We start from the raw sequence: 52109 nt of genomic DNA, 5'->3' as shown, positions 1-52109 counted from the left end.
GAAAGGGGTGCAGGGGACGAAGTCCCCGCGCGGGGGTGCAGGGGGCGCAGCCCCCGCGCGGGGGTGCAGGGGGCACAGCCCCCGCCGGGGGTGCAGGGGGCGCAGCCCCCGCGCGGGGGTGCAGGGGGCACAGCCCCCGCCGGGGGTGCAGGGGGCACAGCCCCCGCCGGGGTTCGAGGGGCGGAGCCCCTCAGGGGGGTCTGGGGCGCAGCCCCAGGGCCCGGCACCCTCCAACCCCCCGCACGGGCGGGTGGGTGGGCAACCCCCCCGGGGTGGGGGGGGGGGGGGGGGGCGCCGGGGGGGGGGGGGGGGCCGCCGCGGCGGGGGGGGGGGGCCCCGGCCCCCCCCGCCCCCCCCCCCCCCCCCCCCCCCCCCCCCCCCCCCCCCCCCCCGCCGGGCCCCCCCCCCCCCCCCCCCCGGGCCGGGCCCATCCACCCCCCGCACGGGCGGGCGGGTGGGCGAACCCCCTGAAAAGCTCGCCCCCCCACCAACTCACCCCGCAGACTTCACGACCCCCGCAGGGGACACCAGGAGGACCGGGGTCTCCGGCCCCCCGAGATCCCGCACCGCAGCAACGTCCTCCGGCGCCAGAACGTCCGCCCCGGTCACCACCGCCGCCCCCTCCAACGACACCGCCCCACTGGCCACCGCCATCGCCACCGCCGTCCGCAGCGCGGAGAGCTTGAGGGTGGGGAGCTCGACCGTCGCCGCCACGTACGTGCGCCCGGTCTCGTCGCGTACCGCCGCACCCTCGGCCACGCCGTTGCGGGCCCGGGCGCTGCGCGCGAGCGTGATGATCTTGCGGTCCTCGGGGTCGAGTTCGGTGCTCTGTGTCATGCCCCGAGCATAAGGAACGCGGCGCCCGACCCCGCCCAGGGGCTCAGGCCCGCCAGAACGTCGCAGACGCGGGCTCAGCCGGGCCCAGCCGCCGGCCCCGGCCGGGGTCGGCCGGGGTCGGCCGGGGTCAGCCCTTGACCGCCTGGTCCAGCTTCTTCGCGACCGTCGCCGTGACCGCCTTGAACTCCGCCGACGGCTCCCCACCCGGCGCCTTGGCCTTCGCCGAGAACGTGCTCAGCGCCGCGCCCTTGCGCACCACGTAGTTGTCGAAGGCCATCTTGACCGGGCCCATGTCGAAGACCAGCTGGTAGCCGTGGGACTCGTTGCCCGCCTTGTCCACGGTGAGCGCCTTGACGGTGGCGGGGTACTTCTCGCCGTCCGTCTCCACGCCGAAGGAGGCGCACCCGGCGAGGTCCGCGTCGAGGTTCTTGAGGTAGCCGGCGGCCTTGTCGCCGTCGAAGCCGAACACCTGCTGGCCGCCGTCCTCGAAGTTGACGGTCTGGCGGGCCGCGGCGCCCAGCGGGGCGGGCTCGCTCTGGATCAGGTCGAGGAACTTCTGGCACGCGGCCTTCTCGGCCTTCCCCATGCTGGGGCCGCCCTCGGGGTCCACCTTCCAGCTCGCCGGGACGTCCTGGGCCGTCAGAAGGGCCGCCTTCAACTGGGCCTCGGTGACGGCGCCGCCCGCGGCGGCGGGGGACGAGGGCGCGGCAGCGCTCTTGTCGGCGCCGGAGGCCTTGTCGCTCTTGCCGTCCGAGCCTCCGCACGCGGCGGCGAACAGCAGGGACGAGGCGGCCAGGGCCACGGCGGTGGCGCGTCTGGCGGAGCGGGAAACGGACATGGACATGCGTGATCCCCCCGGGGATGTGGGCGTGGGTGTGCGGGGCGCCCGACGGCGCCCGCATGCGGACTTTATGTGAAGATCACCCCGCACCGCCTCCGGGTATTCGCCCACCGGCCGAAAACCCGCCAGTCCCCCGCGCCGACCGGCCCCTCGGACCCGCCAGTCCCCCGCGCCGAACCACCCCTTTGGCCCCACCAGTCCCCCAAGCCGACCCGCCTCGGCCCCAGCAGACCTGCCGCCTCGGAGCCGCCCGCCCCCTACCCCGCGATCGGGTACATCGACCCCCGGCGGCCCTCCGGCGAGGTCAGCCACTCCAGTTTCTCGGCGGTGCCGGTGTCCGGCAGCGGGGTGTGCAGCACGATCACCAGGTCGGGGCGGGCGGGCACCCGCAGCTGGGTCGACTCCACGTACAGGGCGCCGACGAGCGGGTGCTCCATCTCCTTGCGCAGCTGCCCGCCGGGCTGGACGTCCCGCCGCTCCCACAGCTCCACGAACTCCGGGCTCAACTCCCTGGCCTGCTCGACCACCGCCCGGAACCCTTCGTCGTCGGGGTGTTCGGAACAGGCCGCCCGGAACTGGGCGACCACATGCCCGGCGATCTCCTCCCAACGCCGGGCGCGCTCACGGTAGATGGGGTCAGTGAAGAAGGCGATGAGGCAGTTCTGCACGATCTCGGGACGCATCCCGAGGACCAGCGCCGCCGACTCGTTGTACATGACCGTGTTCCAGTACGCGTCCATGATGTGCGCGGGGAACGGCATCCAGGCGTCGATGAGGCGCTGCAGCCCATGGCACATGTCGGCGTTGGCCGGATCGACTTCCAGGGCCGGGGGGTTGAGCCCGGCGAGCACGTACAGGTGACGGCGCTCCGCGCTGGTCAGCCGCAGCACCCGGCCCACCGCGTCCAGAACCTGCGGGGAGACCGTGATGTCGCGGCCCTGCTCCAGCCACTGGTACCAGGAGACCCCGACCCCGGCGAGCACCGCGACCTCCTCGCGGCGCAGTCCCGGGGTGCGGCGGCGGGCCCCTCCGTCGGGCAGTCCGGCCTGGGTGGGGGTGATCCGCGCACGCCTGCTCATCAGGAACTCGCGCAGTTCACTGCGCCGTTGTCGGTCCGTCGGTGTAGCCACGCGTTCCCCCTGTCGGCTGCCTGGTGGTGCCACCAACAGGATAAGTTCCCACTCTCCACGGCCGTTCCCGGGCCGCGAGGGTGGGGTCATGGCGATCGACACACCGACCACAGACACCGGCCCCACGACGGCGGCCCCCAGCCCGGCCCAGGCCCCCACCGCACCGCAGTCCCCCGCCGGCGTCCGGCTCGGCGGCCGGGCCAAGCTGGTCCTCTTCGTGCTCTGCGCCGCCCAGTTCATGGTGGCGCTCGACTTCTCCGTACTGAACGTGGCGCTGCCGACGCTCGGCGAGGACCTGGGCCTGAGCCGGTCCGCGCTCCAGTGGGCGGTGACCGCGTTCGCCCTGCCCTCCGGCGGCTTCCTGCTCCTGTTCGGCCGCATCGCCGACCTGTTCGGCCGCAAGAAGCTGTTCCTGACCGGCCTCGCCCTGTTCGGCGCGGCCTCGCTGCTGGCCACCCTCGCCTGGGACCCGGCGTCCTTCCTGACCGGACGCGCCCTGCAGGGCCTCGGCGCGGCCGTCATCGTGCCGACCGGCATGTCCCTGCTGACCACGACGTTCCCCGAGGGCCCGCTGCGCGACAAGGCGCTCGGCATCTCCGGCACCCTGCTCTCGCTGGGCTTCACCATCGGCATGGTGCTCGGCGGCGTGATGACCGACACGCTCGGCTGGCGTTCCACGATGGGCCTGCTGGTCGCGTTCGCGGTGGTCGTCCTGGCGCTCGCTCCGGGCCTGCTGCCCGAGTCCCGCACCCCGCTGCGCCCGCGTCTCGACGTGCCGGGCGCGGTGACCGTCACCGGTGGTCTGCTCGCGGTGATCTACGCCCTGTCGACGGCGGCCCGGCGCGGCTTCGGCGGCGTGGACGTCTGGGGCACCCTGCTCGTGGGCATCGCCCTGCTCGCCGCGTTCGTGGTCGTGGAGTCCCGGTCGCGGGAGCCGCTGGTCTCGCTGCCGATGCTGAGGCGCCGCACGGTGGCCTGGGGCAACCTGGGCGGTCTGGTCACCTTCTCGATGATGTCGACGGTCATCTTCGTCCTGACCCTCTACCTCCAGGAGACCCTGGGCCTCTCGTCCTTCGAGACGGGCCTGATCTTCGGCGTCCAGGGCCTGGCCTCGGCCGTCGCGGGCACCTTCGCGGCCAGGCTGATCGGCCGCTTCGGAGCCCGGCGGACGCTCGCCGCCTCGCTGCTGGGCCAGGGCGTGTTCATCGCGGCGCTGCTCGGCCTGGGCACGCACTCGGGCGCCCTGCTCGCGACCGTCGCCGTCTCGCTGGCCAGCATGTGCCACCTCGGCGCGATCATCTCGTACGGCGTGACCGTGACCAGCGGGGTGCCCGACGCGGAGCAGGGACTGGCGACCGGGCTCGTCACCACCACCCAGCAGGTCGGCCTGACCGTCGGCATCCCGCTGCTCGGCGTCCTCGCCACCACGCAGGGCTCGCTGTTCGACGGGGTGCGCACGGTCCTGGCGATCGACGCGCTGATCGTGGTCGCGGCCGCCGTCCTGGTCGGCCTCGGGCTGCGCGGGCGGGCGCGGGCCTGAGCGGCTCAGGCCGCTGCGCGGGCGGGCGGGCGCGGGCCCGAGCGCTCAGGTCCGGTCGAGCCGGAGCCGCTCGGCCTTCGGCAGACCGGCGACCACCAGGTCGTACGAGTCCTCGATGAGCTCCCGGACCAGCCGGTCCGGGAGCCCGGCCACGTGCACGGTGTTCCAGTGGCGCTTGTTCATGTGCCAGCCGGGCACGATCGCGGGGTGCTCCTCGCGGAGCCTGACCGCGTCGTCCGGGTCGCACTTGAGGTTGACGGTGAGCGGTTCGCCGTCGAGGGCGGTGAGCGCGAAGACCTTGCCGAGCACCTTGAAGACGGAGGTCTCCGGGTTGAACGGGAACTCCTCCGTCGCGGCGTTGAACTCCAGGCAGAACGCGCGCAGTTGCTTCGGGTTCATGCCGGCCCCTCTCCGTTCTCGTCGTCCTGCTCGTCCTTGACGGGCTCCACGAGCACGGTGACGATCTTGTTGCGGCGGCCGGCCGGGGACTCGGCGGTGAGCCGCAGCCGCCGTCCGTCGGGCAGTTCCACCAGCGCCGTGGCTCCGGCGATCGGCACCCGGCCGAGGGATTTGGCCAGGAGTCCGCCGACGGTCTCCACGTCCTCGTCGTCGTACTCGTCGAAGCCGAACAGCTCGCCCAGGTCGCCGATGTCGAGCCGGGCGGTGACCCGGAAGCAGCCGTCGGCCAGCTCGGTGACCGGGGGCAGTTCGCGGTCGTACTCGTCGGTGATCTCGCCGACGATCTCCTCCAGGATGTCCTCGATGGTGACGATGCCGGCGGTGCCGCCGTACTCGTCGATGACGACCGCGACGTGGCTGCGCTGCTGCTGCATCTCGCGCAGCAGGTCACCGGCGTTCTTGGTGTCGGGCACGAAGGCGGCGGGCCGCATGGCGGTGGAGACGAGGTCGGCCTCGGAGTCCCGGTTGATGTGCGTCTTGCGGACCAGGTCCTTGAGATAGACGATGCCGACGATGTCGTCCTCGTTCTCGCCGGTGACCGGGATGCGCGAGAAGCCGGAGCGCAGCGCGAGGGTGAGCGCCTGACGGATCGTCTTGTAGCGCTCGATGCAGACGAGGTCGGTGCGCGGCACCATGACCTCGCGCACCAGGGTGTCGCCGAGCTCGAAGACGGAGTGCACCATACGGCGTTCGTCGTCCTCGATGAGGGACTCCGCCTCGGCGAGGTCGACCATGGCGCGCAGCTCGGCCTCGGAGGCGAACGGTCCCTTGCGGAAGCCCTTTCCGGGGGTGAGCGCGTTGCCGAGCAGGATCAGGAGCTGCGGGATCGGGCCCATGATCCTGGCCAGCGGCAGCAGGACGTACGCGGCGGCCGTCGCGGTGTTCAGGGGGTGCTGGCGGCCGATGGTGCGCGGCGAGACGCCGACGGCGACGTACGACACGAGGACCATCACGGCGATGGCGACGAGCAGTGCCGTCCACGTCTCGCCGAACTCCTCCAGGCACACGTAGGTGACGAGGACCCCGGCGGCCATTTCGCAGGCGACCCGCACGAGCAGGGCGACGTTGAGGTAGCGCGTCGGGTCGGAGGCGATCTGGGCGAGCCGGTCGCTGCCGCGCCGGCCGGTGCGGACGGCCTCGGCGGCGCGGAAGGAGGAGATGCGGGCGAGACCGGCCTCGGCGCAGGCCGCGAGCCAGGCCACGACGACCAGCGCGACGGCGCCGGCGATGAGCTGCCCGGTCATGAGACGGTCGGCGCCGGGGAGGGACCGGTCAGGCCCTTCTCCGCTCGCCAGCCGTCCACGATGGCCGCCTGGAGGCCGAACATCTCGGCCTTCTCGTCCGGCTCCTCGTGGTCGTAGCCGAGCAGGTGCAGCACGCCGTGGACGGTCAGGAGCTGGAGCTCCTCGTCCATGGAGTGCCCCGTCTCGGCGTCCTCGCCCTGCTTCTTGGCGACCTCGGGGCACAGCACGATGTCACCGAGGAGCCCCTGCGGGGGCTCCTCGTCGTCCTTCGACGGCGGGCGCAGCTCGTCCATCGGGAAGGACATGACATCGGTGGGGCCGGGCAGGTCCATCCACTGGATGTGCAGCTGCTCCATGGCCTCGGCGTCCACGACGATCACCGACAGTTCGGAGAGCGGGTGGATCCGCATCCGCGTGAGGGCGTAGCGGGCGATGTCGAGGATCGCCTGCTCGTCGACCTCGGTTCCGGACTCGTTGTTGACGTCGATCGACATGGTGCGCTCTGCTCTACTTCCCGTTCCGGCCGCGCCGACCGTCTTCCTGGTCCTGGCGGCTGTCGTACTGCTCGTACGCGTCGACGATACGGCCGACAAGCTTGTGCCGTACGACATCCTGCGAGGTGAGCCGGGAGAAGTGCACGTCGTCGACGCCGTCCAGGATGTCCTGGACCTGGCGCAGACCGCTCTTCGTGCCGCCCGGCAGGTCGACCTGGGTGATGTCGCCGGTGATGACGATCTTGGAGTCGAAGCCGAGGCGGGTGAGGAACATCTTCATCTGCTCGGCGCTGGTGTTCTGCGCCTCGTCGAGGATGATGAACGCGTCGTTGAGCGTGCGGCCGCGCATGTACGCCAGGGGGGCGACCTCGATCGTGCCGGCCGCCATCAGGCGCGGGATCGAGTCGGGGTCGAGCATGTCGTGCAGCGCGTCGTACAGCGGACGCAGATACGGGTCGATCTTCTCGTAGAGCGTGCCGGGCAGGAAGCCGAGGCGCTCGCCGGCCTCCACCGCGGGGCGGGTCAGGATGATCCGGGTGACCTGCTTGGACTGCAGGGCCTGGACGGCCTTGGCCATGGCGAGATAGGTCTTGCCGGTGCCGGCGGGGCCGATGCCGAAGACGATGGTGTGCTTGTCGATGGCGTCGACATAGCGCTTCTGGTTGAGCGTCTTGGGGCGGATGGTGCGGCCGCGGCTGGAGAGGATGTTCTGGGTGAGCACCTCGGCCGGGGTCTCGCCGTTGCCGTGGGCGCCCGCCCGGCCGCCGTTGCCGTTGCCGCTGCCATTCGCCCGGAGCATGGCGATCGAGCGTTCCACTGCGTCCTCCGTCATCGACTGCCCGGTGCGGAGCACCAGCATCATCTCGTCGAACAGCCGCTGGATGAGGGCGACTTCCGTCGCGTCCCCCACGGCGCTGATCACATTGCCCCGTACGTGGATGTCGGCCGACGGGAAGGCCTTCTCGATCACGCGCAGCAGGGAGTCGCTCGAACCCAGGACGGTCACCATCGGGTGCTTGGCCGGGATGGTGATCTGGGCGTGCGCCTGCGGGTGTGTGGGTGTCTGCGTCATGGGCCGGCTCTGGGGCCTGCACATACCTCCCGTTGCAGGGTTCTCGCTGCTCGAGAGCCTCTGGGTACCCAAGCGTACGACGTGCCGCCCCGGCGGGCCGAGGCCTTTTCCCCCTCGGTGTCTCCGCTCCCCTCCCGCGCGCCCGCCGCCGACCCCCGCGGCGGCGGCGCGGGGTGGTTACGCGGGGTGGCGGAAGCCCAGGGTGGGCAGGGCCCGGCGCAGGGGCCAGGTGCGGGCCGCGCCGGGCAGGAGGTCGGAGAGGAAGGCGTAGCGGCGCAGCGCGGCGGGATCCTGGTCGTCCAGGGTGCGCACCCGCTGCCACCAGCCGCCGATCTCCGCCCAGCCCGGCGCGGAGAGCGATCCGCCGAACTCCTGGACCGACAGCGCCGCCGTGAGCCCGGCGAAGGCGAGCCGGTCGGCCAGCGGCCATCCCGCGAGGGTGCCGGTGACGAAGCCCGCGACGAAGACGTCGCCCGCCCCGGTGGGGTCGAGGGCCTCGACCTCGATGGCCGGCACGTCCGCCGTCTCGCCCGTCGCGCCGTCCACGGCGTACGCGCCCTCGGGCCCCAGCGTGACCACCGCGAGCGGCACCTTCTCGGCGAGCGCCCGGGCCGCCGCCCGCGGGCAGTCGGTGCGGGTGTAGCGCATCGCCTCGGCCGCGTTGGGCAGGAACGCCTCGCAGTGTTCGAGCTCGGGCAGTCCGGCCAGGTCCCAGCGGCCGGTGTCGTCCCAGCCGACGTCCGCGAAGATCCGCGCCCCGGAGCGCGCCGCGTCCTCGATCCAGCCTTCGCTCCGGCCCGGGACCAGGGAGGCGACGGCGGCCCGCGCACGCGGCGGGTAGTTGGGCGCGGACAGTTCGTGCGGCGCCTCGTGGCCGTGCGTGACCATGGTGCGTTCGCCCTCGTACGCCATGGAGACGGTGACCGGGGAGTGCCAGCCGGCCACGGTGCGCGACAGGGAGAGGTCGATGCCCTCGCCCTGTTCGAGCGCGTCCCAGCAGTACTCGCCGTAGTGGTCGTCGCCGAACGCCGCGGCCAGGGAGGTGCGCAGACCGAGCCGGGCCAGCGCGGTGGCCATGTTGGCGACGCCGCCCGGGCTCGAACCCATGCCGCGCGCCCAGGACTCGGTGCCGCGCACCGGCGCCGAGTCGAGTCCGGTGAAGATGATGTCGAGGAAGACCGTGCCGGTGAGGAACACGTCGCAGGCCGGGTCGCGCGGGTCGCGCAGGCCGTCGAGCGGGTCGAGCCGGGAGGTCCGGCGCGGCTCGGTGCCGGGGGCCGGACGCCCGAAGGCGCGCCCGGCGGGGTCGTGCGGGCGGTCCTGGCGGGGCCGCTGTGCCTCGTGGCGCGGGTGGTGGGACGGCTGCTGGGGCGGCTGGTGGGGCGGCTGCTCTCTGCTGGGTGGTGTCGTCACGGCGGGCTCCCGGTCGCGTACAGATCTGGCCAGTCTGCCCGATGTACGCCGCTCGGTGCCCGCTACCAGCGCGGGAGCGCCGGAGTCGTCCAGCCGGCGTGTTCGGGAGCCCGGCGCATCGCGCGGGCGTCGTCGCGGTCGCGCAGGGTCCCGTCGTCCTCCAGCCAGCGCCGGTGGAGGCGGGCCAGTGCGCCGCGGTCGAGTTCGACGCCGAGCCCGGGGGCGTCGCAGACCGTCAGCTGCCCGTCGCGGAAGACGTGCCGGGCAGTGATCACGTCCTCGCTCTGCCAGGGGTAGTGGCTGTCGCAGGCGTGGTCGAGGTTGGGGACGGTCGCGGCGACGTGGTTCATCGCGGCGAGGCTGATGCCCAGGTGCGTATTGGAGTGCATGGACAGGCCCACCCCGAACACCCGGCAGATCGCGGCCAGTTCACGGGTGTTGCGCAGTCCGCCCCAGTAGTGGTGGTCGGACAGGACGACCTGGACGGCGTCGGTCAGGAACGCCTCGCGGATCTCGGGGAACGCCGTGACGCACATGTTGGTGGCCAGCGGCACATCGGTGCCCCGGGAGACCTCCGCCATCGCGGCGGTGCCCGGCGCCGGGTCCTCCAGGTACTCCAGTACGCCCCTGAGCTCGGCCGCCACCCGCAGCGAGGTCGCCGCGCTCCAGCCGCCGTTGGGGTCGAGCCGCAGGGGCCGGCCGGGGAAGGCGGCGGCCAGCGCGCGGATCGCGGCGATCTCCTGCTCGGGCGGGAAGACGCCGCCCTTGAGCTTGAAGGAGCCGAAGCCGTGCTCGCGCACCAGGCGGCGGGCCTGCGCGACGATCCCGGCGGGGTCGAGGGCCGCGCCCCAGGTGTCCTTCTCGCCCGCGCCGCCCGGGTGTTCGGCCCAGCGGTAGAAGAGGTAGGCGCTGTACGCGACGCTGTCGCGCACCTTGCCGCCGAGCAGGCTGTGGACGGGCTCGCCCCGCACCTTGCCGAGCGCGTCCAGGCACGCCACCTCGAAGGCCGAGACGACGGACAGGCGCAGCTTGTCAGCCGTCCGGGCGCCGCGCAGGCCGCCGACGTCGACCGCGTGGTCCACCTGTGAGGCGTCGACCCCGACCATGTTCATGAGCGTGAACAGCCCATTGAGGTCGGCGACGGCGTGGCCGACGAGGCCGGCGGCGTAGGGGCGGGCCAGTTCCAGGTATGCGGTGTCGCCGTACGTCTCGCCGACCCCGGTGATCCCGCCGTCCGTGACGATCTCGACGATCAGCCGTGGCGTGTACGGCTGGTGTACGCCATGGACGTTGAGGAGGGGCGGGTCGCCGACGAGGACGGGGGTGAGCCGCACCTCGGCGATCAACGGTCCGTGCGCGGTGGCAACTCGGTTCATGTGGTCCCGCCCGTCTCCCCGGCCGTCCGACTCGACGGTCATCCATCCATGAAAATGGAGACTAGATATGTGAACGACCGCCGTCAAGGACACCGCCCTTGGCCCGGCCGTCAACTCCCGCCGCGCATCGGCAAATTCGCCCGTCTACCCGACGAACTCCGAAGCAAACGAAACGTGACCCAGATCACACCGTCTCGACTTTTCGCGCGCTGGGCGCGCTTGATACAAATTGGGCCCGCGTTCCCGTACAACACCGGGCGCATCCCCCCTCTTTGACCTCCCTGCCCCACGGGCACTGTTCCTTGGAACGCCCATGTCCGCACGCCCTCGTGCCGCCTGGCCCCTGGTCGCCGTCTTCACCGCCGGTTACCTCGCCGCGTACCTCCTTCCCACCGTCGTCGGACGCCTGTCGGCCGGTCTCGGACTCTCCCCCGCACAGGCCGGACTGGTCGGCTCGACCCTGTTGTTGAGCTCCGCGACGGCCGGCTTCACCCTCGCCTCCCAGGCCGAGCGGCACGGCCCGCGCCGGCTCGCCCGGTGCGGACTGCTCCTCGCCATCACCGGGTACGGCGGCGCGGCGCTCACCGCGTTCGTGCCGCTCGTCGTGGCCGGCGCGGTGGTCGGCGGGCTCGGTTCGGGGACCGCCACCGCCGTCGCGGCGGCCGGCATCGCCGCCCAGCGCGACCCCCACCGCACCTCCACGCTCGGCCTGCTCTCGGTCTCCGCGACGGCGGGTGCGCTCTATCTGACGATCCCTCACCTGGGCGGCGGGCACGCGACGCCGCTCGCCTCGATCGCGCTCGTCGCGGCCCTGGTGTGGCCCACGACCAGGTGGCTGCCGGACGTCCCCGGGACGGGCCGGGCCCGCGGGGCGGCCCCGTCCGTCCCGGCCGCCACGGCCCACGGCGTACGACTGCCCCACCGCCGCTCGGGGACGGTGCTGGCCGCGACCATGCTCTGCTGGTCCCTGGCGCAGAACGCGCTGTGGGGTGTGAGCGGGCGCATCGGCATCACCCAGGCGGGGCTCAGCGAAGTCACCGTCGGCATGGTGTTCGCGGCCGGGCTCGGCGCGGGGCTGCTCGGCGTGCTCGGCGCGGGTGCGCTGGGCGCGCGGCTCGGGCGGGCGGTGCCGATCGGGGCGGGTACGGCGGTCATCGCGGCCTGCATCGTGGCGAGTTCGTCCGCGCGGGGGCTCGCGTCCTTCGCGGCCGGCGAGATCCTGTGGAACGTCTTCTACCCCGTGGTCCTGTCGTACCTGATCGGCCTGTCCGCCTCGCTCGACCCGCGCGGGCGGTGGGCCGTGCTGGCCGGCTCCGCGTCCTCGCTCGGGGTGGCCTGCGGGCCGCTCACGGGCAGCCTCCTGTCGCAGTACGCGGGGTACCGGGGCATGGGGCTCGTGCTGTGCGCGCTGCTGCTGCTCATCGCGGCGCCGATGAGCGCGGTGGCGCTCCACACGGGTGGGCGGCCGCTGGTGCCCGGGTCCATTCGGCGGCGCGGGGGGATGCCTGCGGCGGTGGTGGTGGGGCGGGGTGTTGGTTCAGGGGGGTTGCTTCCGCAGATCGGGGTGCCTGAGCAGGAGGTTGCCGAGGTCCCCCTGCACTCGCGTTCCGCCCACCCCCCCAAGGTCCTGGCCTCCTGACCCACCTCCCCCGAGGGGCTGCGCCCCTCCGACCCCGGCGGGCGCTCCGCCCCCTGCACCCCTGCTCAGGGGCTGCGCCCCCGAACCCCCCTTCGCGCCTGAACGGCGCTCGTCCTCAAACGCCGGACAGGCTGAGGATGCACATGCTGGCCAACACCGAGCAGTTCAGGGGCGCGGGGAACTGCGCAAGGCAGGCCGCACACGACATGCGGGCCAACACCAGTCCTGCCAAGGGGCGCGGGGAACTGCGCGACCAGCCACGCACGGTGCGAGCCCGACAGCTGGTTGAGGGGTGCGAAGAGCGGCCCCGGCCCGCGCAGGGCCGAGGGGTTGGGGGTGCGGGGAACTGTGCGGGTATCGGGGGCCGGGGCTACGCCTCGGGGAATTCGTAGGCGGCCACCTCGGCCAGGTACCCGGCCCGCACCCCCTCCGCATCCTCCAAGAACGCCGCCTCGAAGGAGTTCCGCGCCAACTCCCGCAACCCCTCCCGGTCCACCCCCAGCACCTCCCCCACCGCGGTGAACGTGTCCCCCACGTACCCCCCGAAGTACGCCGGGTCATCGGAGTTGACCGTGCACAGCAGGCCCGCCCGCATCATCGCCGGGAGCGGGTGCTCCTCCAGCGTGTCGACCGCCCTCAGGCGCACGTTCGACAGCGGGCACAGCGTGAGCGGGATGCGGTCGCGTACCAAGCGGGCCACCAGGGCCGGGTCCTCCAGGGCGCGCAGGCCGTGGTCGATCCGCTCCACGCCCAGCACGTCCAGCGCCTCGGTGATGTACGACGGCGGCCCCTCCTCGCCCGCGTGCGCCACCCGGCGCAGCCCCAGCCCGGCGGCCACCTCGTACACCTCGCGGAACTTCGCCGGCGGGTGCCCGACCTCGGCCGAGTCGAGGCCGACCCCGACGATCCGGTCCAGGTACGGCCGCGCCGCCTCCAGCGTGAGCAGCGCCGACTCGGCCGACTGGTCCCGCAGGAAGCACAGGATGAGCCGTGTCGAGATGCCGTGGCGCTCCTCGCTCCGCGACAGCGCGCGCCACAGTCCCTCCACCACCGTGCCGATGGACACGCCCCGAGCCGTGTGCGCCTGCGGGTCGAAGAAGATCTCCGCGTGCCGTACTCCCTGGGCCGCGGCCCGGGTCAGATAGGCCTCCGCGAGCGAGGCGAAGTCGTCCTCGGTCCGCAGCACCGTCATCAGCGAGTAGTACAGGTTCAGGAAGGACTGGAGGTCATCGAAGAGGTACGCCTTGCGCAGCTCCTCGGTGTCGGCGTACGGCAGCTCGATCCCGTTGCGGGCGGCGAGTTCGAAGGCCAGCTCGGGTTCCAGGGTGCCCTCGATGTGGAGGTGCAGTTCGGCCTTGGGCAGCGGCATGAGGGTTCCTCGGGTCGTGCAGGGGGGAGGTGGAGCAGGTGGGGGGGGTGGGCGGTGCGGGGTCAGGGGGCGCGTTTCGGGAGCGGGATCGTGGTCAGGTCCGCGGCCACCGTCAGCCCGCCCGTGAAGCCCGCCGCCCTCGCCTGGCGCCCGAACTCCTCCGGGTCGGAGTACCGCTGCGAGAAATGGGTCAGCACCAGATGGCGCACGCCCGCGTCACGGGCCACCTCGGCCGCCTGGCCGGCCGTCAAGTGGCCGTGATCGACGGCCAGTTGCTCGTCCTCGTCCAGGAACGTCGATTCGATGACCAGCATGTCGCAGCCGTCCGCGAGCGCCGGTACGCCCTCGCACAGGCGGGTGTCCATGATGAACGCGAACCGCTGCCCGCGCCGGACCTCGCTGACGTCGTCCAGGGTGACGCCGTTCAACTCGCCCTCCCGCTGCAGGCGCCCCACGTCGGGGCCCTTGATGCCGCGTTCGGCCAGCAGGCCGGGCAGCATCCGGCGCCCGTCGGGCTCGACCAGCCGGTAGCCGTACGACTCGACGGGGTGCGACAGCCTGCGGGCCTCCAGGGTGTACGCGGGTGTGGTGGCCAGCACCGCGCCCTCCCCCGAGACCGGCGCCTGGCCGAGCTCGACGGTTTCCCGGTAGGCCGTGGCGTACCGCAGACGGTCGAAGAAGCGCTCGCCGCTCAGCGGGTAGTGCGCCGTGACCGGGTGCGGCACGCGGTCGAGGTTGATCCGCTGGATCACCCCGGCCAGGCCCAGCGAGTGGTCGCCGTGGAAGTGCGTGACGCAGATGCGGTTGAGGTCGTGCGCGGCGACCCCGGCCCGCAGCATCTGGCGCTGGGTGCCCTCGCCGGGGTCGAACAGGATGCCCTCGCCGTCCCAGCGCAGCAGGTAGCCGTTGTGGTTGCGGTGCCGGGTGGGCACCTGGCTCGCGGTGCCGAGCACCACCAATTCACGTACGGACACGGGGAGTTGCCTTGCTGTGCGGGGCGGTCGGGCGGTTCGGGTCGGCTAGCCGGGCGGCCACTGGAGGCCACGGCCGCCCAGGACGTGCGCGTGCGCGTGGAAGACGGTCTGGCCCGCGCCGCTGCCCGTGTTGAACACGATCCGGTAGCCGGTGGCGTCGATCTTCTCGTCGCGGGCGACCTGGCCCGCCTCGCGCAGCACGTCCGCGGCGATGGCCGGTTCGGCGGCGGCGAGGGACGCGGCGTCGGGGTGGTGGACCTTCGGGATGACCAGGACGTGGGTCGGCGCCTGGGGGTTGATGTCGCGGAAGGCCACGGTCGTGTCGGTCTCCCGTACGACGGTCGCCGGGACATCGCCCGAGACGATCTTGCAGAACAGGCAGTCGGCCTGCGGCTCTCCGGCCACGGTCCGGTCCTCCTTGGTCGCGTTGGTCAGGTAACCGCATGCTACTCAACGCGTCGCCGGGCGCCGTGGCGCGCTCCGGCGGGCTACTTGCCCTGGAAGGACTGGGTGACGGTCACCGTCACCGTGACGGTGGGCCGGCCGACGGGGGCGGGGGCGGTCGAACGGGGGGCCGAGGGGGCGGGGGCCTCGCAGTTGCCCAGGACGCTCGCGCGGAAGACGGTCTTCCCCGCGACCTTGGCGGTCAGGTCGCCCTTCACGCAACGGCCCCCGACCTCCTGGGTGACCTTGCCGTTCACGGTGATCGCCCGGCCGTCCTTCGTCTCGCCCCGGCAGTTCACGTCGGCGACCTGATGTGTGGTGGCGCCCGCCGAAGGGGTTGCGCCGGGGCCGGAGTTGAGGTTGGCGTTGCAGGTGAGCCACTTGACGTCGACGTGCTCGTGCGCGAGGGCGGCCGTGGCGGTCTGTTCCGTGGTGACGGCGACCGCGGCGGAGTTGAGGCCGCCGACGGGGTCGCAGGCGGTGGCCCCGCCTATCGCCGACGCGGCGATGAGCAGGGCGGGCAGTGTGCGGTATGCCGTGCGGCGCGGTTCGCGGTGTGCCGAGCTGTGTGACCCCTTGGCGCCCATGGGTGCCAGGGTCCCATCGCCGGGTCGCCTGCGGTAGCCCCCTTGCGGCCATCCCGGCCCTCTTCCGGGGCTGCGCCCCAGCCCGGCGCCTCACAGGTCGCGGGCTGCGCCCCAGCCCGGCGCCTTACAGGTCGGCCGCGGGCCGTGCCCGCTTGCTCGCGCAGTTCCCCGCGCCCCTAACCCCCTGGTCGTGCGCGGACCGTGGTCGCTTCTCGCGCAGTTCCCCGCGCCCCTGGCGGGGCCGGTGGCCTTGGGGGATCGGGGGCGAGCGGCGTTCAGGCGCGGGGGGGCAGGAGGCGACGGGTCAGGACCAGCGGCCCGTTCGGGACAGGAGGACGGCTGCCGCCGCCGTGCCCGCTGTCGAGGTGCGCAGTACGCTCGCGCCCAGGCGGTACGGGCGCGCGCCCGCCTCGGCGAAGGCCGCCAGTTCGTCCGGGGAGACGCCGCCCTCGGGGCCCACCACCACGACGATCTCGCCGCTCGCCGGCAGCTCCGCCGTGGCCAGGGCCTCCGAGGGGTGGTCGCGGTCCTCGTGCAGCACCATCGCCAGGTCCGCCCCGGCGAGCAGGGGGGCGAGCTGTTTCGTGGTGCGGGCCTCGTGCACCTCGGGGAAGCGGACCCGGCGGGACTGCTTGCCCGCCTCGCGGGCCGTACTGCGCCACTTGGCAAGGGACTTGGCGCCCCGCTCGCCCTTCCACTGGGTGATGCAGCGCGCCGCCTGCCACGGCACGATCGCGTCCACGCCGGTCTCGGTCATCGTCTCCACGGCGACCTCGCCCCGGTCGCCCTTGGGCAGCGCCTGCACCACCGTGATGCGGACCGCGGGCTCGTCCTCGGTGGCGGTCGCGGTGACCCGCACGACCAGGCGGTCCTTGCCCTCGGCGGCGACGACCACCGCGTCCGCCCAGCTGCCCGCGCCGTCGGTGAGCGTGACCCGCTCGTCCGCGCGCAGACGCTTGACGGAGACCGCGTGGCGCCCCTCGGCGCCGTCCAGGACGTACTCGCCGCCGCCCGGCACCTTGTCGACAACGAAGACCGGGGCGGTCATGACGCACTCCTCATGTTCCTCAGGTTCTGCAGGGTGACGGTCAACTCGGCTGCTGCGGCGTCGAGTTCGTCCGCCAGGACCTCGACGAGCCGACCCGCCGGAAGCTCACGGGCGAGCCGGTGGCCCTGGCCCGCCCAGAGCGCCATGCCCTGGGGGTCGCCCGCGGCGGCGGCGGCCTTGCGCACGGCGGCGGTGAGCTGGTGCACCTGGGGGTAGCCGGCGGGGGCGTACGGGCCGTGCTCGCGCATGAAACGGTTCACCAGGCCGCGGGCCGGCCGCCCGGAGAAGGCCCGCGTCAACTCCGTACGGACGAAGAGCGGGTTGGTCAGGGCCTGCTTGTGCAGCACGTTCGCACCGGACTCCGGGCACACCAGGAACGCCGTGCCCAGCTGCGCCGCGTCCGCGCCGGCCGCGAGCACCGCGGCGATCTGGGCCCCGCGCATCAGGCCGCCGCTCGCGACGATCGGCAGCTGCACCGCCTCGCGGACGAGGCCGATCAGCGTGAGCAGTCCGATGCCGGCGCCGCCCGCCTCGGGGTCGTCGCGGTGGGTGCCCTGGTGGCCGCCCGCCTCGACGCCCTGCACGCACACCGCGTCCGCGCCCGCCCACTGCGCGGCCTGCGCCTCCTGGGGCGTGGTGACGGTGACGATCGTGTACGTGCCGACCTTGGCGAAGGCGTCGAGCACGGCGCGCTCGGGGCAGCCGAAGGTGAACGAGACGACCGGCACCGGGTCCTCGCGCAGGATGGCGAGCTTGGCCTCGTAGTTGTCGTCGCCGCCGGAGTCCGCGTCGCCGAGCGGCGTCTCGTACCAGGAGGCCTCGCCGGCGAGCTGGTGGCGGTAGACCTCGATGGCGGCGGGGTCGGTGTGCGGTTCCTGCGGCATGAACAGGTTGACGCCGAAGGGCTGGCCGGTCAGCCCCCGCACCTGCTTGATCTCCTGGTACATGCCGTCGGCGGTCTTGTACCCGGCGGCCAGGAATCCGAGCCCCCCGGCCTCGGACACGGCCGCGGCCAGCGCCGGACCGGAGGCGCCGCCCGCCATGGGCGCCTGCACGATCGGATACCGGCAGAGATCGGTCAAAGCCATGCCCGCATCGTGCCACGCGGTTGCTCCCGCGCCGAATCGCCGGATCGCCACGGGGCAGTGACCCTGGCCACGATTCCGGGCGCCGCGCCGGGGCGGCGCCCGCCGAAAACGGAAGGGGCCGTGGGGGAGATCTCCCCCACGGCCCCCTCCACCGGACTCAGCGTCCGTTGAACGCGTCCTTCAGACGGGAGAACAGGCCCTGCTGGCCGGGCTGGAACTGCCCGGTGGGGCGCTCCTCGCCGCGCAGCTTGGCCAGCTGGCGCAGCAGGTCCTCCTGCTGCGGGTCCAGCTTGCTCGGGGTCAGGACCTCGACGTGGACGATCAGGTCGCCGCGCCCGCCGCCGCGCAGATGCGTGATGCCGCGGCCGTGCAGCGGAATGGACTGGCCGGACTGGCTGCCCGGGCGGATGTCCACCTCCTCCATGCCGTCGAGCGTCTGGAGCGGCACCTTGGTGCCGAGCGCCGCCGCCGTCATGGGGATGGTGACCGTGCAGTGCAGGTCGTCGCCACGGCGCTGGAAGACGTCGTGCGGCACCTCGTGGATCTCCACGTACAGGTCGCCGGCGGGGCCGCCGCCGGGGCCGACCTCGCCCTCGCCCGCGAGCTGGATCCGGGTGCCGTTGTCGACGCCGGCCGGGATCTTCACGGTGAGGCTGCGCCGCGAGCGGATCCGGCCGTCGCCCGCGCACTCCGGGCACGGAGTGGGGACCACGGTGCCGAAGCCCTGGCACTGGGGGCAGGGGCGCGAGGTCATGACCTGGCCCAGGAAGGAGCGGGTGACCTGGGACACCTCGCCGCGACCGCGGCACATGTCACAGGTCTGCGCGGAGGTGCCGGGGGCTGCGCCCTCGCCCGAGCAGGTCGTGCACACCACGGCGGTGTCGACCTGGATCTCCTTGGTGGTGCCGAAGGCCGCCTCGTTGAGGTCGATCTCCAGACGGATCATGGCGTCCTGGCCGCGGCGGGTCCGCGAGCGCGGGCCGCGCTGCGACGCCGTGCCGAAGAAGGCGTCCATGATGTCCGAGAAGTTGCCGAAGCCGCCCGCGCCGAAGCCGCCGGCCCCGCCGCCGCCCGACGACGACAGCGGGTCGCCGCCGAGGTCGTAGACCTGCTTCTTCTGCGGGTCCGACAGCACCTCGTACGCGGCGTTGATCTCCTTGAAGCGCTCCTGCGTCTTCGGGTCCGGATTCACGTCCGGGTGGAGTTCGCGTGCGAGGCGCCGGAACGCCTTCTTGATCTCGTCCTGTGATGCGTCGCGGCGCACGCCGAGTACGGCGTAGTAGTCCGTGGCCACTTACGACTCCGCCAGGATCTGTCCGACGTAACGTGCCACTGCGCGTACCGCTCCCATCGTTCCGGGGTAATCCATGCGGGTCGGTCCGACCACGCCGAGTTTGGCGACCGCCTCGCCGCCGGAACCGTAGCCGACCGAGACGACGGACGTGGAGTTCAGTCCTTCATGGGCGTTGTTCTCGTGCCCGATGCGTACGGTCATGCCCGATTCCTTGGCCTCGCCGAGCAGCTTGAGCAGCACGACCTGCTCCTCAAGCGCCTCCAGCACCGGCCTGATGGTCAGCGGGAAGTCGTGTCCGAAGCGGGTGAGATTGGCGGTGCCGCCGATCATCAGCCGCTCCTCGGTCTCTTCGACCAGGGTTTCCAGGAGGGTGGCGAGGACCGTCGAAACGGTTCCCCGGTCCTCGGGTTCGAAGGACTCCGGCAGGTCCTGCACCAGTTGCGGCACGTCCGCGAAGCGGCGTCCCACCACTCGTGCGTTGAGCCGGGCCCTCAGGTCCGCGAGCGCGGCCTCGCCGAACGGCGCCGGGCAGTCGACCATGCGCTGCTCGACGCGGCCGGTGTCCGTGATCAGCACCAGCATCAGCCGGGCCGCCGCGAGGGAGAGGAGCTCCACGTGCCGCACCGTGGACCGGGTCAGCGACGGGTACTGGACGACCGCGACCTGCCGGGTCAGCTGCGCGAGCAGCCGCACCGTGCGGGCCACGACGTCGTCCAGGTCGACCGCGCTGTCCAGGAAGTTCTGGATCGCGCGGCGCTCCGGCGACGACAGGGGCTTGACGCCCGCGAGCCGGTCGACGAAGAGCCGGTAGCCCTTGTCCGTCGGGATGCGGCCGGCGCTGGTGTGGGGCTGGGCGATGAAGCCCTCCTCCTCCAGGACGGCCATGTCGTTGCGCACGGTCGCCGGGGAGACGCCCAGGGCGTGCCGCTCGGTCAGGGCCTTGGACCCGACCGGCTCCTCGGTGCCGACGTAGTCCTGGACGATGGCGCGCAGCACCTCGAGCCTGCGTTCACTGAGCATCGCGCACACCTCCAGTTGCCGTCCGTTTTGGCACTCGCTGTGTTCGAGTGCCAGCAAACCCCCGGCCAGTGTACGGCCCACCGGTACGCCCCGGGCAAGGCGGCCGACCACGCTACCGCGCGGTGTCGCCCCGCGATTGCCGATAGCGTCGCGTCATGGACGTGCGTTGGGAAGAGGTGGGCTGGGAGCGGCTCGGCGTCGGAGTGGGGCGCAGACGCCTTCCCGGCTGGGACGCCACGGCCGCGCTGGTCGCCGGCGAGCGCTCGCTCCTGCTGTGCGACACCGGCGCGACGCTCCGCGAGGGCGCCGAACTGCGCGCCCAGGCCGAGGCGCTCTTCGGCCGTCGTGTGACCCATATCGCGCTCAGCCACCCCCACTTCGACCACGTCCTCGGCACGGCGGCGTTCGCCGGGGCCGAGGTGTACGCGGCGGTCGGCATCGGGCGGGCGCTCGGCCGGGAGGAGCTGCGTGCCGACGCGGTGGCGCAGGGGGTGGCTCCGCGGGAGGCGTCCGAGGCGGTGGACGTCCTGGTGCTGCCGCACCACGAGGTGAGCGGCGAGTGGACGCTGGACCTGGGGGGCCGTCAGGTGCTGCTCGCGAACGTCGGCCCCGGGCACACCGGGCACGACCTGGCGGTGCTCGTGCCGGCCGCGGGCGACTCCCCGGAGATCGTCTTCTGCGGGGACCTCGTGGAGGAGTCGGGCGAGCCCCAGGCCGGCCCCGACGCCCTCCCCTCCCGCTGGCCGGCCGCCCTGGACCGCCTGCTCGCGCTGGGCGGCGAGCGGGCGGTGTACGTGCCGGGGCACGGGGCGGTGGTGGACGCGGCGTTCGTCCGGGGGCAGCGGGAGGGGCTGGCGAGGCGGTTCGGGGTGTCGTAGCGCCGGCGCCGCGCAAACGGCGGCGCGTGCGGTGCCGGGCGCACCACTGCCGCCCGCGCGGGGCCGGCCTCGCCAATAATGAGCCCTATGCGCAGCTACAGCCCGGACCTGACCCCGCCCTGGAAGAAGAAGCAGGCGCCCGTTCCCGAGGTGCCCGCCGAGGTCGATCTCGTCGTCGAGGAAGTCTCCACCGGATTCTGCGGGGCGGTGATCCGCTGCGAGAAGACGGCCGAGGGGCCGACGGTCACCCTGGAGGACCGGTTCGGCAAGCACCGCGTCTTCCCGCTCGTGCCGCGCGGGTTCCTCCTGGAGGGCAAGGCGGTCACCCTCGTACGTCCCTCGGGCGCGGCCCCCGCGCCCCAGCGGCCCGCCCGTACCGCCTCCGGGTCGATCGCCGTGCCCGGAGCGCGGGCGCGGGTCGCCCGGGCGGGGCGGATCTATGTCGAGGGGCGGCACGACGCGGAGCTGGTCGAGCGGGTCTGGGGTGACGACCTGCGCATCGAGGGTGTGGTCGTCGAGTACCTGGAGGGCATCGACGACCTCCCGGCGATCGTCGCCGAGTTCGCCCCCGGGCCGGACGCGCGGCTCGGGGTCCTGGTGGACCATCTCGTGCCCGGGTCGAAGGAGTCCCGTATCGCGGCGTCCGTGACGCATCCGGACGTGCTGGTCGTCGGGCACCCCTACATCGACGTGTGGGAGGCCGTGAAGCCGGCGTCCGTGGGGATCGCCGCGTGGCCGGTGGTGCCGCGGGGGCAGGACTGGAAGACGGGGGTGTGCCGGGCGCTGGGGTGGCCGGAGAACACGGGGGCGGCGTGGGCCCGGATCCTGTCCGGGGTGCGCTCGTACCGGGACCTGGATCCTTCGCTGCTGGGCTCGGTGGAGCATCTGATCGACTTCGTCACGGCGCCGTGAGCCCGCGGCGCGCTGCTAGGGCCCAGCCCCCGGGAAGCCCCTGAAAGCCCCCCCTCCGGGGTCAGTCGACCAGGGCTCGGACCACCGCGTCGGCCAGGAGGCGGCCGCGCAGGGTCAGCGCCGCGCGGCCCGCGCCGAAGGCATCCTCCTCCAGCAGTCCCGAACCCACCGCCTCCCGCGCCGCGGCGAGCCCGGCCGGGTTCAGCAGGGTCAGGGGGCAGCCCTCGCGCAGGCGGAGTTCCAGGAGGATGCGCTCCACCCGGCGGTCCTCGGCCGACAGGAGCTCGCGGCCCGCGCCGGGCGAGCGTCCGGAGGCCAGGGCCGCCGCGTACGCACCGGGGTGCTTGACGTTCCACCACCGCACCCCGCCCACATGGCTGTGCGCGCCGGGCCCGGCCCCCCACCAGTCCGCCCCGCGCCAGTACAGCTCGTTGTGCAGGCAGCGGCCCGCCGCGGTGGTGGCCCAGTTGGAGACCTCGTACCAGGAGTAGCCCGCCGCGCCCAGCACCTCGTCCGCGATCAGGTAGCGGTCGGCGTGCTCGTCGTCGTCGGTCATGGGCACCTCGCCGCGGCGGATGCGCCGGGCGAGCTGCGTGCCCTCCTCGACGATCAGGGCGTACGCGCTGATGTGGTCGGGGCCCGCGCCGACCGCCGCGGTGAGCGAGGCGCGCCAGTCGTCGTCGCTCTCGCCGGGCGTGCCGTAGATGAGGTCCAGGTTGACGTGGTCGAACCCCGCGGCGCGGGCCTCGGCGACGCAGGCCTCCGGGCGGCCGGGGGTGTGCGTACGGTCGAGGACCTTCAGGACGTGCCGGCGGGCGCTCTGCATGCCGAAGGAGACGCGGTTGAAGCCGCCCGCCCGCAGCTCGGCGAGGTAGGCCGGGTCCACGGATTCGGGGTTGGCCTCGGTGGTGATCTCCGCGTCCTCGGCGAGGCCGAACTCCTCGCGCACCGCCGCCAGCATCCGCACCAGGTCGGCCGCCGCGAGCAGCGTCGGGGTGCCGCCGCCGACGAAGACCGTCCGCACCGGCCGGGTGTCGCCGGACAGGACCTTGCGGGCCAGCCGGATCTCCTCGACGACCATGTCGGCGTAGTTGTCCCGGGAGGCGAGCACACCCCCCTTGCCGACCAGTTCGCTCGCCGTGTACGTGTTGAAGTCGCAGTAGCCGCAGCGCGTCGCGCAGTACGGGACGTGCAGGTAGAACCCGAGCGGCCGCTCCCCCGCGCCCTCCAGGGCATGGCGGGGCAGTGACCCGTCCTCGGGCATGGGCTCACCATCGGGCAGTACGGAAGGCATGCCCCCATTGTCCGGCACGCGCGCACCTGCCCCGTCGCACGGCCCCCGCCCCGCCCGACGGCCGCGGCGCCGAGGACGCGATCCGCCGGCCCGCAGTACCGGCGGACGGGTTCCCGCGAAGCGCCGCTCACGGCATCGACGGAGTGACAGACTGAGCGGGCCCATGAGCGCCGAGTCACCGAAGCGGGCTTGTATGAGCAGAGACAGCGCCAGACCGCCGGGCGAAGGCGATTGGATCCGGGCCTGCGAGCTGCGCCCCCTCCTCGCGGCCCTCACGGCCTTGCGCGACGGGGACGTGAAGGTGCGGCTCCAGGAGGTCCACGAGGGGATCCCGGCCGAGCTGGCCGCGCTCTTCAACCAGGTGGCCGTGCGCAACCAGCACTTCACCGACGAGCTGATGCGGGTGCGCCGCGAGGTGGTCCGGCACGGCAGGCTCGACGAGCGGCTCGCGGCGAGCCCGGGGCAGGGCGCCTGGACCGCCGGCATCGACCACGCCAACACCCTCCTGGACGCCCTGGCGGTGCCCGCCGCGAACGCGACGCGGGTGCTGGACGCGGTGGCGGGCGGCGATCTGACCCAGCGGGTCGATCTGCACGACGGCACCCGTCAGCTGCGCGGCGACCTGCGGCGCCTGGGCCGGGCCGTGAACAGGATGGTCGACCAGCTGTCGCTGTTCACGGGCGAGGTGACCCGGGTCGCCCGCGAGGCCGGCACCGAGGGGCGGCTCGGCGGGCGCGCCAAGGTGCAGGGCCTGAGCGGGAGTTGGCGTGACGTCACCGAGGCCGTGAACACCATGGCCGCGCGCCTGACCGCACAGGTCCGCGACATCGCGGCGGTGACCACGGCGGTGGCCCGGGGCGATCTGACGCGCACGGTGACGGTCGAGGCGACCGGCGAGCTGCTGGAGCTGAAGCTGACCGTCAACACGATGGTCGACCAGCTCTCCGCCTTCGCCGACGAGGTCACCCGGGTCGCCCGCGAGGTCGGGACGGCGGGGCGGCTCGGCGGGCGGGCGCAGGTGCGGGGCGTGTCGGGGGTGTGGAAGGACCTCACCGACAACGTCAACTTCATGGCCTCCAACCTGACGTCGCAGGTCCGCAACATCGCCCAGGTCACCACCGCCGTCGCCAACGGCGACCTCTCGCAGAAGATCACGGTGGACGCCCAGGGCGAGATCCTGGAGCTCAAGTCCACCATCAACACCATGGTCGACCAGCTCTCCGCCTTCGCCGACGAGGTCACCCGGGTGGCCCGCGAGGTCGGCACCGAGGGCAACCTCGGCGGCCAGGCGCAGGTGCGCGGGGTGTCGGGGGTGTGGAAGGACCTCACGGAGAACGTCAACTTCATGGCGGACAACCTCACTTCGCAGGTCCGCAACATCGCCCTGGTGTCCACCGCGGTCGCCCAGGGCGATCTCGGCAAGAAGATCACGGTGGAGGCGAAGGGCGAGATCCTGGAGCTGAAGACCACCATCAACACCATGGTCGACCAGCTCTCCGCCTTCGCCGACGAGGTCACCCGGGTCGCCCGCGAGGTCGGCACCGAGGGCAACCTCGGCGGCCAGGCGCAGGTGCGCGGGGTGTCGGGAGTGTGGAAGGACCTCACCGACAACGTCAACTTCATGGCCTCCAACCTGACGTCGCAGGTCCGCAACATCGCCCAGGTCACCACCGCCGTCGCCAACGGCGATCTGTCGAAGAAGATCACGGTGGACGCCCGGGGCGAGATCCTGGAGCTCAAGGACACCGTCAACACGATGGTGCAGCAGTTGCGCGCCTTCGCCGACGAGGTCACCCGCGTCGCCCGCGAGGTCGGCACCGACGGCCGGCTCGGCGGGCGGGCCCAGGTGCTCGGCGTCTGCGGGGTGTGGGAGGCGCTGACGGACAACGTCAACTACATGGCGGACAACCTCACTTCGCAGGTGCGCAACATCGCGCAGGTCGCCACGGCGGTGGCGCAGGGCGATCTGTCCAAGAAGATCGACGTGGACGCGCGCGGGGAGATCCTGGAGCTGAAGACCACCATCAACACCATGGTGGACACACTGTCCTCGTTCTCCTCGGAGGTCACCCGGGTGGCCCGTGAGGTGGGTTCCGAGGGACAGCTCGGCGGTCAGGCGCGGGTCGAGGGCGTGTACGGGACGTGGAAGCGCCTGACGACCAACGTCAACGAGCTGGCCCTGAACCTCACCACCCAGGTCCGCGCCATCGCCGAGGTCGCCTCGGCCGTCGCGCAGGGCGACATGTCGCGGTCGATCACCGTGGAGACCCGCGGCGAGGTCTCGGAGTTGAAGGACAACATCAATCTGATGGTGTCCAATCTGCGCGAGACGACCCGCGCCAAGGACTGGCTGGAGTCCAACCTGGCCCGGCTGGCCGGGCTGATGCAGGGCCACCGGGACCTGATGGAGGTGGCCGATCTGATCCTGCGCGAGCTGACGCCGCTGGTGAACGCCCAGTACGGGGCCTTCTTCCTGGCGGACCCGGACGAGGACGGCACCCCCTCGCGCACCACCAGCGCCACCAAGGGGCTCGCGTTCATCGCCGGGTACGGCTCGGCGCAGGGCGCGACGGTGGACACCACGGGGATGCCGGGGCACGGACTGGTGCGGCAGGCGGCCCTGGAGAAGAAGCGGATCCTGCTCGAAGAGGCACCGCCGGACTACATCAAGATCAACTCCGGGCTCGGCGAGGCATCCCCGGCCAGTGTCGTCATCATCCCGATCCTCTTCGAGGACAAGCTGCTCGGGGTGATCGAGCTGGCCTCCTTCTCCCGCTTCTCCGACGTCCACCTGGCCTTCTTCGACCAGTTCGTCAACACCATCGGTGTCGCGATCAACACGATCATCGCCAACTCGCGCACCGAGTCGCTGCTGAGCGAGTCCCAGCGGCTCGCCGTCCAGCTCCAGGAGCGCTCGGACGAACTCCAGCGCCAGCAGGCCGAGTTGAGGCGTTCCAACGCCGCTCTGGAGGAGAAGGCGGCGCTGCTGGCGTCCAGCTCGCAGTACAAGTCGGAGTTCCTGGCGAACATGTCGCACGAGCTGCGCACCCCGCTCAACTCGCTGCTCATCCTGGCCCGGCTGCTCGCCGACAACCCGGACGGGCACCTCTCCGAGCAGGAGGTGCAGTTCGCCTCGACGATCCACCGCTCGGGCTCGGACCTGCTCCAGCTGATCAACGACATCCTGGACCTGTCGAAGATCGAGGCGGGCCGCATGGACGTACGGCCCAAGAAGCTGCCCCTGATCAAGGTGCTCGACTACGTGCACGCCACCTTCCGCCCCATCACCCTGGACCGGGGCCTCGCCTTCGAGGTGGCGGTCGGCGAGGACGTGCCGCGCGAGATGTACTGCGACGAGCAGCGCCTCCAGCAGATCCTGCGCAACCTCCTGTCCAACGCGATCAAGTTCACCGCGTCGGGCCGGGTGGAGCTGCGCGTCGACCGGTTCAAGGGCGGCCCGGCGGCCGGCGCGCACGGCGGGGACGACCTGGTCGCCTTCGTCGTCAAGGACACCGGCATCGGCATCGCGCGCGAGAAGCTGCCGGTCATCTTCGAGGCGTTCCAGCAGGCCGACGGCACCACCAACCGCAAGTACGGCGGCACCGGCCTCGGCCTGTCCATCAGCCGGGAGATCGCGGGGCTGCTCGGCGGACGCATCGTCGCCGAGAGCGATCCGGGCCGCGGCTCGACCTTCACCCTGTACGTCCCGGTCCGCTATCCCGGGCACGTCCTGGCGGATTCCGAGCAGCCGGGGCCCGCGCCCGTCGCGGCGGGCCACGTCATGGACGGCCACGTCATGGAGGACCACGTCACGGCGGGCCACCTGACGGAGGGCCACGGCCGGCTCCTCGGCGAACCCATGGCGCCGGCCGACCAGGACGACGGCTGGCCCAGCAGTACCCGCCTGGAGGAATGGCGTACCGGCCGGGCGGGCCGCGTCCTGTCCGGGCGCCGGGTGCTGATCGTCGACGACGACATCCGCAACGTGTTCGCCCTGACCCATGTGCTCGGCCGGGTCGGCATGCCGGTGGAGTACGCGGAGAACGGGCGCGAGGGCATCGAGACGCTGGAGCGCGTCGCGGACATCGAGCTGGTCCTGATGGACATCATGATGCCGGAGATGGACGGCTACGAGACCATCGAGGCGATCCGGCGCAGCCCCCGCTGGGCGCGGCTGCCGATCGTGGCGCTCACCGCGAAGGCGATGCCCGGGGACCGCGAGAAGTCGATGGCCAAGGGCGCCAGCGAGTACGTGCCCAAGCCCGTCGACGTGGACCTGCTCCTCACGGTGGCCTGCGCGCTGCTCGACCCGGACGGCGAGGGAGTTGGACATCCGGACGACATGGACGAGGGGCCGGGCGCGGCGCCGCCCGTCCCCGGGCAGCGCGCGGCGGGAGAGGCCGAAGGGGCGCCACCGGGCCGGTGAGGCGGGCCGTCTCCAGGACGGACCCGGGGCGCTGCGGCGGGCCCGCAGCGCCCCGTGGCCGGCGGCGTTCTCAGGCCTCGCGGGACCCGGCGTACATCTCCTCGATGAGCGCCCGGTACTCGCGCTCGACGACCGGCCGCTTCAGCTTGAGGCTGGGTGTCAGCTCGCCGTGCTCCACGTCGAGGTCGCGCGGCAGCAGCCGGAACTTCTTGATCGTCTGCCAGCGCTGGAGGCCCTCGTTGAGGCGCTTGACGTACCCCTCGATCAGCTCGACCGTCTGCGGCGCCGCGACGACCTCGGCGTACGAACCGGTGATGCCCTGCTCCTTGGCCCAGCCGAGGATGGTCGGCTCGTCGAGGGAGATGAGCGCGGTGCAGAAGTTCCGGTCGGCGCCGTGCACCAGGATGTTGGAGACGAACGGGCAGACCGCCTTGAACTGGCCCTCCACCTCGGCCGGCGCGATGTACTTGCCGCCGGAGGTTTTGATGAGGTCCTTCTTGCGGTCGGTGATGCGCAGATAGCCGTCGGCGGACAGCTCGCCGATGTCACCGGTGTGGAACCAGCCGTCGGACTCCAGGACCTCGGCGGTCTTCTCGGGCAGCCGGTGGTAGCCCTCCATGATGCCCGGGCCGCGCAGCAGGATCTCGCCGTCGTCGGCGATCCGCACCTCGGTGCCGGGCAGCGGCTTGCCGACCGTGCCGGTGCGGTAGGCCTCGCCCGGGTTGACGAAGGAGGCGGCCGAGGACTCGGTGAGCCCGTAGCCCTCCAGGATGTGGATGCCGGCGCCGGCGAAGAAGAAGCCGATGTCGGGCGCGAGCGCCGCCGAGCCGGAGACACAGGCCCGCAGCCGCCCGCCGAACGCCTCGCGGATCTTGCTGTAGACCAGCGCGTCGGCGACCTTGTGCTTGGCGGACAGGGCGAAGGGGACGCCGGGGCGGCCGGTGCGGCGGAAGGTGTCCTGGCTGACCTTCGCGTATTCGCGGGCCACTCCGGCCGCCCACTGGAAGATCTTGTACTTGGCGCCGCCGCCCTCCCGGGCCTTGCTCGCGACGCCGTTGTAGACCTTCTCGAAGATGCGCGGCACGGCGGCCATGTAGGTCGGCTGGACCACCGGAAGGTTCTCGATGATCTTGTCGATGCGGCCGTCGACCGCGGTCACGTGGCCGACCTCGATCTGGCCGGAGGTCAGCACCTTGCCGAAGACATGGGCCAGCGGCAGCCACAGGTACTGCACGTCCTCGCTGGTGATCAGGCCGGTGGCGACGGTCGCGCGGGCCATGTACGACCAGTTGTCGTGCGGCAGCCGGACGCCCTTGGGGCGGCCGGTGGTGCCGGAGGTGTAGATGAGGGTGGCGAGCTGGTCGGCGGTGATGGCCGCGATCCGCTCCTTGACCGCCCCGGGGTTCTTCTCCAGGTGGGCGGCGCCGCGCGCCTCAAGCTCCGCGAGGCTGAGCACCCAGCCCTCCGGGTCGCCGTCGGCGGGCTCGGCGCCCGCCGGGTCGATGACCACGACGTGCCGCAGGTCGGGCAGCTCGGCGCGGCGCTCGCGGGCCTTGGCGAGCTGGGCGGCGTCCTCGGCGATCAGGACCCGGCTCTCGGAGTCGGCCAGGATGAACGCCGACTCCTCGGCGTTGGTGGAGGGGTAGATCGTGGTGGTGGCGGCGCCCGCGCACATCACGCCCAGGTCGGCCAGGATCCACTCGACGCGGGTGGAGGAGGCGAGCGCGACGCGCTCCTCGGCCTGGACGCCGAGCTCGGCGAGGCCCGCGGCGATGGCGTAGACCCGCTCGGCGGCCTGGGCCCAGCTGAGCGACTTCCACTCGTCGGGGGCCTGCCCGGCACCCGGTACCGGGTAGCGGTAGGCCTCGATGTCCGGCGTGGCGTCCACGCGCTGGACGAAGAGGGCCGCCACGGACGGCGGCCGGTTCTCGATCAAGGTCTGTGTGTCGCTCACGACGTCCTCCGGGCTGGCCTGCGGCAAGGCTGCGCGACTGGCTGGTTGTCCGAGTGCTCTGTCTCCGACGCTCTGGCTTTCCGACAGCTCTGGCTCTCCGACGCTTGTTTAACTGGCGAGTAACCATCGGGTCGTGATCAGAGTAGAGCGCCGCCGCCGGTCGCGTAAGGGCCTACGGAGAGTGGTTTCATAACGAACGGACCCCCGTGCGAAGGCGCGGGGGTCCGTTGTGGCGGGCTTGCGAAGAGCCGGTGATCGCGGGCGTACTACTTCTTCTTGCCGCCCGAGTCGTCGCTGGAGAGCACCGCGATGAAGGCTTCCTGCGGGACCTCGACCGAGCCCACCATCTTCATCCGCTTCTTGCCCTCCTTCTGCTTCTCCAGGAGCTTGCGCTTGCGGGAGATGTCACCGCCGTAGCACTTGGCGAGGACGTCCTTGCGGATGGCGCGGATCGTCTCGCGGGCGATGACCCGGGAACCGATCGCGGCCTGCACGGGCACCTCGAAGGCCTGGCGCGGGATGAGCTCGCGCAGCTTGGCGACCAGGCGCACGCCGTAGGCGTAGGCCGCGTCCTTGTGGCAGACGGCGGAGAAGGCGTCGACCTTGTCGCCGTGCAGCAGGATGTCGACCTTGACCAGGCTCGCGGCCTGCTCGCCGGTGGGCTCGTAGTCGAGCGAGGCGTAGCCGCGGGTCTTGGACTTCAGCTGGTCGAAGAAGTCGAAGACGATCTCCGCGAGCGGCAGCGTGTAGCGGATCTCGACGCGGTCCTCGGAGAGGTAGTCCATGCCGAGCAGGGTGCCGCGCCGGGTCTGGCACAGCTCCATGATCGAGCCGATGAACTCCGACGGCGCGAGGATGGTGGCCCGCACGACCGGCTCGTACACGTCCGAGATCTTGCCCTCGGGGAACTCGCTCGGGTTGGTGACGGTGACCTCCTTGCCGTCCTCCAGGACGACCCGGTAGACCACGTTCGGCGCGGTCGCGATGAGGTCGAGGTTGAACTCGCGCTCCAGGCGCTCGCGGATCACGTCGAGGTGGAGCAGGCCGAGGAAGCCGACGCGGAAGCCGAAGCCGAGGGCCGCGGAGGTCTCCGGCTCGTACACCAGGGCGGCGTCGTTGAGCTGGAGCTTGTCGAGGGCCTCGCGCAGGTCCGGGTAGTCGGAGCCGTCCAGCGGATACAGGCCCGAGAAGACCATCGGCTTCGGGTCCTTGTAGCCGCCGAGCGCCTCGGTCGCGCCGTTGTGCAGGCTGGTGATGGTGTCACCGACCTTGGACTGACGGACGTCCTTCACGCCGGTGATGATGTAGCCCACCTCGCCGACGCCGATGCCGTCGGCCGGGGTCATCTCGGGGGACGAGACGCCGATCTCAAGCAGCTCGTGGGTGGCGCCGGTCGACATCATGCGGATGCGCTCGCGCTTGTTGAGCTGACCGTCGACGACACGGACATAGGTGACGACGCCGCGGTAGGAGTCGTACACCGAGTCGAAGATCATCGCGCGGGCGGGCGCGTCGGCGATGCCGACCGGGGCGGGCACGTCACGGACCACGCGGTCCAGGAGCGCGTCCACGCCGACGCCGGTCTTGGCCGAGACCTTCAGGACGTCCTCGGGCTGGCAGCCGATGAGGTTCGCGAGCTCCTCGGAGAACTTCTCGGGCTGGGCGGCCGGCAGGTCGATCTTGTTGAGGACGGGAACGATGGTGAGGTCGTTCTCCATGGCCAGGTACAGGTTGGCCAGCGTCTGCGCCTCGATGCCCTGGGCGGCGTCGACGAGCAGCACCGTGCCCTCGCAGGCGGCGAGCGAGCGCGACACCTCGTACGTGAAGTCCACGTGGCCCGGGGTGTCGATCATGTTCAGGATGTGGGCCCGGCCCTGGCCGGGGCCGTCGCTGGGCGCCCACGGCAGACGGACCGCCTGGGACTTGATCGTGATGCCGCGCTCGCGCTCGATGTCCATGCGGTCGAGGTACTGAGCACGCATCTGCCGCTGATCGACCACACCGGTCAGCTGGAGCATCCGGTCGGCAAGGGTCGACTTGCCGTGGTCGATGTGCGCGATGATGCAGAAGTTGCGGATCAGCGCCGGGTCGGTACGGCTCGGCTCGGGCACGTTGGGAGGAGTCGCGGGCACGCAGGGTCCTGATTCTTGAGGCCCGCGGGTCTGATCGCGGCGCCTCGTCTCGGGTCGACGACGGTTCGATACGTAAGTAGCAGCCCCTATCGTCCCACGCCTGCGGGCCTGCGCCCGGTTTGGGCTGGTCGGGGGGCGACTGGTAACGTGGGCAGCTGTGTCTCGTCACCCTTTCGGCGGCGGGACACGACCGAAGATCGAATCATCGAACCTGCAAAGGCTCTTTCGTGGCGAACATCAAGTCCCAGATCAAGCGGAACAAGACGAACGAGAAGGCGCGCCTGCGCAACAAGTCCGTCAAGTCCTCCCTGCGCACCTTCATCCGCAAGGCCAACGAGGCCGTTGTCGCGGGTGACGTCGAGAAGGCGACCGTGGCGGCCCGCGCCGCTTCGCGCCAGCTCGACAAGGCCGTCTCGAAGGGCGTCATCCACAAGAACGCCGCCGCCAACAAGAAGTCGGCGCTGGCGCACAAGGTGGCCGGCCTCCAGGGCTGAACACCCCGCTTCATCTGATCGACCCGCCCGACGGGATCAAGCGGCCCCTCTACCGCTCCCCGACGGCACCCCAGTGCCGCGCGCGGACGCGTTCGCCACGCGGGCGCGGTGCTAGTGACAGAACATCGCGAAGGCCCCGCAGCCTCCTTCCCCAGGAGGCTGCGGGGCCTTCGTGCTGTCCGGATCCGCTCGGTGCGGAGCGCGGCCCACCAGAGGCGGCTCAGTGCGGGACGCGCCCCACCAGGTCGACGACCTCGCCGAGGAAGCCCTCGTCGAGCATGGTGGACACGGCCGTGTCGCCCTCGTCGCGCAGCCCCGCGTCGTGGCAGGCGACCCCCACCAGATAGCCGCCGTCGAGCTCGAACGTGGCGAAGGCCCACTCGCCGTGCGAGGCGGGCTCGCCCTGCGGGGTGAGCAGCGCGGTGGCGTCGGCGTCGAAGCCGAACTGGGTGAAGCCCATCCGCATGCCCTGCCCCAGCGCCTTGGTGTACGCCTCCTTCAGCGTCCAGGTGCGCACCAGCCGGCGCCGGCGCTCGGCCTCGTCGAGCCCGCCGAGCCAGCGCCGCTCGGCGGGGGTGCACAGATGGCGCTGCACCGCGGAGTACTGGATGCGGCGGTCGGCGAGCTCGGTGTCGACGCCGACCCGGCCGCGCCGGTTGAGCCCCACCACCAGGAGGTCCCGGGTGTGGCTGAGGCTGACCTCGATCTGGTCGCAGCCGCGCAGATAGGGGCGCCCGCCCGCCTTCGAGGCCAGCTCCACCGTCTCGGGCGGGGTCTGCAGGGCGGCGCCCGCGGTGTACTTCACCAGGAGCCGGGACGCGGCGAAGCGGTCGCGGGCCTCGGGGTCGGCGAGGTTGTTGAGGCGCTGCCAGTCGCGCGCGCCGAGCAGCGGGCGCAGCTGCGGGTCGGCGACGGCGGCGGGCAGCCAGTCCCGCCAGCTCGCGTGCACCACGACGTGGCCGTGCCACGCCATGGACTGCCGCACCCGGCTCCACGGGCTGTCGGGTCCCGGCATCAGAAGGGGTTCGGCGATGCCCGTCCTTGTGCGAGGGCTCATGGGGTACCTGCTTCCGCCAGAGGCGCGTCGTGAAGATCGAAACTGCGGCCGGCGCGGAACCGCGCCAGCAGCTCCTCCGCCACCCGGTCGACGCAGTCCGGGGGCGGCGGAGGAAGGACGAGGCCGAGCCTGCGCCCGTAGCGGTGCAGCGCGAGCACCAGCCAGGCGGGATCGGCGAGGAAGCCGGCGGTGCCCCGGTGGCGCTCCCACACCGCGAGGGCGGCGCCGGCCGCGGACAGTACGGAGTGCCGGTCGGCGAGGGCGGCGGTCGCGGGGCTCGCGAGGGCGGCCCGGTCGCCCGGCTCGATCAGCAGGCACGCCTCGCGCACCGCGAGGAGGTCGGCGTGGAAGGCGGCGGCCATCGTGCGCAGCGCCTCGCCGTACGGGCCGTCGGGGGCGGAGCCGGCGAGGCGGGCGGCGGACGCGGTGAGGGAGGCGGCGAGGAAGTCGCCCCCGCCCGCGACCTCCAGGGCGCCGATGTCGAGGTGGGGCACGGGCGCGGCGGTGTCGAAGAGCGCCGCGGGGGGTTCGCCCTCGCGGCCCCACGCATGCCGTGCCAGGACCGGGAGTTGGGGGACGACGACGGCCTGGCAGGAGGCGGTTCCGGCGTGGCCGAGCCCGGCGGCGGGCAGGTCGCGCAGGAGTTTGCCGAGCGTGCCCTGGTCGGTGTCGCGGCTGTAGCCGCCGGCCCCGAGCACGGTGGCGAGCTCCTCCAGGTCGTCCCGGAGCAGGTCGGGTACGAGGTACTTGAGCTCGGCGGCGGCCAGATGGGCCGCGCCGGGCAGCAGGGACAGGGCGCGCAGCACGGCGGTGGCCATGGCGTCGCCGGCGAGCAGGTCGGCGAACACCCCGGCCAGGACGCCGCGTTGGCGCCTGCCGAGGGTGGCGCCGACGAGCGCGGCCCGTACGGCGGCGCGCAGCACGGTGTCCACCGAGGCGATGACCGCGCCGGTGATCAGGGTGCGGTTGAGCTGGAAGGTGCGCAGGGCGAGCCGTACGCCGGAGCCGAGGCCGCCGACGAGCGCGTCGCCCGGCACCTCGCACTCATCGAACGCGTAGCCGGCGAAGCGGCAGCCGCGCATGCCGGTGGTGGGCTGTCGTTCCAGCAACCGCACGGCGTCCGGCGGGAGTTGAGCCGGGTCGAGCAGGAACACCGAGTGGGAGGCGGGACCGGGAGCGGGATCCGTCCGGACGTGGGCGACGACGGCGCCGGCGCGCTCGGCGTTGATGACGACGTCCTTGCGGCCGTCCAGGACGAAGCCGCCGGAGTACTCCATGGCGCTGAGTTCGCCGCGCAGCATCGCGGTGCCGTGGGCGAGCGAGCGGTGCACGATGGCCGCCCGGCCGCCCGAGACGAGCAGCCGGGCCACGCTCTCGCGCTGCCCGGGCGATCCGGCGGCGAAGACGGGGGCGGCGGCGAACAGCGAGGTGATGCCGTAGCCGAAGGCGAGCGCCACATCGCGGCGGAAGACCGGGCGCAGCATGCGCATGAGCTGGTCGGCGTCGCGCAGCCGGCCGCCGAGGGCGAGCGGCACCAGCTCGGCGCCGAAGCCCTCTTGATCGAGCAACTCCTCGGCTGCGCCCAGGAGTTCGCTGTTCCCGTCGGCGGCGAGCAGGGCGCGGAAGCCCAGCGGGTTGGCCGGGTCGCAGGGGTCGCCGAAGCGGAGTTCGAGCCGCTCGGCGCGGTCGCGTACTGCGGGCAGCGCTCCGGACGGCGGGCCGGGCAGCGCGCCGGGGCGGCGTACGTCCGAGGCGGTGGCCCGGACGGCGGTGTCGGGCATGGACTCAGCCTCCTTCTGCGGCGTGGGGCCGCGCCGAGGCGTACAGCGGGCGCAGTTCGCCGCGCAGGTACAGCTCGCGCATGAGCGAGCGGCGGACCTTGCCGCTGGTGGTGCGGCGCACGGTGCCGGGGCGGACCAGGACGACGCCGCCGAGCAGCGCGCCGAACTCGTCGTGCAGGCAGCCGCGCACCCGCTCGGCCAGGTCGGCGAGCTGGCCGTGGCTCCAGCCGGCGCCGCGGATCTCCTGGATGGCCACGATCTCCTCGTGCCCGGCCGCTGCCGAGAGCACGACGGCGGACCCGAACGGGGCTCCGGACTGGGCGAGTTGGCGCTCCGCCTCCTGCGGGTGCAGGGTGCGTCCGTCGATCAGGAGGGCGTCCTTGATGCGGCCGGTCAGATACAGCTCGCCGTCGCGCAGCGCGCCGAGGTCGCCGGTGCGCAGGAAGCCGTGTTCGCCCGCGGCGGTGGCGTGGCCGAAGACGGCGGCGGTCTCCAGGGGGCGCCGCCAGTAGCCGTCGGCGACGGCTTCGCCGCGCACCCAGATCTCGCCGACGGACCCGTCGGGCAGCACGGCCGAACTGCCCGGGTCGACGATGCGTACCGTGACCCCGCGCGCGGGGCCGCAGCCTGCCAGGGTGCGCACCGGGTGGCCCGGCACCGGTGGCGTGAGCTCGCCGCGCTCCAGGGCCTCGGCGGACACGGTGGCGGGGGCGGGCGGCAGCCGGTCGGCGAGACTGACCAGCAGGGTGGCCTCGGCCAGCCCGTATCCGGCGGCGAGGGCGCCGGGGCGCAGGCCGGCCGGCGCGAAGCGGTGGGCGAACGCGGCGAGGGTGACGGCGGAGACCGGCTCGGAGGCGTTGACGGCGGTGGCGAGCGCGCTCAGGTCGAGGCCCGCGATGTCGTCGTCGGTGGCCGCGGCCAGGCAGCGGGCGTAGGCGGAGTCGGGCGCGGCGGTGACGGTGACGCGGTGCCGGGCGACCTCGCGCAGCCAGCTCAGCGGTTCGGCGGCGAACCGGCGCCGGGGCATCAGGACGGCGGTGGCGCCGAGCCAGAGGGGGTGCAGGAGCTGACCGATGAGGCCGAGGTCGTGGTGGAGCGGGAGCCAGCCGCCGATGCGGGCGTCCTCGTCGGTGCCGAGCGCGGTGCGCAGGCTCTCCATGGTGGCGAGGAGGTTGGCGTGGGTGACCTGGACGCCGCGCGGGGCGGCGGTGGACCCGGAGGTGTACTGGAGCAGCGCGGTGTCACCGCCGCCCCCGGCGGGGGGCAGCGGGTCGGCCCCGTCGTCGGGCAGGCAGTCGACGGCCAGGCACACCACAGAGGAGCGCCCGGCGTCGGCGAGGCGCCGGGAGAGCTCGCCGGCGTGGGCGGACGCGGTGAGCAGGACGGCGGCGTCGGTCTCGGCGGCGATGGCCGCGGTGCGTTCGGCGGCGGCCCGCGAGGTGTCGGGCGGCGGCACGGGCACCGCGACGGCTCCCGCGTACAGGCAGCCGACGAGGGCGGCGACGGTGTGCGGGCCGCCGTCCATGGAGATGAGGACGGGCCGGCCGGCCGCGCGGCGGCGCAGCAGCGCGGCCGCCACGGACCGGGCCCGTACGTCGAGTTCGCGGTAGGTGAGCGCGTCGGCGCCGCCCTCACCGTCCAGGCAGAGCAGAGCGGTCCGGGCGGCTCTTTCGGCGGAGCGCGCCGCCAGTGCCGCGGTGAAGCTCGTGGCTCGGGTCATCCTCTGCTCCCTGGTGCTCGGACGGATGGTTGCTCCTCCTACTCTGTTCCTCGTCCCTAGACGGGCACTTGAAGATCAACTGTGCTGCGGCGCCGAGGCCGCTCATCTTCTGCGCCCGGGCGCCTCGTTCAGCAGGTCCTGCAACAGCGCGAGTTCCTGGCGGGTGAGCGGGACGTCGGGGCGCAGCCGTTCGGGGTGGCCCGGCGGCGGGCCGTCGGCGTCGGTGCGCAGCATCAGGCGGAAGCCGCTGTCGAGCGAGTGCAGGCGCGCCCTGTTGCCGTCCGCGGCCGCCAGATACATGTCGACGCCGCCGTGGACCATGAGGGCCTCGCCCATGGGGCGCAGGAAGCGGCCGACGAGCCGGCGCCAGCTGCCCCTGGGGCGGCGGCCCGCCTCACGCGGTCCCTCCGGTACGTCCGTGTCCTTCCGGCGGTCCATGTCAGAGAACACCTTCCGAGCTGGGGTGTCCGTTCATGTTCACGTCACCTCTCCCTTCCCCCTGGCCGCCGGACGGCGCCTGGGTGGAGGGAGGATGGGAGGGGCCGCTTGAGCGGCGGTCGAGTTCTGGCTGAAAAGCTGTGGGTGCGGAATCCGTCGTACCGGTACCGAAACGGCATGTGCCTAATTGGTCTCGGCCCCGGGTTGCGGGCGTGGCCTATTGCATAATCGCTAGGGCAACCGACCCATGATCCAGCACAACGGGGGGCACCATGGTGCGCGTTCTGATTGCCGAAGACATGCATATGCTGCGCAAGGCATTGGTGTCACTCATTGAACTGGAGACCGATCTGGAAGTGGTCGCGGAGCTGTCGTCGGGCACGGACATCGTGCCGACCGCGATGGCGATGCGGCCGGATGTCGCCGTTCTGGACATCGACCTGCCCGGCACCGACGGGATCACCGCCGCGGCCGGACTGCACACCTCGGTACCGGAGTGCCGCACGCTCATCCTGACCAGCCTGGGCAGACCCGGGAACCTCAGACGAGCGCTCGCCGCCCACGTCTCCGGCTTCCTCCCCAAGGACTCCGACCCGGACAGCCTGTGCGCCGCGATCCGCCAGGTGGCGGCGGGCGAGCGCGTCATCGACCCGCAACTGGCGCTCGCCACCCTCGACTCCGGTCCCTCCCCGCTGACCGACCGCGAGCGGGAGGTGCTCCAGCTCGCCTCGGAGGGCATGGAGGCCGGCCAGATCGCATCCCGGCTGCACCTGTCCTCCGGCACCGTACGCAACTATCTGACCTCGGCCGTCAGCAAACTCAACGCGCGTAACCGGGTCGACGCGATCCGCATCGCGCGCGAGGCAGGCTGGCTGCATTCCGTCTGATCCGGCGGACGGGCCCATCCAGTGAAGGGGCGGATCGTTCAGGCGGCCAGCAGAGCGACCTCGGCGCGCAGTTCGAAGCGGCCGTCGGGCCGCGGCCCCGCCGTGAGCCGCCCGTTCACCGCCTCGACGCGCGTCGTCAGATTGCCGATCCCGCTGCCGCCGCCGCGCCGTGCGGCGAGCGCGGGATCGGCGTCCGCGTCCGCCCCGTCGTTGACGAGGGTGAGGAGCACCGCGTCCGCCGTACGCTCGGCGGTGATCTCGCAGCAGGCCGGCTTGCTGTGCCGCAGCATGTTCGTCAGTCCCTCGCGCACCATGGTGGCGAGCACGGTCTCGACGTCGACGGGCAGTTCGCCGCAGTCCAGGCGGACGGTGGCGTGGATGCCGGCGCCGGTGAGCATGGCGATGGCGTGCTCGGCCTCCGCCGTCAGACACATCCGCGTGCTGCCGCCCGCCACGGTGCGCACATCGGCGAGGGCCTCGCGCACGATGCCGAGCACCTCGGTCAGCTCGTGCCGCGCCTGGACCGGCCTGGTCGGCGCGAGCCGCCGTACCAGCTCGCACTTGAGGGTGATCGCGGACAGGCTGAAGCCGAGCAGGTCGTGCAGGTCACGGGCGAAGCGCAGCCGTTCCGTCGTCACCGCGAGGCGGGCGATCTCGGCCCGCGAGCGGTGCAGTTCGGTGGCCAGCTGCGCCATGCGCGTCAGCCCGTAGACGACCACCGCGCAGATCGGCGTGTACGCGCTCTCGTAGATCACGTCCTGCACCGAGACCCCCACCGCGTACTGCGCGGCCCCGCTCGCCACGGTGACCAGCGCGAGGACCGGCCAGGCGGCCACCGCGGGCAGCGCGAGCAGCGCCGACCCGGCGAGGAACCCCGGCAGCCCCGCCCACTGCCTGCCGAACACCAGGAACGGCACGAACTGGAGCAGCGCCTGCGCCCCGAGCGCCCCGTACCGCAGCCGTCCCCGCCAGCGCCGGCCCCAGGCGTAGCGGCGGTGGAAGGACTCCGCGAGCTGGAGCGCCAGGCAGCCGAGCAGGCAGAGCTCGACGGTGGGCAGCCCGTGCGCGTACGGCGCGTACGACCAGCCCTCGGCCGAGTACGACAGGAAGTAGCCGATCAGGACCGCGAGGGTGATCGCGCCCGCGGCCCGTGGCATCACATCGGTGTGCCGGGAGCGGCCGGCCCGGCTGCGGTCGCCGTGCGTGCCGCGCCGCACCGCGCGGCCCGGGCGCGCCAGGGCCGCCTCCTGCCGCAGCGGCACGACCGCGCGCAGCCTGAACCAGCCGCGGCCGTCCGCGCCGTGGGTGAGGGTGCCGCCGAGTTCGTGCAGCCGGGTCTCCAGGGCGGCCAGACCGCTGCCGGGCCCGGGCCGCGCGCCGGGGCCGCAGCCGACGCCGTCGTTGGCGAGGACCAGCACCGCGACACCGCCACCGCGCTCGGTGGTGATCGCACAGCGCTCGGCCCTGCTGTGCCGCAGCATGTTGGTGAGGCCCTCGCCGAGCGCGGCGGCGAGCACGGTGTCCACGGCGGCGGGCAGTTCGCCGCAGCGGTGGCGCACGGTGGTGTCGATGCCGGCCGCCGAGAGCATCGGGACGGCCGCGTTGGCCTCGTCCGACAGGGACATCTGGCGGTAGCCGCGGCTGACCGACCGCACGTCGGCGAGGGCCTTGCGCGCGGTGCGCAGCACCTCGGCGACCTCCTCCTGGGCCCGGGCGGGCGCGTCCGCGAGCAGCTGGTGGGCGCGCTCGCACTTGAGGGAGATCACCGAGAGGCTGAGGCCGAGCACCTCGTGCAGGTCACGGGCGAACCGTAACCGCTCCCCCGCGACCGCGAGCCGTGACAGGTGCGCGCGCGAGGCGTGCAGCCGGTCGATCATGTCGGACATCCGCGAGAGCCCGATGACGACGAGCGGGATCAGCACCGCCTCGATCCCGCCGTACACGAACTCCCCCGGACCGAAGCCGAGATGGTGGAAGAGCACGAAGTCCCCGGCGACGGCGCACGCGAACAGCGGCCAGCCGACCGCCGCCGGGAACACCAGCACCGAGGAGGCCGCGAAGAACTCGGTCATCCCGCCCCACGCCGCGCCGTACGTCACGATCGGCGCGTACGAGAGGAGGCCGAGCAGCACCCAGGTCGCGTAGCGGTAGTGGCCGAGCCGCGGGAAGAACCGCGGGAAGGAATGGACCAGTTGGAGGCCCATGATCCCGGCGAAGCCGCCCACGGCGGAGGCGCCGCGCCATACGGAGGGGTGCTCGACCCAGACATGGCTGCCGTCGATCACGAAGAACCCGAGCAGCACCCCCGCGGTGATCGCGACCGCGGTACGCCGCGGCAGCGCCCGGCCCTCCCCGCCCGCCGGATCCCCGTCCGTGCGGCAGGCCGCGTCGGTCCCCAACTCTCCCCCATGAGTTCGCGTGTCTTCGGTTGTGGGCGCCGCGTGCGGCGATCAGGCGGCGGTGGCGAGCAGCTCGACCTCCGCCTTCAGCTCGAACCAGCCGTCCGGCCGCGCCCCGGCCTCCAGGCGGCCGTTGACCGCGTTCACCCTGGTCGTCAGGTTGCCGATGCCGCTGCCGCCGTTGACCTTGGAGTCGAGCCCGGCGTCCGCCCGGCCCTCCACGCCGTCGTTGACGAGCGTGAGCCGCACCCCCGCCGGGGTGCGCTCCGCGGTGATCTCGCAGTGCGCGGCCCTGCTGTGCCGCAGCATGTTGGTCAGGCCCTCGCGGAGCATGGTGGCCAGCACCGTGTCGACGTCTCCGGGCAGTTCACCGCAGTCGGTGTCGACGGTGGCCCGGATGCCGACCCCGGCCAGCATCGCGGTCGCGTTGGCCGCCTCCGCGGTCAGCGACATCCGCTGCCGCCCCTCGGCGACGGTGCGCACATCGGCGAGCGCCTGGCGGGCGATGCCGAGCACTTCGGTGAGTTCGGCCTGGGCCTGCACGGGGCTGGTGGGAGCCAGGCGCCGGACCAGTTCACATTTCAGCGTGATGGCGGAGAGGCTGAAGCCGAGCAGGTCGTGCAGGTCGCGGGCGAACCGCAGCCGTTCCGTGGTGACCGCGAGCCGGGCGATCTCGGTACGGGAGCGGTGCAGTTCGGAGGCGAGCTGCGCCATGCGGGACAGGCCGAAGACCACGAGGGCGCAGATGACGGTGTACGCCGTCTCGTAGATGAGGTCGGTGAGGGTCGAGTCGACCTCGCGGAAGACGACGTCGCTGATCACCGTGACCGCGGCGACCAGCGGCCAGGCCCCGGCCGCGGGCAGCACGAGCAGCGCCGAGCCGGCCACGAATCCGGGGAGCCCCATCCAGCTCGGCCCGAGGAAGAACCAGGGCACGCACTGGAGCAGCAGCAGCCCGCCGAGGGCCCCGAGTTGCAGCAGGCGGGGGCGACGGGCCCGGCGGACGAACCGCCACTGGAAGGAGATCAGGAGCTGGAGCAGCAGCGTGGCGAACATGCACAGCTCGGTGACCACGGCCTTGCCGAGCGGCGGCCGGTAGGACATGGCGACCACGGAGTACGCGACGAAGTAACCGAGCAAGACCGTGAAGGTGATCGCGGTGGCCGTGCGGGGCACGAGGTCGCGGTGGCCCTGGATGTGGGGCGGCGAGGGCTCGGCCTCGTCCGGGTCGGTGACGGCCGCCGGGCCTGCGCCGTCCGGCCGGGTGGCCTCGTCGGGCACCGGCACCGTCGCTTCGAGGCGGAACCAGCCCTGCCCGTCGGCGCCGTGCGACAGCGCGCCGCCGAGCTTGCGGACGCGGGAGCCGAGCGCGTCCAGGCCGCCGTCGGCGCCGCCCCTGGGCGGGCGGCCACGGCCGATGCCGTCGTTGCTCAGGGTCAGCACGGCCCCGTCGCCGACCCTCTCGGCGCGGATCTCGCAGCTCTCGGCCTTGCTGTGCCGCAGCATGTTGGTCAGACCCTCGCGCAGCACGGTCGCGAGCACGGTGTCCACGCCCGCCGGCAGCCGGCCGACCTCGAACCGCAGGCTCGTCCGGATGCCCGCGGCGGACAGCATGGACACCGCCGCGTTCGCCTCGCCCGCCAGCGACATCTCGCGGTAGCCGCGGCTGACGGAGCGCACGTCCGCGAGGGCCTTGCGCGAGGTGCGCAGCACGTCACCGAGCTCCTCGTGCGCCTTGGCGGGAGCGTCGGCCAGCAGACGGTAGGCCAGTTCGCACTTCAGGGAGATCGCCGAGAGGCTGTAGCCGAGGACGTCGTGCAGATCGCGGGCGAAGCGCAGCCGCTCGCCGGCCACGGCCAGCCGCGAGAGCTCCTCGCGGGAGCGGTGCAGCTTCACGATCATGTCGGACATCCGCGAGAGCCCGATGATGATCAGCGGGATCAGGGCGCCTTCGAGCACGTTGTAGAGCACGGTGCTGGTGTCGCGGCCGCTGTAGAGGGCCCAGCAGGTGAGGACGCCGGCGCCGAACAGGGGCCAGCCGAGCACCGCGGGGAAGACCAGGACCGAGGAGGCCGTGAGGAACTCCGCCATGCCGCTCCACGCGGACCCGAACAGCGCGATGGGCGCGTAGGCCAGGACGGCCTGGAGGACCCAGGTCGCGTACCGGTAGCGGTACAGGCGCGGCAGGAGCTGCGGAAAGGAGTGGACGAGCTGGAGGCCGCCGATGGCCAGAAAGCCGAGCAGCGCCGCGACGAGCTGCCACCATGGCGGATTCTCGGCCCAGACGAAAACGCCGTCGATCACGAAAAATCCGAACAGCGCGGCCGCGGTCACGGCTATCGCCTTGCGTGGCGGAAGCGCCACGGTGCCGATGTCCGCGGATGTCCCCCCCGCCCGATCGACTACTTCTGCCTTCAACTGTCCCCCATGGTTCGTGGCGCCCGGTCAGAAGCGCCTCTCCGGACCGGATCATAGGTAATGCGGTGGCCGAAGCTGTAGTGCCGGAGCGGTTCTCACAGCCGGGCGGCGCCCTTGAGATCGGCCGCGAAGAGCATTCCGGCGGCGACCGCGTAGGCGCGGGCGGCCCGCACGACACTGCTCGGCAGCGTAGCGTCCGGCGATGACCGAAAATCGTCGTTGACGCCCCGCAGGTGCAGGAGCAGCCGGGGCGCGTCGGGTCCGTGCAGTTCGACGCGGTGGTCGCAGCCCGCGTACGCAAGCACGGGGTCGCTCCCCGGCCCGCGCAGCACCACGTCCCGCGGCACACGCAGGTCGCCGCCGGGGGCGACCGGCGGCGGGTGGAAAGTGGCGCGCGGCGACAGCGGGACGACGCTCAACAGCGGGGAGGCCCCGATCGCGATATGGCGCACGATGAGGTGCTGGAGCGGGGCGAGGGCGGTGAGCAGTTCGCGCGAGGCGTCGTTCCACTCCGTCTCGGGCACGTCGTAGCCGGGAAAGCCCGGCACCACGTTGGCGAGCGAGACCGGTCCCAGCTGCATCCGGTGCAGGGCCTCGCGCAGCAGCGGTCCCGGCCGTTCCAGGCGCAGCTCTCCCCAGGGCGTGCGCAGCACGGTGCTCCGGCCGAAGAGCACCGTGACGTCCTCGCGCAGCGACCAGAACTCACCGAGTTCGCGGGCCGCGAGGCGGTCGATACGCATCAGAGGGGGTCCTTCCACCGGCAGGGTGTGGTTCGCGTGCGACGTGCGGTTCAGCGGGTCGGGCGGACGCTGCGGCGCCCGCGGTGTGCTGCGTGATCAGAGGAAGAGCGGGACCGGATTGAGGTCCTCGTACCGGGTGGGCCCGGCCAGTCTGCCGAGCCGCACCGGGACGTCGAAGAGACGGCCGGGGGCGTAGCGCGCCCAGTGCGGTCTGAGCCCGGGCACCACCACCTTGACCACCGGCAGTCCGACGTCGGGTCGGGTCTGGTCGAGGACGAGCAGTTCCATGCCGTTCCCGCTCAGCAGCGCGACGACCGCCTCAAGGTCTTCGTACAGGTCGTCGTGCGGAGTGTAGGGGTGCGTGCCGGGTCCGGTCGGGGCGCAGTCGGCGGGCAGCAGATAGGTGTGCTCCTCGACGGTCGCCGTGCGCAGCCACTCGCGTACGTCCGGGTCCTCGGCGGCGGCGCGCGAGACGCTGCCGTCCGGGGCCACCACGTGCGGCATCATCTGGTTCAGCTCGGTCAGGGCGCGGCGCAGCGCGATCGCGGGGTCGAAGTGGGCGCCGAAGCCGAGCATGATGTCCTGCCGCTGCCCCGGTTCGGCGCCCGCAATCCTGGAGAGCGCGGCCATGACCGGGATGCCGAGGTCCGCGGTGAGGTCGAGCACCCACACCTCGCGCCCCAACGAGGCGTGCACGGCGCGGAGTTCGGACATCCACGGGTCGCCGAACGCGTCGAGGTCCACGGCCGGCTGGCGGGTGCGGTTGTACCACCACAGGGCCAGCGCGTCGCGCTCGACGAGTTCCAGGAAGCCCTGGAGCACGGCGTCCTCCAGGGTGCCGCCGGCGGCGGTGCCGTTGGAGGTGGCCAGGCAGGAGAAGGCGCCGGGCGGCTGGGGCACTCCGTAGTAGAGCAGCGCGGTGGGAAGCAGCTTGTGGCGCCCCTCGGTCACCGACCACAGCGGCGTCCAGTCGATGGCCGCGTCCTGGTCGAAGGGGTCGGCGACGTGCTGGAAGGGCGCGTGGCCCTCGTTCCACTCGGCCCGGCCGGGGTACTGCCGCTCGTCGTAGAGCTGCACCTCGTCGGGGTGCACCGCGTCGGCGGCCAGCTCGCGGTAGCTGCCGCGGACCGTGGCCTCGCCGCCCTCGAAGTGGCCGGAGTGGCGTTCGAGCGCCTCGGCCAGCGCGCTGACCCTGGCCTGGAGTTCGGTGGCGCCCTTGCCCCCGCAGGAGGCGCGCAGCCCGCCCCGTATCGCACCGAGGCCCTGGGTGCCCGCGGCCGGATTGAGGCCCGCGGAGAAGGAGTTGAAGAACTCGGGACCGCACTCGTTGCGCGTGATGCCGCGCACCAGACCCGTGACCGGGTCCACCAAGTGGCCGTACCGGTCGAGGAGTTGCTGTGGCGTGAGGCTGCGGTGGCCGTTGCCCCCGGTGTCCCGCTTGAGGCGCGGGCGCAGCACGACCGGGGCCTGCACCTGTGCGGCGGTCATCCCCGGCTCGCCGCAGCTCGGGCACTGCGGGCGGCGCACGACGGGGTGGAGCTCCCCGGCCAGGGTGAGGCCGTCGAGCGTACGCAGCCCCTGCTGGCTCGCGTCCCGGTACCCGGCCAGCCACTTCGCGGCTTCGAGGCCGGCCAGCTGGAGGGCGGCGAGCCGCGCGGCCGGCAGGGTGCACGAGGGCCGGGGCACCGGGCCCGAGCGGCCCAGCATGCGCTGCACATGCGCCTCCACCGGGCGGCTGCGCCACAGGCGTTCGGCCAGGCAGGCCCAGCAGGGCCCGTCCAGGTCGCCGAAGAAGGGGCCGATCCACATCTCGGTGCCCTCGGTGCGCACCGGCAGCCAGCGCCGGCCCGAGGCCCGGAACTCGGCGTCCACGACGGCGAGTTCCGGGTCCAGGTAGTCGTCGCACAGGACGACCGTGAGCGCGGTCGCGTCGTCCGAGACGGTGAGTCCGGCGGCCGTCAGGCTCGCGGACAGTTCCGCGGCGTCCGTGCTGCCGACCGCGATGACGCGCACGGCGCCGCGGGCCAGGGCGTTGGCCGCCCTGCTGCCGTCCAGTCCCGCCACTTCCCAGTACGCCTGCTCGGCGGCCTCCCGCTCGCCCACCTGGCGCTCGCGGCCGCAGAGCAGCCCGGCACCGGTCAGCCGCGACACCAGCCGGGCGGTCTGCCCGGAGGGGAGCGCGTCCGCCGCGTCCTGGGCGATGCGCTCCAGCGGGCGGGTGCCGTCGAGGAGGGGGGCGAGCCGGGCGATCTGCTCGCCGTGCAGGGCGGTCACCCGCTGGTCGGAGATCAGGTACACCGCTTCACCGGGCACCTGCTCGACCCGCAGGTGCGGCTTGAACCCCAGGAGCGGGGCGGCGGTCCGGACGGCCGCCATCAGGCGGCGAGCCGCGCGGTGTCGGCGGTGGCGGCGGCCGGTATGTGGGCGACGCCGGAACCGAGGCACGGCATCGGGACCTGGCCGAAGACGGCGTGGCGGCCGAACTCCTCGATCACGAGGTCGTCACCGGCGGCTGCGGCGTGACTGATGTTCGCGTTCATGTGGATCTCCCCCTGGCGGATGTGAAGGCCGGGGGGACCTGACCCCCCCCTAGCCGCCGGCTCTCGACTCCTGGTCGGGCCGACGTCCAGAACTCTGCCGGGTCGGCCGAATCCGCCCCAGTGCCGCGGTCACGGGATGCACATGAAACTTTCATACGCGTCCCCAGGACACTCACATGCCGGGTTCAGGAGCCCGGCACTGCCGTGGAAAGGGGCCGGGTGACAGCTTGTGAGGGTGCTTGGAGCCGGGTCCGAAATCCATCGGGTCATCCGGCAGATCCGACCCCGGAGGAATCCCATGGAGATCAAGGTTCTCGGTCCGCTCATGGCCGAGTCGGGCGGCACGTCGGTCGTCCCGAGCGCCGGCAAGCCGCGGCAGATACTGGCGCTGCTCTCGGTGTACGCCAACCAGGTCATGCCCGTCCCGACGCTGATGGAGGAGATCTGGGGCGCGGACATGCCGCGCAGCGCGCTGACCACCCTGCAGACGTACATCCTCCAGCTGCGCCGGCTGATCGCCGGGGCGCTCGGCCCGGACAGCCCGTACACCGCTCGCGAGGTGCTCGCCACGCGGCACGGCGGCTACCTCCTCGAAGTGACGCCGGGCGCGGTGGACGTGCACGAGTACGACCGTCTGGTGGCGACCGGGCGCGGCGCCGCCGAGCGCGGTGACGACGAGAGCGCGGCGGACCTGTACCGCGAGGCGCTCGGCATGTGGCGCGGTCCGGCCCTGGTGGACGTCCGCCTCGGCCCGCTCCTGGAGATCGAGCTGGTGCGCCTGGAGGAGAGCCGCCTGGGTGTCCTGGAGCAGCGGATCGACTCCGACCTGCGGCTCGGGCGCCACATGCAACTGCTTGCCGAACTCACCTCCCTGACGGCCCGTCACCCACTGCACGAGGGCCTGCACGCCCAGTGCATGGTGGCGCTGTACCGCTCCGGCCGGCAGTGGCAGGCGCTGGACGTCTACCAGAACCTGCGGCGCGGCCTCGCCGACGAGCTGGGTCTCGACCCCTCGGCGCGGCTGCGGCAGCTGCACCGCGCGGTGCTCGCCGGTGACCCGGCGCTGGACTCGCACCTGGCCGGGCGCCGCCCGGTGCTCGACCTCTTCGCCGCCTGAGCGGCGCACGGGCGGCCCGACCGCCCGGCAGCAACGCGTCCGGACCCCGCCCTCTCCCCCCACAGGGCGGGGTCCGACGCGTGCGCGGCTCGATCCCGCCTCTAGGCCGCCGACGCACAGTGCCCCCGAACGTCGCCAACGACACTGGGGGTTACCTTGCGAGTCATCGATCTGTCGTCGCCCGTGGACGCGGCCGGCTGGGAACCGGACCCGATCGTCCACGAGATCATGACGCCCGCCGAGGGCGCCGCGCACATGGCGGCGGAGATGAAGGAGCACTTCGGGCTCGACTTCGATCCGGCCGACCTGCCCGGGGGCGAACTCCTGTCCCTGGACACCCTCACCCTGACCAGCCACACCGGCACCCATGTCGACGCGCCCTCGCACTACGGCTCGGTCGGTGACTACGGGCGGCCCCGGCACATCGACGAGATGCCCCTCGACTGGTTCCTGCGCCCGGCCGTCGTGCTCGACGTGAGCGACGTCGGCATCGGCGCCATCGGCGTCGAGCGCGTCCAGAAGCAGATCGCCGAGATCGGCTACACCCCGCAGCCCCTCGACATCGTCATGCTGCACACCGGAGCCTCCCAACACGCCGGTACGCCGCGGTACTTCACCGACTTCGCCGGGCTCGACGGCCCCGCCACCGACTATCTGCTCGACCTCGGCGTCCGCGTCATCGGCACCGACGCCTGGAGCCTGGACGCGCCGTTCGGGCACATGATCCGCACGTTCCAGGAGACCGGCGACCGGTCGGTCCTGTGGCCCGCGCACTTCGCCGGACGGCGCCGCGAGTACTGCCAGGTCGAGCGGCTCGCGCACCTCGACACGCTGCCCACGCACGGCTTCCGGGTGTCCTGCTTCCCCGTGAAGATCGCCGGAGCGGGGGCGGGCTGGACCCGGGCCGTCGCCCTGATCGACGAATGAGAACCGAGAGCGCCCCGCGCACGGACACCGTGACGCCCTGGCTGTTCTGCTTCCACCACGCGGGCGCCGGGATCTCCTCCTTCGCCAGATGGCAGAAGATCCTGGGTGACACGGCCGAGGTGGTGCCGGTGCTGCTGCCGGGCCGGGGCCCGCGGGCCAAGGAGGCCCGGATCACCGACGCCGCCGAACTCATGAACGAGCTGCGGGAGTTGATCACCCCGCTGCTCGACCGCCCCTACCTCCTGTACGGGCACAGCCTCGGCGGTCTGGTCGCGCACGCGCTGACCCGGACCCTGGAGGACGACGGCCTGCTGCCGCCGGCCCGGCTGGTGATCGGGGCCGTACCGCCGCCGCATCTGCGCAACACGCTGCTGCGCGGGGCGCGTCTGCCCGACCACGAACTCATCGACCTGCTGGTCGACTTGGAGGCGGCGCCGCCGGAGGCCGCCGGGCGCGACCGTTCGCTGTGGCAGCGCCAGGTGATCCCGGCGCTCCGCGACGACCTGCGGCTCGGCGAGGCGCTGTGCCAGGTCAACGCGGACAAGGCGGTGGGCACGCCGCTGATGGCGCTGGCCGGCCGGGACGACCCGATCGCGCCGCTGTGGGAGGTGGCCGAGTGGGCCGACTACTCGGTGACCCACTTCCGCCTCCAGACCCTGCCCGGCGACCACTTCTTCGTCCGCGAGCGCGGGGTGCCGGAGCTGCTGCGCCAGGTGGCCCTCGACCTGCGCGCCTCGCTCAAGGGGAAGTACGACGCCGAGTCGAGCGGGCGTCAAGAGGGCGGGACCAGACTCCTTCCACCAGCGGATCTCACAGCGGACCTATCAGAGAGGTGACGCAGCCGTGCTGCACATTCCCGGGGCGCACCCCCTGGCCAAGACCCACGAGGGGGACAGGTGAGCCGACGCGTAGTCATCACCGGAATCGGTGTGGTCGCCCCGGGGGGCGTCGGCACCAAGGAGTACTGGTCCCTGCTGACCGCGGGACGTACCGCGACCAGGGCCGTGACCCTCTTCGACGCCTCGGCCTTCCGGTCGAGGATCGCCGCGGAGGTCGACTTCGACCCGGTCGCCCAGGGGCTGACCGAGGAGCAGGCGGGGCGCCTCGACAGGGCCGCCCAGTTCGCGCTGGTCGGCGCCCGTGAGGCGGTCTCCGACAGCGGTCTGGACATGGCCGGCATCGACCCGTTCCGCACCGGCGTCACCATCGGCAGCGCGGTCGGCGCGACCACCGGGCTCGACTACGAGTACGCGGCGGTCAGCAACAACGGCGCCGAGTGGCTCGTGGACCACGAGCGGGCCGTGCCGCACCTGTACGACTACTTCGTGCCCAGCTCGTTCGCGGCCGAGGTGGCCTGGGAGTTCGGCGCGCAGGGCCCCACCGCCGTGGTCTCCACCGGCTGCACCTCGGGGCTGGACTCGGTCGGCCACGCCGTCGAGCTGATCCGCGAGGGCAGCGCCGACGTGATGATCGCCGGGGCCACCGAGGCACCGATCTCGCCGATCTCGGTCGCCTGCTTCGACGCCATCAAGGCCACCTCGAACCGCAACGACGAGCCGGAGACGGCCTCGCGGCCCTTCGACAAGTCCCGCAACGGCTTCGTGCTCGGCGAGGGCAGCGCGGTGTTCGTCCTGGAGGAGTACGAGCAGGCCGTGGCGCGCGGCGCGCACATCTACGCCGAGATCGCGGGGTTCGCCTCGCGCTCCAACGCGTACAACATGACGGGCCTTCGGGCCGACGGCGCGGAGATGGCCGAGGCCATCGGCGCGGCCCTCGAAGAGGCCGGCATCCCCGGCACCGACATCGACTACATCAACGCGCACGGCTCGGGCACCCTGCAGAACGACCGGCACGAGACGGCCGCGTTCAAGAAGAGCCTCGGCGACCACGCGTACGCCACCCCCGTCTCCTCCATCAAGTCGATGATCGGGCATTCGCTCGGCGCCATCGGCTCCCTGGAGATCGCCGCGTCCGCGCTGGCCATCGAGCACGGCGTGGTGCCGCCGACGGCGAACCTGCACGAGGCCGACCCCAAGTGCGACCTCGACTACACGCCCGTCCACGCCCGCGAGCGCGAGATCAACACCGTGCTCAGCGTGGGCAGCGGCTTCGGCGGATTCCAGAGCGCGATCGTGCTCACCAAGCCCGAACGGAGGAAGACGGCATGACGAGCGAGCTGCTCGAACGCACGGCGGTGCGCTCCGCCACCGCGGTGTTCACCGGGATCGGCGTCACCGCCCCCAACGGCCTTGGTACGCACGCCTGGTGGCAGGCGACCGTGGCCGGCGAGAGCGGCATCCGTCCGGTCTCCCGCTTCGACGCCTCCGGCTACCCCTCCACGCTCGCGGGCGAGGTGCCCGGCTTCGAGGCCGAGGAGCACATCCCGAGCCGGCTGCTCCCGCAGACCGACCACATGACCCGGCTCGCCCTGACCGCGGCCAAGGAGGCCCTGGAGGACTCCGGCGCGGACCCGGCCGAGCTGCCGCCGTACTCGGCGGGCGCGGTCACCGCGGCCTCCGCGGGCGGCTTCGAGTTCGGCCAGCGCGAGCTCCAGGCGCTGTGGAGCAAGGGCGGCCAGTACGTCTCCGCCTACCAGTCGTACGCCTGGTTCTACGCCGTCAACACCGGCCAGATCTCCATCCGGCACGGACTCCGCGGCCCCAGCGGGGTGCTGGTCACCGAGCAGGCGGGCGGGCTCGACGCGGTCGCCCAGGCCCGGCGCCAGCTGCGCAAGGGCAGCAAGCTCATCGTCACCGGCGGTGTGGACGGCGCGGTCTGCCCGTGGGGCTGGACCGCGCAGCTCGCCGGCGGCCGGATGAGCTCCGTGGCCGACCCGGCGCGCGCGTTCCTGCCGTTCGACAGCGAGGCCAGCGGTTACGTCGCCGGTGAGGGCGGGGCGATCCTCGTCCTGGAGGACGCCGAGGCGGCCCGCGAGCGCGGGGCGCGGATCTACGGGCAGCTCTCGGGCTACGCCGCCACCTTCGACCCGGGGCCGGGCCGCGGCGGCGAGCCGGGGCTGCGCCGGGCGGCCGAACTCGCGCTCGCCCAGGCCGGGTTGAGCCCGTCCGACGTGGACGTGGTCTTCGCGGACGCGTCCGGGGTGCCCGAGCTCGACCGCCAGGAGGAGGCGGCCCTGACCGCGCTCTTCGGCGCCCGGGGCGTGCCGGTGACGGCCCCCAAGACCATGACGGGCCGCCTGTCGGCCGGCGGTGCCTCGCTCGACCTGGCGGCGGCGCTGCTCTCCATCCGGGACGCGGTGATCCCGCCGACCGTGAACGTCACGCACCCGGTCGCGGCCGACGCGCTCGACCTGGTCACCGAGGCCCGGCGCGGGTCCGTGCGCACCGCGCTCGTCCTGGCCCGCGGCACCGGCGGCTTCAACGCGGCGGCCGTCGTGACCGCGGCGAACTGACTCCACCTGCTGTCATCTGCGAAGAATCAAGACAAGGGGACCTTCATGAACCTCAAGGAACTGACCACGCTGCTGCGCGAGTGCGCGGGGGTCGGCGAGGGGGTCGATCTGGACGGGGACGTTCTGGACGTGCCGTTCGACGACCTCGGGTACGACTCGCTCGCGATTCTCCAGGTGACGGGGGTCATTGAGCGGGACTACCGGATCCAGCTGTCCGACGACACCGTTGCCGAGGCGTCGACTCCTCGGGTGCTGCTGGAGTTCATCAACGAGTGCCTGACGTCTGCGACGGCCGCGGCGTAACCCGCCCCGCCGCGCCCAGGGCCGCCTTTCCCCCGCGCGGGGGTGGGCGGCTTTTGGTGTGCCCTGGGGGGGGGTTGCCCACCCACCCGCCCGTGCAGGGGGTTGGATGGCCCCGGCTCCCTGGGGCTCCGCCCCAGACCCCGGCGCGCTTGCCCACCCGCCCGCCCGTACAGCGGGTTGAACCGGCTGAGCCCTGGGGCTCCGCCCCAGACCCCCTGAGGGGCTCCGCCCCTCGAACCCCGACGGGTTTGCCCACCCGCCCGCCCGTGCAGCGGGTTGAAGGGTTCGGCCCCTGGGGCTGCGCCCCAGACCCCCCGAGGGGCTCCGCCCCTCGAACCCCGGCGGGGGCTCCGCCCCCTGCACCCCTGCTCGGGGCTCCGCCCCGAACCCCGATCGCGCCTGAACGGCGCT

42 protein-coding genes are annotated in these 52109 nt (G+C 72.8%); 13 read left to right on the top strand and 29 right to left on the bottom strand.

The genetic code is table 11. From position 1 onward, the window contains the following. Positions 1–492: 492 nt before the first annotated feature. The 3 genes from ACGF3I_RS32640 to ACGF3I_RS32630 all read right to left on the bottom strand — a co-directional run bounded on the left by ACGF3I_RS32640 (position 493) and on the right by ACGF3I_RS32630 (position 2757). Positions 493–837, bottom strand: coding sequence for a cytidine deaminase (locus ACGF3I_RS32640; protein WP_393138462.1), 345 nt, complete (start codon positions 835–837; stop codon positions 493–495). 127 nt (positions 838–964) lie between these two features. Continuing rightward, positions 965–1681, bottom strand: coding sequence for a hypothetical protein (locus tag ACGF3I_RS32635; protein ID WP_393138460.1), 717 nt, complete (start codon positions 1679–1681; stop codon positions 965–967). A gap of 254 nt (positions 1682–1935) precedes the next feature. Further along, positions 1936–2757, bottom strand: coding sequence for a helix-turn-helix transcriptional regulator (locus ACGF3I_RS32630; protein ID WP_393138468.1), 822 nt, complete (start codon positions 2755–2757; stop codon positions 1936–1938). 139 nt (positions 2758–2896) lie between these two features. On the opposite strand from ACGF3I_RS32630, the gene ACGF3I_RS32625 reads away from it, so the two are divergent. Beyond that, a complete protein-coding gene (locus tag ACGF3I_RS32625; RefSeq protein WP_393138458.1) occupies positions 2897–4348 on the top strand; it encodes an MFS transporter in 1452 nt (483 codons plus the stop codon). A 45-nt stretch (positions 4349–4393) separates the two neighbouring features. Here ACGF3I_RS32625 and ACGF3I_RS32620 read toward each other — a convergent pair whose 3' ends face one another. The 6 genes from ACGF3I_RS32620 to ACGF3I_RS32595 all read right to left on the bottom strand — a co-directional run bounded on the left by ACGF3I_RS32620 (position 4394) and on the right by ACGF3I_RS32595 (position 10406). After that, positions 4394–4747 carry an MmcQ/YjbR family DNA-binding protein gene (locus ACGF3I_RS32620; protein ID WP_393138456.1) on the bottom strand — a complete coding sequence of 118 codons (354 nt, stop codon included), beginning with the start codon at positions 4745–4747 and terminating at the stop codon, positions 4394–4396. Further along, positions 4744–6051: a hemolysin family protein gene (locus tag ACGF3I_RS32615; RefSeq protein ID WP_393138454.1), complete on the bottom strand. Its 1308-nt coding sequence runs from the start codon at positions 6049–6051 to the stop codon at positions 4744–4746. Before ACGF3I_RS32615 ends, ACGF3I_RS32620 begins: the two co-directional genes overlap by 4 nt. Continuing rightward, positions 6048–6545 carry an rRNA maturation RNase YbeY gene (gene ybeY, locus ACGF3I_RS32610; RefSeq protein ID WP_393138452.1) on the bottom strand — a complete coding sequence of 166 codons (498 nt, stop codon included), beginning with the start codon at positions 6543–6545 and terminating at the stop codon, positions 6048–6050. The genes ACGF3I_RS32615 and ybeY overlap by 4 nt, the downstream gene beginning before the upstream one ends. Positions 6546–6558: 13 nt before the next feature. Next, entirely contained in the window at positions 6559–7617 is a 1059-nt protein-coding gene (locus ACGF3I_RS32605) for a PhoH family protein (protein ID WP_393138450.1), read from the bottom strand. 177 nt (positions 7618–7794) lie between these two features. Then, positions 7795–8844, bottom strand: a complete 1050-nt coding sequence (locus ACGF3I_RS32600; RefSeq protein ID WP_393138466.1) for a carbohydrate kinase family protein — start codon at positions 8842–8844, stop codon at positions 7795–7797. Between the two features lie 248 nt (positions 8845–9092). Continuing rightward, on the bottom strand, positions 9093–10406 hold the full coding sequence (locus ACGF3I_RS32595; RefSeq protein ID WP_393138464.1) for an enolase C-terminal domain-like protein: 1314 nt from the start codon (positions 10404–10406) through the stop codon (positions 9093–9095). A 313-nt stretch (positions 10407–10719) separates the two neighbouring features. Between ACGF3I_RS32595 and ACGF3I_RS32590 the strand changes: the two genes are divergently transcribed. Further along, the gene (locus ACGF3I_RS32590) at positions 10720–12045 is read left to right on the top strand and encodes an MFS transporter (protein WP_393138448.1); all 1326 of its coding nucleotides are present in this window, start codon (positions 10720–10722) and stop codon (positions 12043–12045) included. A 370-nt stretch (positions 12046–12415) separates the two neighbouring features. On the opposite strand, the gene ACGF3I_RS32585 is transcribed toward ACGF3I_RS32590, so the two are convergent. The 8 genes from ACGF3I_RS32585 to hrcA all read right to left on the bottom strand — a co-directional run bounded on the left by ACGF3I_RS32585 (position 12416) and on the right by hrcA (position 19869). Further along, positions 12416–13414, bottom strand: a complete 999-nt coding sequence (locus ACGF3I_RS32585; protein WP_393138446.1) for an adenosine deaminase — start codon at positions 13412–13414, stop codon at positions 12416–12418. Between the two features lie 62 nt (positions 13415–13476). After that, on the bottom strand, positions 13477–14388 hold the full coding sequence (locus ACGF3I_RS32580) for a ribonuclease Z (protein WP_393138444.1): 912 nt from the start codon (positions 14386–14388) through the stop codon (positions 13477–13479). A gap of 45 nt (positions 14389–14433) precedes the next feature. Continuing rightward, complete coding sequence (locus tag ACGF3I_RS32575) at positions 14434–14793, bottom strand: histidine triad nucleotide-binding protein (RefSeq protein ID WP_393138442.1); 360 nt, start codon at positions 14791–14793, stop codon at positions 14434–14436. Between the two features lie 83 nt (positions 14794–14876). Further along, positions 14877–15419, bottom strand: a complete 543-nt coding sequence (locus ACGF3I_RS32570) for a hypothetical protein (protein ID WP_393138440.1) — start codon at positions 15417–15419, stop codon at positions 14877–14879. Positions 15420–15723: 304 nt separating this feature from the next. Then, positions 15724–16467, bottom strand: coding sequence for a 16S rRNA (uracil(1498)-N(3))-methyltransferase (locus ACGF3I_RS32565; protein ID WP_393138438.1), 744 nt, complete (start codon positions 16465–16467; stop codon positions 15724–15726). After that, positions 16464–17555 carry a nitronate monooxygenase gene (locus tag ACGF3I_RS32560; protein WP_393138436.1) on the bottom strand — a complete coding sequence of 364 codons (1092 nt, stop codon included), beginning with the start codon at positions 17553–17555 and terminating at the stop codon, positions 16464–16466. Before ACGF3I_RS32560 ends, ACGF3I_RS32565 begins: the two co-directional genes overlap by 4 nt. Positions 17556–17712: 157 nt before the next feature. Continuing rightward, positions 17713–18849, bottom strand: a complete 1137-nt coding sequence (gene dnaJ, locus ACGF3I_RS32555) for a molecular chaperone DnaJ (protein ID WP_393138434.1) — start codon at positions 18847–18849, stop codon at positions 17713–17715. Then, a complete protein-coding gene (gene hrcA / locus ACGF3I_RS32550; protein WP_100578282.1) occupies positions 18850–19869 on the bottom strand; it encodes a heat-inducible transcriptional repressor HrcA in 1020 nt (339 codons plus the stop codon). It abuts the gene before it with no gap. A gap of 155 nt (positions 19870–20024) precedes the next feature. Between hrcA and ACGF3I_RS32545 the strand changes: the two genes are divergently transcribed. Continuing rightward, positions 20025–20747: an MBL fold metallo-hydrolase gene (locus tag ACGF3I_RS32545; protein WP_393138431.1), complete on the top strand. Its 723-nt coding sequence runs from the start codon at positions 20025–20027 to the stop codon at positions 20745–20747. Positions 20748–20834: 87 nt separating this feature from the next. Further along, on the top strand, positions 20835–21659 hold the full coding sequence (locus ACGF3I_RS32540; RefSeq protein WP_393138429.1) for a DUF3097 domain-containing protein: 825 nt from the start codon (positions 20835–20837) through the stop codon (positions 21657–21659). Positions 21660–21720: 61 nt separating this feature from the next. On the opposite strand, the gene hemW is transcribed toward ACGF3I_RS32540, so the two are convergent. Continuing rightward, the gene (gene hemW, locus ACGF3I_RS32535) at positions 21721–22953 is read right to left on the bottom strand and encodes a radical SAM family heme chaperone HemW (RefSeq protein ID WP_393138427.1); all 1233 of its coding nucleotides are present in this window, start codon (positions 22951–22953) and stop codon (positions 21721–21723) included. A gap of 193 nt (positions 22954–23146) precedes the next feature. On the opposite strand from hemW, the gene ACGF3I_RS32530 reads away from it, so the two are divergent. Then, positions 23147–27379 (top strand): HAMP domain-containing protein, encoded by a 4233-nt coding sequence (locus ACGF3I_RS32530; protein ID WP_393138425.1) that lies wholly within the window; start codon positions 23147–23149, stop codon positions 27377–27379. A gap of 70 nt (positions 27380–27449) precedes the next feature. Here the strand turns inward: ACGF3I_RS32530 and ACGF3I_RS32525 are convergent, their stop codons facing one another. Then, a complete protein-coding gene (locus ACGF3I_RS32525) occupies positions 27450–29333 on the bottom strand; it encodes an AMP-dependent synthetase/ligase (RefSeq protein WP_393138423.1) in 1884 nt (627 codons plus the stop codon). A gap of 266 nt (positions 29334–29599) precedes the next feature. Further along, positions 29600–31465, bottom strand: coding sequence for a translation elongation factor 4 (gene lepA / locus ACGF3I_RS32520; RefSeq protein ID WP_393138421.1), 1866 nt, complete (start codon positions 31463–31465; stop codon positions 29600–29602). Between the two features lie 227 nt (positions 31466–31692). Here lepA and rpsT point away from each other — a divergent pair, with 227 nt between their 5' ends. Then, complete coding sequence (gene rpsT / locus ACGF3I_RS32515) at positions 31693–31959, top strand: 30S ribosomal protein S20 (RefSeq protein WP_393138419.1); 267 nt, start codon at positions 31693–31695, stop codon at positions 31957–31959. Positions 31960–32179: 220 nt separating this feature from the next. Here rpsT and ACGF3I_RS32510 read toward each other — a convergent pair whose 3' ends face one another. The 4 genes from ACGF3I_RS32510 to ACGF3I_RS32495 form a co-directional block, all read right to left on the bottom strand. Beyond that, complete coding sequence (locus ACGF3I_RS32510; RefSeq protein WP_393138417.1) at positions 32180–33016, bottom strand: 4'-phosphopantetheinyl transferase family protein; 837 nt, start codon at positions 33014–33016, stop codon at positions 32180–32182. Next, entirely contained in the window at positions 33013–34797 is a 1785-nt protein-coding gene (locus ACGF3I_RS32505) for an acyl-CoA dehydrogenase (protein ID WP_393138415.1), read from the bottom strand. Before ACGF3I_RS32505 ends, ACGF3I_RS32510 begins: the two co-directional genes overlap by 4 nt. 4 nt (positions 34798–34801) lie before the next feature. After that, on the bottom strand, positions 34802–36517 hold the full coding sequence (locus ACGF3I_RS32500) for a fatty acyl-AMP ligase (RefSeq protein ID WP_393138413.1): 1716 nt from the start codon (positions 36515–36517) through the stop codon (positions 34802–34804). A gap of 102 nt (positions 36518–36619) precedes the next feature. Then, entirely contained in the window at positions 36620–36955 is a 336-nt protein-coding gene (locus ACGF3I_RS32495) for a DUF6059 family protein (RefSeq protein ID WP_393138411.1), read from the bottom strand. 272 nt (positions 36956–37227) lie between these two features. On the opposite strand from ACGF3I_RS32495, the gene ACGF3I_RS32490 reads away from it, so the two are divergent. After that, positions 37228–37842: a DNA-binding response regulator gene (locus tag ACGF3I_RS32490; RefSeq protein WP_393138409.1), complete on the top strand. Its 615-nt coding sequence runs from the start codon at positions 37228–37230 to the stop codon at positions 37840–37842. A 38-nt stretch (positions 37843–37880) separates the two neighbouring features. Here the strand turns inward: ACGF3I_RS32490 and ACGF3I_RS32485 are convergent, their stop codons facing one another. The 5 genes from ACGF3I_RS32485 to ACGF3I_RS32465 form a co-directional block, all read right to left on the bottom strand. Next, the gene (locus ACGF3I_RS32485) at positions 37881–40241 is read right to left on the bottom strand and encodes a sensor histidine kinase (RefSeq protein WP_393138407.1); all 2361 of its coding nucleotides are present in this window, start codon (positions 40239–40241) and stop codon (positions 37881–37883) included. A 51-nt stretch (positions 40242–40292) separates the two neighbouring features. Beyond that, positions 40293–42605, bottom strand: a complete 2313-nt coding sequence (locus tag ACGF3I_RS32480) for a sensor histidine kinase (protein WP_393138405.1) — start codon at positions 42603–42605, stop codon at positions 40293–40295. Positions 42606–42754: 149 nt separating this feature from the next. Continuing rightward, complete coding sequence (locus ACGF3I_RS32475; protein WP_393138403.1) at positions 42755–43399, bottom strand: hypothetical protein; 645 nt, start codon at positions 43397–43399, stop codon at positions 42755–42757. 96 nt (positions 43400–43495) lie between these two features. Continuing rightward, positions 43496–45775 carry a TOMM precursor leader peptide-binding protein gene (locus ACGF3I_RS32470; protein WP_393138401.1) on the bottom strand — a complete coding sequence of 760 codons (2280 nt, stop codon included), beginning with the start codon at positions 45773–45775 and terminating at the stop codon, positions 43496–43498. Then, on the bottom strand, positions 45775–45939 hold the full coding sequence (locus ACGF3I_RS32465; RefSeq protein WP_393138399.1) for a hypothetical protein: 165 nt from the start codon (positions 45937–45939) through the stop codon (positions 45775–45777). Before ACGF3I_RS32465 ends, ACGF3I_RS32470 begins: the two co-directional genes overlap by 1 nt. A gap of 298 nt (positions 45940–46237) precedes the next feature. Here ACGF3I_RS32465 and ACGF3I_RS32460 point away from each other — a divergent pair, with 298 nt between their 5' ends. From ACGF3I_RS32460 to ACGF3I_RS32435, 6 genes are all read left to right on the top strand, one after another. Then, positions 46238–47056, top strand: coding sequence for a BTAD domain-containing putative transcriptional regulator (locus ACGF3I_RS32460; protein ID WP_393138397.1), 819 nt, complete (start codon positions 46238–46240; stop codon positions 47054–47056). A 156-nt stretch (positions 47057–47212) separates the two neighbouring features. Continuing rightward, positions 47213–47983: a cyclase family protein gene (locus ACGF3I_RS32455; RefSeq protein WP_393138396.1), complete on the top strand. Its 771-nt coding sequence runs from the start codon at positions 47213–47215 to the stop codon at positions 47981–47983. After that, entirely contained in the window at positions 47980–48819 is an 840-nt protein-coding gene (locus tag ACGF3I_RS32450; protein ID WP_393138394.1) for a thioesterase II family protein, read from the top strand. Before ACGF3I_RS32455 ends, ACGF3I_RS32450 begins: the two co-directional genes overlap by 4 nt. A 60-nt stretch (positions 48820–48879) precedes the next feature. After that, the gene (locus ACGF3I_RS32445; protein WP_393138392.1) at positions 48880–50151 is read left to right on the top strand and encodes a beta-ketoacyl-[acyl-carrier-protein] synthase family protein; all 1272 of its coding nucleotides are present in this window, start codon (positions 48880–48882) and stop codon (positions 50149–50151) included. Next, the gene (locus tag ACGF3I_RS32440) at positions 50148–51395 is read left to right on the top strand and encodes a ketosynthase chain-length factor (RefSeq protein ID WP_393138390.1); all 1248 of its coding nucleotides are present in this window, start codon (positions 50148–50150) and stop codon (positions 51393–51395) included. Before ACGF3I_RS32445 ends, ACGF3I_RS32440 begins: the two co-directional genes overlap by 4 nt. A gap of 45 nt (positions 51396–51440) precedes the next feature. Next, a complete protein-coding gene (locus ACGF3I_RS32435; protein WP_393138388.1) occupies positions 51441–51698 on the top strand; it encodes an acyl carrier protein in 258 nt (85 codons plus the stop codon). Positions 51699–52109: the final 411 nt, after the last annotated feature.

Source organism: Streptomyces sp. NPDC048111 (assembly GCF_043202815.1).
Classification (GTDB): domain Bacteria; phylum Actinomycetota; class Actinomycetes; order Streptomycetales; family Streptomycetaceae; genus Streptomyces.
The sequence above is the reverse complement of the archived record's forward strand: the minus strand, read 5'-3'. Positions and strand labels throughout refer to the sequence as shown.

Excerpts from the sequence above, each read along its gene's own strand:
- ACGF3I_RS32470 (WP_393138401.1), bottom strand. The coding sequence starts at position 45,775 with ATGGCGGCCGTCCGGACCGCCGCCCCGCTCCTGGGGTTCAAGCCGCAC.
- ACGF3I_RS32590 (WP_393138448.1), top strand. The coding sequence starts at position 10,720 with ATGTCCGCACGCCCTCGTGCCGCCTGGCCCCTGGTCGCCGTCTTCACC.
- ACGF3I_RS32630 (WP_393138468.1), bottom strand. The coding sequence starts at position 2,757 with ATGAGCAGGCGTGCGCGGATCACCCCCACCCAGGCCGGACTGCCCGAC.
- ACGF3I_RS32565 (WP_393138438.1), bottom strand. The coding sequence starts at position 16,467 with ATGACCGCCCCGGTCTTCGTTGTCGACAAGGTGCCGGGCGGCGGCGAG.
- ACGF3I_RS32625 (WP_393138458.1), top strand. The coding sequence starts at position 2,897 with ATGGCGATCGACACACCGACCACAGACACCGGCCCCACGACGGCGGCC.
- ACGF3I_RS32465 (WP_393138399.1), bottom strand. The coding sequence starts at position 45,939 with ATGAACGCGAACATCAGTCACGCCGCAGCCGCCGGTGACGACCTCGTG.
- ACGF3I_RS32560 (WP_393138436.1), bottom strand. The coding sequence starts at position 17,555 with ATGGCTTTGACCGATCTCTGCCGGTATCCGATCGTGCAGGCGCCCATG.
- ACGF3I_RS32510 (WP_393138417.1), bottom strand. The coding sequence starts at position 33,016 with ATGAGCCCTCGCACAAGGACGGGCATCGCCGAACCCCTTCTGATGCCG.
- ACGF3I_RS32460 (WP_393138397.1), top strand. The coding sequence starts at position 46,238 with ATGGAGATCAAGGTTCTCGGTCCGCTCATGGCCGAGTCGGGCGGCACG.
- ACGF3I_RS32605 (WP_393138450.1), bottom strand. The coding sequence starts at position 7,617 with ATGACGCAGACACCCACACACCCGCAGGCGCACGCCCAGATCACCATC.
- ACGF3I_RS32570 (WP_393138440.1), bottom strand. The coding sequence starts at position 15,419 with ATGGGCGCCAAGGGGTCACACAGCTCGGCACACCGCGAACCGCGCCGC.
- hrcA (WP_100578282.1), bottom strand. The coding sequence starts at position 19,869 with ATGCTCAGTGAACGCAGGCTCGAGGTGCTGCGCGCCATCGTCCAGGAC.
- ACGF3I_RS32640 (WP_393138462.1), bottom strand. The coding sequence starts at position 837 with ATGACACAGAGCACCGAACTCGACCCCGAGGACCGCAAGATCATCACG.
- ACGF3I_RS32595 (WP_393138464.1), bottom strand. The coding sequence starts at position 10,406 with ATGAACCGAGTTGCCACCGCGCACGGACCGTTGATCGCCGAGGTGCGG.
- ACGF3I_RS32495 (WP_393138411.1), bottom strand. The coding sequence starts at position 36,955 with ATGGACCGCCGGAAGGACACGGACGTACCGGAGGGACCGCGTGAGGCG.
- ACGF3I_RS32435 (WP_393138388.1), top strand. The coding sequence starts at position 51,441 with ATGAACCTCAAGGAACTGACCACGCTGCTGCGCGAGTGCGCGGGGGTC.
- ACGF3I_RS32475 (WP_393138403.1), bottom strand. The coding sequence starts at position 43,399 with ATGCGTATCGACCGCCTCGCGGCCCGCGAACTCGGTGAGTTCTGGTCG.
- ACGF3I_RS32440 (WP_393138390.1), top strand. The coding sequence starts at position 50,148 with ATGACGAGCGAGCTGCTCGAACGCACGGCGGTGCGCTCCGCCACCGCG.
- ACGF3I_RS32585 (WP_393138446.1), bottom strand. The coding sequence starts at position 13,414 with ATGCCGCTGCCCAAGGCCGAACTGCACCTCCACATCGAGGGCACCCTG.
- ACGF3I_RS32615 (WP_393138454.1), bottom strand. The coding sequence starts at position 6,051 with ATGACCGGGCAGCTCATCGCCGGCGCCGTCGCGCTGGTCGTCGTGGCC.
- hemW (WP_393138427.1), bottom strand. The coding sequence starts at position 22,953 with ATGCCTTCCGTACTGCCCGATGGTGAGCCCATGCCCGAGGACGGGTCA.
- ACGF3I_RS32505 (WP_393138415.1), bottom strand. The coding sequence starts at position 34,797 with ATGCCCGACACCGCCGTCCGGGCCACCGCCTCGGACGTACGCCGCCCC.
- ACGF3I_RS32490 (WP_393138409.1), top strand. The coding sequence starts at position 37,228 with ATGGTGCGCGTTCTGATTGCCGAAGACATGCATATGCTGCGCAAGGCA.
- ACGF3I_RS32620 (WP_393138456.1), bottom strand. The coding sequence starts at position 4,747 with ATGAACCCGAAGCAACTGCGCGCGTTCTGCCTGGAGTTCAACGCCGCG.
- ACGF3I_RS32530 (WP_393138425.1), top strand. The coding sequence starts at position 23,147 with ATGAGCAGAGACAGCGCCAGACCGCCGGGCGAAGGCGATTGGATCCGG.
- ACGF3I_RS32500 (WP_393138413.1), bottom strand. The coding sequence starts at position 36,517 with ATGACCCGAGCCACGAGCTTCACCGCGGCACTGGCGGCGCGCTCCGCC.
- ACGF3I_RS32450 (WP_393138394.1), top strand. The coding sequence starts at position 47,980 with ATGAGAACCGAGAGCGCCCCGCGCACGGACACCGTGACGCCCTGGCTG.
- ACGF3I_RS32540 (WP_393138429.1), top strand. The coding sequence starts at position 20,835 with ATGCGCAGCTACAGCCCGGACCTGACCCCGCCCTGGAAGAAGAAGCAG.
- ybeY (WP_393138452.1), bottom strand. The coding sequence starts at position 6,545 with ATGTCGATCGACGTCAACAACGAGTCCGGAACCGAGGTCGACGAGCAG.
- ACGF3I_RS32635 (WP_393138460.1), bottom strand. The coding sequence starts at position 1,681 with ATGTCCATGTCCGTTTCCCGCTCCGCCAGACGCGCCACCGCCGTGGCC.
- ACGF3I_RS32545 (WP_393138431.1), top strand. The coding sequence starts at position 20,025 with ATGGACGTGCGTTGGGAAGAGGTGGGCTGGGAGCGGCTCGGCGTCGGA.